Source organism: Nocardia sp. NPDC059177 (genome assembly GCF_042755165.1).
GTDB lineage: Bacteria > Actinomycetota > Actinomycetes > Mycobacteriales > Mycobacteriaceae > Nocardia.
The window spans coordinates 1-40,738 of sequence record NZ_JBHZBX010000035.1; the positions used below are offsets into that span (position 1 = coordinate 1).

Annotated in this window: 41 protein-coding genes and 1 pseudogene; 21 read left to right on the top strand and 21 right to left on the bottom strand. The window is 69.0% G+C overall.

From position 1 onward, the window contains the following. From ACFXK0_RS27830 to ACFXK0_RS27840, 3 genes and pseudogenes are all read left to right on the top strand, one after another. Positions 1-177 (top strand): annotated as a pseudogene (locus ACFXK0_RS27830) (acetaldehyde dehydrogenase (acetylating)); the annotation flags it as partial. A 14-nt stretch (positions 178-191) separates the two neighbouring features. Continuing rightward, a complete protein-coding gene (gene dmpG / locus ACFXK0_RS27835) occupies positions 192-1,238 on the top strand; it encodes a 4-hydroxy-2-oxovalerate aldolase (RefSeq protein WP_379413974.1) in 1,047 nt (348 codons plus the stop codon). Positions 1,239-1,533: 295 nt separating this feature from the next. Beyond that, a complete protein-coding gene (locus ACFXK0_RS27840) occupies positions 1,534-1,683 on the top strand; it encodes a hypothetical protein (RefSeq protein WP_379413975.1) in 150 nt (49 codons plus the stop codon). A gap of 24 nt (positions 1,684-1,707) precedes the next feature. Here ACFXK0_RS27840 and ACFXK0_RS27845 read toward each other — a convergent pair whose 3' ends face one another. Continuing rightward, on the bottom strand, positions 1,708-2,454 hold the full coding sequence (locus ACFXK0_RS27845; RefSeq protein ID WP_379413976.1) for an SDR family oxidoreductase: 747 nt from the start codon (positions 2,452-2,454) through the stop codon (positions 1,708-1,710). A gap of 57 nt (positions 2,455-2,511) precedes the next feature. Between ACFXK0_RS27845 and ACFXK0_RS27850 the strand changes: the two genes are divergently transcribed. The 3 genes from ACFXK0_RS27850 (at position 2,512) to ACFXK0_RS27860 (ending at position 4,974) form a co-directional block, all read left to right on the top strand. Further along, positions 2,512-2,871: a winged helix-turn-helix transcriptional regulator gene (locus tag ACFXK0_RS27850; RefSeq protein WP_379413977.1), complete on the top strand. Its 360-nt coding sequence runs from the start codon at positions 2,512-2,514 to the stop codon at positions 2,869-2,871. Between the two features lie 243 nt (positions 2,872-3,114). Next, positions 3,115-3,951 (top strand): endonuclease domain-containing protein, encoded by an 837-nt coding sequence (locus ACFXK0_RS27855; protein WP_379413979.1) that lies wholly within the window; start codon positions 3,115-3,117, stop codon positions 3,949-3,951. 180 nt (positions 3,952-4,131) lie between these two features. Then, the gene (locus ACFXK0_RS27860) at positions 4,132-4,974 is read left to right on the top strand and encodes a GNAT family N-acetyltransferase (protein ID WP_379413980.1); all 843 of its coding nucleotides are present in this window, start codon (positions 4,132-4,134) and stop codon (positions 4,972-4,974) included. A gap of 160 nt (positions 4,975-5,134) precedes the next feature. On the opposite strand, the gene ACFXK0_RS27865 is transcribed toward ACFXK0_RS27860, so the two are convergent. From ACFXK0_RS27865 to hsaA, 5 genes are all read right to left on the bottom strand, one after another. Continuing rightward, positions 5,135-5,524: a YdeI family protein gene (locus ACFXK0_RS27865; RefSeq protein WP_379413982.1), complete on the bottom strand. Its 390-nt coding sequence runs from the start codon at positions 5,522-5,524 to the stop codon at positions 5,135-5,137. A gap of 288 nt (positions 5,525-5,812) precedes the next feature. Next, positions 5,813-6,388, bottom strand: a complete 576-nt coding sequence (gene hsaB, locus ACFXK0_RS27870; protein WP_379413984.1) for a 3-hydroxy-9,10-secoandrosta-1,3,5(10)-triene-9,17-dione monooxygenase reductase subunit — start codon at positions 6,386-6,388, stop codon at positions 5,813-5,815. Between the two features lie 18 nt (positions 6,389-6,406). Continuing rightward, entirely contained in the window at positions 6,407-7,315 is a 909-nt protein-coding gene (gene hsaC / locus ACFXK0_RS27875) for an iron-dependent extradiol dioxygenase HsaC (RefSeq protein WP_379413986.1), read from the bottom strand. Next, positions 7,315-8,184 (bottom strand): 4,5:9,10-diseco-3-hydroxy-5,9,17-trioxoandrosta-1(10),2-diene-4-oate hydrolase, encoded by an 870-nt coding sequence (hsaD, locus tag ACFXK0_RS27880; protein ID WP_379413987.1) that lies wholly within the window; start codon positions 8,182-8,184, stop codon positions 7,315-7,317. The genes hsaC and hsaD overlap by 1 nt, the downstream gene beginning before the upstream one ends. Before the next feature lie 3 nt (positions 8,185-8,187). Beyond that, positions 8,188-9,357: a 3-hydroxy-9,10-secoandrosta-1,3,5(10)-triene-9,17-dione monooxygenase oxygenase subunit gene (hsaA, locus tag ACFXK0_RS27885; RefSeq protein WP_379413989.1), complete on the bottom strand. Its 1,170-nt coding sequence runs from the start codon at positions 9,355-9,357 to the stop codon at positions 8,188-8,190. A 194-nt stretch (positions 9,358-9,551) separates the two neighbouring features. Here hsaA and ACFXK0_RS27890 point away from each other — a divergent pair, with 194 nt between their 5' ends. Both ACFXK0_RS27890 and ACFXK0_RS27895 read left to right on the top strand, forming a co-directional pair. Next, positions 9,552-10,733, top strand: a complete 1,182-nt coding sequence (locus tag ACFXK0_RS27890) for a Rieske 2Fe-2S domain-containing protein (protein ID WP_379413991.1) — start codon at positions 9,552-9,554, stop codon at positions 10,731-10,733. 2 nt (positions 10,734-10,735) lie between these two features. Further along, complete coding sequence (locus tag ACFXK0_RS27895; RefSeq protein ID WP_379413993.1) at positions 10,736-11,068, top strand: hypothetical protein; 333 nt, start codon at positions 10,736-10,738, stop codon at positions 11,066-11,068. 69 nt (positions 11,069-11,137) lie between these two features. Here ACFXK0_RS27895 and ACFXK0_RS27900 read toward each other — a convergent pair whose 3' ends face one another. From ACFXK0_RS27900 to ACFXK0_RS27930, 7 genes are all read right to left on the bottom strand, one after another. Then, a complete protein-coding gene (locus ACFXK0_RS27900; RefSeq protein WP_379413994.1) occupies positions 11,138-12,394 on the bottom strand; it encodes an MFS transporter in 1,257 nt (418 codons plus the stop codon). Positions 12,395-12,412: 18 nt separating this feature from the next. Then, positions 12,413-12,862 (bottom strand): MarR family winged helix-turn-helix transcriptional regulator, encoded by a 450-nt coding sequence (locus ACFXK0_RS27905; RefSeq protein ID WP_379413996.1) that lies wholly within the window; start codon positions 12,860-12,862, stop codon positions 12,413-12,415. Between the two features lie 144 nt (positions 12,863-13,006). Then, positions 13,007-14,059: an acyl-CoA dehydrogenase family protein gene (locus ACFXK0_RS27910; protein ID WP_379413997.1), complete on the bottom strand. Its 1,053-nt coding sequence runs from the start codon at positions 14,057-14,059 to the stop codon at positions 13,007-13,009. Positions 14,060-14,115: 56 nt separating this feature from the next. Continuing rightward, on the bottom strand, positions 14,116-15,129 hold the full coding sequence (locus ACFXK0_RS27915; protein ID WP_379413998.1) for an acyl-CoA dehydrogenase family protein: 1,014 nt from the start codon (positions 15,127-15,129) through the stop codon (positions 14,116-14,118). Positions 15,130-15,205: 76 nt separating this feature from the next. After that, positions 15,206-16,348 (bottom strand): acyl-CoA dehydrogenase family protein, encoded by a 1,143-nt coding sequence (locus tag ACFXK0_RS27920; protein WP_379414000.1) that lies wholly within the window; start codon positions 16,346-16,348, stop codon positions 15,206-15,208. Further along, complete coding sequence (locus ACFXK0_RS27925) at positions 16,345-17,193, bottom strand: enoyl-CoA hydratase (RefSeq protein WP_379414001.1); 849 nt, start codon at positions 17,191-17,193, stop codon at positions 16,345-16,347. The genes ACFXK0_RS27920 and ACFXK0_RS27925 overlap by 4 nt, the downstream gene beginning before the upstream one ends. Next, on the bottom strand, positions 17,190-18,749 hold the full coding sequence (locus ACFXK0_RS27930; protein ID WP_379414003.1) for a FadD3 family acyl-CoA ligase: 1,560 nt from the start codon (positions 18,747-18,749) through the stop codon (positions 17,190-17,192). The genes ACFXK0_RS27925 and ACFXK0_RS27930 overlap by 4 nt, the downstream gene beginning before the upstream one ends. A gap of 79 nt (positions 18,750-18,828) precedes the next feature. On the opposite strand from ACFXK0_RS27930, the gene ACFXK0_RS27935 reads away from it, so the two are divergent. The 5 genes from ACFXK0_RS27935 to ACFXK0_RS27955 all read left to right on the top strand — a co-directional run bounded on the left by ACFXK0_RS27935 (position 18,829) and on the right by ACFXK0_RS27955 (position 23,627). Next, positions 18,829-20,016: an acyl-CoA dehydrogenase family protein gene (locus ACFXK0_RS27935; RefSeq protein WP_379414005.1), complete on the top strand. Its 1,188-nt coding sequence runs from the start codon at positions 18,829-18,831 to the stop codon at positions 20,014-20,016. Continuing rightward, positions 20,013-20,810, top strand: coding sequence for an SDR family oxidoreductase (locus ACFXK0_RS27940; RefSeq protein WP_379414007.1), 798 nt, complete (start codon positions 20,013-20,015; stop codon positions 20,808-20,810). The genes ACFXK0_RS27935 and ACFXK0_RS27940 overlap by 4 nt, the downstream gene beginning before the upstream one ends. Positions 20,811-20,865: 55 nt before the next feature. Next, the gene (locus ACFXK0_RS27945) at positions 20,866-21,486 is read left to right on the top strand and encodes a TetR/AcrR family transcriptional regulator (protein WP_379414008.1); all 621 of its coding nucleotides are present in this window, start codon (positions 20,866-20,868) and stop codon (positions 21,484-21,486) included. Positions 21,487-21,532: 46 nt separating this feature from the next. Further along, positions 21,533-22,693, top strand: a complete 1,161-nt coding sequence (locus ACFXK0_RS27950) for an acetyl-CoA C-acetyltransferase (RefSeq protein WP_379414034.1) — start codon at positions 21,533-21,535, stop codon at positions 22,691-22,693. 217 nt (positions 22,694-22,910) lie between these two features. Continuing rightward, positions 22,911-23,627, top strand: a complete 717-nt coding sequence (locus tag ACFXK0_RS27955) for a hypothetical protein (RefSeq protein WP_379414009.1) — start codon at positions 22,911-22,913, stop codon at positions 23,625-23,627. A 52-nt stretch (positions 23,628-23,679) separates the two neighbouring features. On the opposite strand, the gene ACFXK0_RS27960 is transcribed toward ACFXK0_RS27955, so the two are convergent. Continuing rightward, on the bottom strand, positions 23,680-23,994 hold the full coding sequence (locus ACFXK0_RS27960; protein ID WP_379414011.1) for a hypothetical protein: 315 nt from the start codon (positions 23,992-23,994) through the stop codon (positions 23,680-23,682). Positions 23,995-24,190: 196 nt separating this feature from the next. On the opposite strand from ACFXK0_RS27960, the gene ACFXK0_RS27965 reads away from it, so the two are divergent. Continuing rightward, positions 24,191-26,170, top strand: coding sequence for a molybdopterin-dependent oxidoreductase (locus ACFXK0_RS27965; RefSeq protein WP_379414012.1), 1,980 nt, complete (start codon positions 24,191-24,193; stop codon positions 26,168-26,170). Between the two features lie 295 nt (positions 26,171-26,465). Here ACFXK0_RS27965 and ACFXK0_RS27970 read toward each other — a convergent pair whose 3' ends face one another. After that, complete coding sequence (locus ACFXK0_RS27970; protein ID WP_379414013.1) at positions 26,466-27,353, bottom strand: helix-turn-helix transcriptional regulator; 888 nt, start codon at positions 27,351-27,353, stop codon at positions 26,466-26,468. An 86-nt stretch (positions 27,354-27,439) separates the two neighbouring features. Here ACFXK0_RS27970 and ACFXK0_RS27975 point away from each other — a divergent pair, with 86 nt between their 5' ends. Beyond that, positions 27,440-28,186, top strand: a complete 747-nt coding sequence (locus ACFXK0_RS27975) for an SDR family oxidoreductase (RefSeq protein ID WP_379414015.1) — start codon at positions 27,440-27,442, stop codon at positions 28,184-28,186. Between the two features lie 158 nt (positions 28,187-28,344). Here ACFXK0_RS27975 and ACFXK0_RS27980 read toward each other — a convergent pair whose 3' ends face one another. Both ACFXK0_RS27980 and ACFXK0_RS27985 read right to left on the bottom strand, forming a co-directional pair. Continuing rightward, on the bottom strand, positions 28,345-29,589 hold the full coding sequence (locus tag ACFXK0_RS27980) for an arginine deiminase (protein ID WP_379414017.1): 1,245 nt from the start codon (positions 29,587-29,589) through the stop codon (positions 28,345-28,347). A 27-nt stretch (positions 29,590-29,616) separates the two neighbouring features. Then, a complete protein-coding gene (locus tag ACFXK0_RS27985; protein ID WP_379414018.1) occupies positions 29,617-31,059 on the bottom strand; it encodes a basic amino acid/polyamine antiporter in 1,443 nt (480 codons plus the stop codon). 309 nt (positions 31,060-31,368) lie between these two features. Between ACFXK0_RS27985 and ACFXK0_RS27990 the strand changes: the two genes are divergently transcribed. Beyond that, positions 31,369-31,833 carry a hypothetical protein gene (locus tag ACFXK0_RS27990; RefSeq protein ID WP_379414020.1) on the top strand — a complete coding sequence of 155 codons (465 nt, stop codon included), beginning with the start codon at positions 31,369-31,371 and terminating at the stop codon, positions 31,831-31,833. A 194-nt stretch (positions 31,834-32,027) separates the two neighbouring features. On the opposite strand, the gene ACFXK0_RS27995 is transcribed toward ACFXK0_RS27990, so the two are convergent. The 4 genes from ACFXK0_RS27995 to ACFXK0_RS28010 are packed head-to-tail and all read right to left on the bottom strand — an operon-like array spanning position 32,028 to position 35,513. After that, complete coding sequence (locus tag ACFXK0_RS27995) at positions 32,028-33,110, bottom strand: NAD(P)H-dependent flavin oxidoreductase (protein WP_379414021.1); 1,083 nt, start codon at positions 33,108-33,110, stop codon at positions 32,028-32,030. Further along, on the bottom strand, positions 33,107-33,868 hold the full coding sequence (locus tag ACFXK0_RS28000) for a CoA-transferase subunit beta (RefSeq protein ID WP_379414023.1): 762 nt from the start codon (positions 33,866-33,868) through the stop codon (positions 33,107-33,109). The genes ACFXK0_RS27995 and ACFXK0_RS28000 overlap by 4 nt, the downstream gene beginning before the upstream one ends. Then, a complete protein-coding gene (locus tag ACFXK0_RS28005) occupies positions 33,865-34,743 on the bottom strand; it encodes a CoA transferase subunit A (RefSeq protein ID WP_379414024.1) in 879 nt (292 codons plus the stop codon). Before ACFXK0_RS28005 ends, ACFXK0_RS28000 begins: the two co-directional genes overlap by 4 nt. Before the next feature lie 5 nt (positions 34,744-34,748). Continuing rightward, positions 34,749-35,513 carry an enoyl-CoA hydratase family protein gene (locus ACFXK0_RS28010; protein WP_355270823.1) on the bottom strand — a complete coding sequence of 255 codons (765 nt, stop codon included), beginning with the start codon at positions 35,511-35,513 and terminating at the stop codon, positions 34,749-34,751. Between the two features lie 69 nt (positions 35,514-35,582). Here ACFXK0_RS28010 and ACFXK0_RS28015 point away from each other — a divergent pair, with 69 nt between their 5' ends. The 5 genes from ACFXK0_RS28015 (at position 35,583) to ACFXK0_RS28035 (ending at position 40,592) form a co-directional block, all read left to right on the top strand. Beyond that, the gene (locus ACFXK0_RS28015) at positions 35,583-36,359 is read left to right on the top strand and encodes an SDR family oxidoreductase (protein WP_379414026.1); all 777 of its coding nucleotides are present in this window, start codon (positions 35,583-35,585) and stop codon (positions 36,357-36,359) included. A 30-nt stretch (positions 36,360-36,389) separates the two neighbouring features. Beyond that, complete coding sequence (locus tag ACFXK0_RS28020) at positions 36,390-37,301, top strand: SDR family oxidoreductase (protein WP_379414028.1); 912 nt, start codon at positions 36,390-36,392, stop codon at positions 37,299-37,301. Positions 37,302-37,504: 203 nt separating this feature from the next. Next, entirely contained in the window at positions 37,505-39,034 is a 1,530-nt protein-coding gene (locus tag ACFXK0_RS28025; protein ID WP_379414030.1) for a hypothetical protein, read from the top strand. An 11-nt stretch (positions 39,035-39,045) separates the two neighbouring features. Next, entirely contained in the window at positions 39,046-39,561 is a 516-nt protein-coding gene (locus tag ACFXK0_RS28030; RefSeq protein WP_379414031.1) for an ImmA/IrrE family metallo-endopeptidase, read from the top strand. Next, on the top strand, positions 39,558-40,592 hold the full coding sequence (locus tag ACFXK0_RS28035) for a hypothetical protein (RefSeq protein WP_379414032.1): 1,035 nt from the start codon (positions 39,558-39,560) through the stop codon (positions 40,590-40,592). Before ACFXK0_RS28030 ends, ACFXK0_RS28035 begins: the two co-directional genes overlap by 4 nt. Positions 40,593-40,738 lie beyond the last annotated feature (146 nt).

The window sequence follows — 40,738 nt, forward strand, 5'->3', positions numbered from 1 at the left end:
CAGTTCGATGATCCGTCTGTTGTTTCGGGTGGGTTGGCGAAGGTGTCGATCTTCGTCGAGGTCGAGGGTGCGGGTGATTTCCTGCCGCCGTATGCGGGCAATCTCGACATCATGACGGCCGCGGCCACCAAGGTCGGCGATGTGCTGGCCGATCAGATCCTCTCGGCTCGGGTGTAAGGGAGAACTCAACCATGAGCACTGTGCTGAAGCCCTTCTCGGGCGAACTCGATGTGCGCGTCACCGACACCTCGCTGCGTGACGGCTCGCACCACAAGCGCCACCAGTTCACCGTCACCGAGGTCCGCGACATCGTCGGCGCGCTCGACGCGTCCGGTGTGCCGGTCATCGAGGTGACCCACGGTGACGGTCTGGCCGGGTCCTCGTTCAACTACGGGTTCTCCAAAACCCCCGAGCAGGAACTGATCAAGGCCGCCGCGGAAACCGCCAAGCAGGCCAAGATCGCCTTCCTCATGCTGCCCGGTGTCGGCATCAAGGAAGACATCAAGATCTCCCAGGACAACGGCGCGTCCATCTGCCGGATCGCCACCCACTGCACCGAAGCGGATGTCTCCATCCAGCACTTCGGGTACGCGCGGGATCTGGGCCTCGAAACGGTCGGCTTCCTCATGATGGCCCACTCCACCACGCCGGAGAACCTGGCCAAGCAGGCCCGCATCATGGCCGACGCGGGCTGCCAGTGCGTGTACGTGGTCGACTCGGCCGGTGCCCTGGTGCTGGAGCAGGTGTCGGATCGCGTGTCCGCGCTGGTCGCCGAGCTCGGCGACGACGCGCAGGTCGGTTTCCACGGCCACGAGAACCTGGGTCTGGCCGTCGCGAACTCGGTGTACGCCGTGCGCGCCGGCGCCACCCAGATCGACGGTTCCGCCCGCCGCTTCGGCGCCGGCGCGGGCAACCTGCCCGTCGAGGCCTTCATCGGCGTGTGCGACAAGATCGGCGTCAAGACCGGCGTCGACTTCTTCGCCGTCACCGACGCCGCGGAAGACGTCGTGCGCCCGGCCATGCCGACCGAGTGCCTCCTCGACCGTCAGGCCCTCATGATGGGCTACGCGGGCGTGTACTCCAGCTTCCTGCGCCACGCCGAACGCCAAGCCGAGCGCTACGGCGTCTCCGCCGCGGAGATGCTCGTCCGCGCCGGCAAGCGCAAGCTCGTCGGCGGCCAGGAAGACCAGCTCATCGACATCGCCCTGGAACTCCAGCGCGAAGCCGCCGCAGTCTGACCTCAGCCCACCCGACGGCGTGACCCGAGCATCGGGTCACGCCGTCGCGCGTTTTACAGCTACCTGTCACGGGACAAATGGGGCGCGAGATCGTCGTGCTGACCGTCTTCGTGAAGACACGGTTGGATGAGCGGCGTGCGCCCCCGTCGGACAACGACCGCGATCGACCATCGGTGGGCGGTACTCGTGCCCGCCCGCACGATCACACGCACGAACTCCTCGACCGTGGCCAACGGGCCTGCTGCACGGTGCGACTCGACACTGCTCGGCCGGCTCGCTTCAGTGGGTCGGGCCGGTGGCGATTGCTCTGGCCGACTGGCTTCAGTGGGATGGGCCGGTGGCGATTGCTCTGGCCGACTGGCTTCAGTGGGATGGGCCGGTGGCGATTGCTCTGGCCGACTGGCTTCAGTGGGTCGGGTCGGTGGCGATTGCTCTGGCCGACTGACTTCATTGGGTCGGGCCGGTGGCGTCAGTGATGTGTGCCGGCCGTTGCATAGTCTTGGCCGCCGACATACCGGGTGTGGCCGGTCGGTGTGTCGTCGGTGGTGGCGCGCACGATCGCCCGGGCGAAATCCTCGACAGTGGGCAGCGGGCCCGCTTGCCTGCGGGATTCCACGCTGTCGGGGTCGCGGCGTTCCAGGAGACGGACGATGATCGTGCCGTCGATCATGTCACCGGAGACGACGTTGAAACCGATTCCGCGGTCCTGGAATTCGGGGATGAGAGCGCGCAGGGCGTCCTCACCGGCGCGTTTGCTCGCCGCGATCGGGGCGTAGCCATCGGGCACGTCGTGCTTGTCGTGGATGAAATGCGCCTGATGGCTGGTGACGAAGACGATCCGGCCACCGGATGGCATCAACGGCAGCAGTGTCGTCGCGAGGTGCACCTGGGCGTCGCGGTTGAGCCGCAGCGCGTAGCCGGGATCGGCATCCCGTTCGAGCCCGCCGGAGGCATTGAGCACCAAGACATCCAGCCGCCCGAAGCGGCGCTCGATCTCGCCGGCCAGCGCCGCGACCGCGTCGGCATCCGACACATCGGCGCCGATCGCGCAGGCCATGCCGCCGGCGCCGACGATCCCGTCCACCACCGTCTGGGCCCGCTTGCGCTTCTCCCGGAAGTTCACGATCACCTGCGCCCCCGCCGCTCCGAACTGCGCGGCCACCTCCGCCCCGATCCCCCGCGAAGCCCCCGTCACCAGCACTACCCGCTGCGCCATCGTTCTCCTTCCACCGTCCCGATGCTTCTGATTCAGAAGCAACTATCGTGCTTCTGAATGAGAAGCGCAACAGGGGATGGCGACCCCACCGAGCCCTCCGTCAAGATCCTCGCCGCGATCGACCTCCTCGGTCAGCGCTGGATGCTGCGCGTCATCTGGGAACTCGAACCCGGCCCCCTAGGCTTCCTCGACCTGCGCCGCCGCATGGGAAATTGCTCATCGAGCATGCTCGCCGACCGCCTGCAACAACTCCAATCCGCCGGCCTGACCCGCAAAACCACCCCCCGAGGCGCCCACGAACTAACCACCGAAGGCGCCCTCCTGGCCGAAGCCCTCCAACCCCTCTGGGACTGGTCCGAACACCGAACCCCCACCGGCGACGGCAACGGCCGAATCCCCTGGCGCCCACCGAGCTAGGTATGCACCTGGACAATTGATCACCAGGCCACCAGGGAGACATCGCCCGAGAGCGAAAATCCCTGGTGGCCTAGTGATCACATGTCCAGCTTCCGGCACCGCCGAACGCGGCAAATTGCCCGCGTTGTGGGGTCCGGATCCTGGATTCTCGCTGACCAGACATGTCGGTGGGGTGGGGGAGCATCGTGTGGCATGGGGGTATTCGATGAACCGTTTGTCGGGTCGTGGGCGTTGGCGGCGGGAGTGGTCACGCGGCATGAATTGCGGCATGACTTCGATCGGGTCGCGCCGGATGTGTATGCGCGCAAAGGACTACGGCTCGATGCGGTGAGCCGGGCCAAAGCGGCGGTCCACTGGACCAAGGGGGAGGGCGTGCTGGTTGGCCGGTCCGCTGCGGCGCTGCTGGGTAGTGCCTATGTCGACGCCGACCAGCCCGCTGCGATCGCCTTGCCGCGGCATCGCCGGACGACCCCGGGCATCACCGTGATACAGGCCGAGTTCAGCCGTGGCGAGCGGTGCGAGGTCGACGGATACCCGGTCACGACACCGCCCCGCACGGCCTTCGACCTCGCCCGCCTCCTTCCCCGCGACCACGCGGTCCCCCTCATCGACGCCCTGTGCCGCGCCACCGGCCTGCACCCGTCGACGGCGCTGTCGCTGGCCGACGGCCACCAGGGGATACGCGGTTGCGCACGGGCGCGCGCGGTACTCGGTTTGGCCGATCCGGGCGCCGAATCCCCACCGGAATCACTGACCCGCTTGCTGCTGATCGACCACGGACTACCCACACCCACCACCCAGATCGTGGTCCGCTATCCCGGCGGAGAATTCCTGGCCCGCCTGGACATGGGCTGGGAAAAGTGGCGCGTGGCAGTCGAATACGACGGCGCCCAGCACTGGACCGACACCGCCCAGCGCACCAAGGACATCGACCGCCACGCCGTCCTAGCCGAGCACGGCTGGCGAATCGTCCGCGTAGGCGCCGACCTGCTCCGCAACCGCCCCTACATCATCATCGACCGCGTCCTGGCAGCCCTGACCGCCACCGGCGCCCACCTCGATTCCGTCCGCGCCGCGTGACCGTCGTCGATCTGGACATGCCTTCACCCCTGGAGCCCAAGCGAGAGGCCGCCAGCAGAGCGTGGTGATCTTGGTTCGAGGTGGGGCGCGAGCCAGGTGGGGAGGGGTTCGCAGCGGGTGGCCCATTCCGGGGCGTGCGGGGTCGCGAAACTCGCTGGACCGGGGCTATATAACTGGTTGATGGGCGAAAGTGTGGGGTCGTTGTTCTGTGGGGCCGGGTTGGCGGCTCGGATCGAGCGGGTGGAGACCGCGGCCATTGTCGGGGCGGCGGAGGTGGGGATGCGGCGGGGGCCGGGTGGGTTCGTGCGGGTGTTCGGCGGAGGGGCGGCGTCTTTCGCGGGGGTGGGGTCGCCGTTGAACAAGGTGGTGGGGATTGGGTTCGGTGGGGTGCCTTCGGTGGGGGAGTGGGAGGAGGTCGAAAGGGCTTATGCGGAGGTTGGGGCGCCGGTGCAGGTGGAGTTGGCGCAATTGGCGGATCCGCGGATCGCGGCTGAATTGACCGGGCGGGGGTATCGGTTGATGTCGTTCGAGAATGTGCTCGGGGTCGAGTTGGGTGGGCGGACCTGGGTGGGGCCGGAGCAGGTCGAGGTGCGGCGCGACGAGGGGGACGAGATGGATGTCTGGCTCGATGTCGTTGTCGACGGGTTCGCTCATCCGGATGAGGATGACGCGCCCTCGCATGAGGAATTCCCTCGTGACGCCATTGCCGATGTGATGCGAGACATGGCTTCCGCCAACGACACCCGTCGCTACCTGGCCTATCGCGAGGGGGAGCCGGCCGGTGGTGCGAGCATGCGCACCGATGGTGGTCTCGCGGCACTCGCGGGTGCTGCGACGCTCCCCGCCCACCGCAGGCGGGGCGTCCAGACCGCACTCCTGTCGGCTCGACTGACCGAGGCGGCGGCAGCGGGGTGCGACATGGCGGTGATCACCACCGCGCCCGGATCCAAATCGCAGCAGAACGCGCAAGGACAGGGCTTCTCGCTGCTCTACACCCGCGCGGTATTGGTCAAGGAGGTCTGACGGCTTGGCCGGCGCGGCTGATGCCGTGGACCGACACCGCCTGATCGCCCCCGGTCGATGGTCTGGCCTGCGCACAGCCCGCTCTGCCGGGTCGATGGTCTGGCCTGCGCGCAGCCCGCTCGGCCTGGCCGACGGGGCCAGGGCGCGTACCGGCGTTGCGCTATAAGGCGTTTACTGCCTGGGCAACCCGCGTCGCACGTTCGGCGGGGGTCGCCTTGAGGATCGGCAGGAACAGCCGGTACTGGTCGGAGCGGCCGAGTGCGGCGTAGGCGGCTTGCGCTGCGGGTGCGTCGGCGAGGGCGGCGACGAGGTCGGCGGGTGTCTCGGCGGTGCGCTGGCGCTCGTACGCACTCGCCCAGCGTCCGTCGGCGACGGCTTCCTCGATCGCCGCGAGCCCGGCGGGGCGCATCCGCCCGGCCGCGATGAGGGCCTCGGCCTTGGTGACATTGACCTGGGACCACGGGCTGCGCGCCCGGCGCGGTGAGTATCGCTGCAGGTAGTGGTTGGCATCGAGACTGCGGCGGTGGCTATCGATCCAGCCGTAACACAAAGCGCCGTCCAGGGTTTCGTGATCGTCACCGACGGTGACGGTGCGCCCTTCTTGGCGATCCGCACCCAGACCTCACCCGCGGTCTCGTGATGGGCGGCCAACCACGATTCCCATTCGCTCGCGTCGGCGCAGGTGATGTATTCGAGGCTCATGCGAACCATGATCCACCGCAAAGTGCTCACCGAATGAGCAGTTTTCCGGCGCGATGTCGAGGGTGCCGTTAGCGGCCGACTCGAACTCCCACTTCCGGCAGCCCCGCTCGCCGGATGACGAGCAGGGCGCCGAAATTCACAACCAGGTGTCGAGGCTGGTGGTGGTGAGGAAGTGGTCCAGGTCCGCGCGCCACGGGGCGGGGGTGGTTTTGTCCGGCTCGATGCCGGTGTATTGGCCGCGGTAGAACAGCAGCGGGCGGCCGCCGGTGGTGGCCGATTCCGCGAGCGCCTGGACCCGGCCGATGACGATGTAGTGGTCACCGCCGTCGACGACGGAGTCGACCGTGCATTCGATGGTGGCCAGCGACTCGTCGAGCACCGGCACACCCAGATCCGAGGTGTGCCAGGGGACTCCGGCGAACTTGTCGGTTTCGCGGGAGCCGAAACGCGCGCAGGTCGGTTGCTGTTCCTCGGCGAGCACGTTCACGCAGAACTTGCCCGCTGCCTCGATCGCCGCCCAGGAGCGTGAGCCCTTGGTGGGGCAGAACAGCACCAGCGGCGGATCGAGGGAGAGGGCGGCGAAGGACTGGCAGGCGAAGCCGATCGGTTCGCCTGCCGGGTCGAGCGCGGTGATCACGGTGATGCCGGTGCAGAACTGCCCCAGCACATTACGGAATTGCCGGCCGTCGATCGCCGGTATCTGTTCGGTCATGTCCCTCGCCGCCATTTCCTATTGCTGCTTGAATCCGACGCTGAAGTCGTGGCCCCACAGGCTGACCGCGGTGGATTCGCGGGCGACCCAGGCGTGGTCGTCGACTTCGAGTCCCTCGCAGCCGAATTCGATGTCGAATCCGCCCGGCGTCTTCATGTAGAACGACAGCATCTTGTCGTTGATGTGGCGGCCGAGGGTGGCCGACATCTTGACCTTCTTGCGGTTGGCGCGGTCCAGGCAGAGCCCGACGTCGTCGGAGTTCTCCACCTCGACCATGAGGTGCACGATGCCGGTCGGGTTGGGCAGCGGCAGGAACGCCAGCGCGTGGTGGCGCGGGTTGCAGCCGTAGAAGCGCAGCCAGGCCGGATCGCCGTCGGCCGGCCGGCCGACCAGCTGCGGTGGCAGCCGCATGGAGTCACGCAGCCGGAAGCCGAGGATGTCCTGGTAGAACGCCTGGGCCGCGGCATCGTCGGTGCAGGTGAGCACCACGTGACCCAGACCCTGTTCGGCGGTGACGAACTTGTGGCCGTAGGGGCTGACGAACCGGCGGCCCAGGTACTGCGCGCCGTAGAACGCCTCGAGGGTGTTCCCGCCCGGATCCTGGAACCGGATCATGCCCTCGACGCGACGCTCACCGAGTTCTTCCTTGGTGCCCTCGGTGAAGGCGATGTCGTGCTTGGCCAGGGTTTCCCGCAGCTGCTGCAGGCCGGGGGCGTCGGTGACTTCCCAGCCCGAGACCAGCAGCCGGTCCTGCTCACCGGGGACGATCACGAGCCGCGCGGCGAAATCGTCCATGCGCAGGTAGAGCGCGTCGGGGTCGAGCCCGTCGCCTTCCATCATGCCGAGCACTTTGAGGCCGTACTCGCGCCAGGCCGCCATGTCGGTGGCCTCGATGCGCATGTAGCCGAGTGCGCGAATAACACTCATCACTTGTCTCCGAGGAAATCGATGGTGAGCCGGTTGAACTCGTCGAACTTCTCCAGCTGGGCCCAGTGGCCGCAGCCACCGAACACGTGCAGCTGCACGCGCGGGATGACCTTGGTGGCCACCAGCGCGCCGTCGAGCGGGTTCACCCGGTCTTCGCGGCCCCAGATGAGCAGCACCGGCTGACGCAGCTTGTACGCGTCACGCCAGAGCATGCCCTTCTCGAAGTCGGCGCTGGCGAAGGACTTGCCCATCGCGCGCATCGCCGCCAGCGATTCGGGGGTGTTGGCCAGTGCGAACCGTTCGTCGATCAGTTCGTCGGTGACCAGCGACTGATCGAAGACCATGATCCGCAGGAACTTCTCCAGGTTGTCCCTGGTCGGTTCATAGGTGAACTTCGAGAGCAGCTTGACGCCCTCGGTCGGGTCCGGCGCGAACAGGTTGGTGCTCAGCCCGCCCGGACCCATCAGCACGAGTTTGCCCGCGCGGGTGGGGTGGTCGAGGGCGAAACGCACCGAGGCGCCGCCGCCGAGGGAGTTGCCGAGCAGGTGTACCCGCTCGGTGATCTCCAGGTGATCGAGCAGTGCCAGCAGCGCGTTGGAGCTGTGCACGAAGTACTGCGGGTGATCGACCGGCTTGTCGGACTTGCCGTAGCCGGGCTGATCGGGGGCGATCACGTGGTAGTGCTGGGCCAGCACCGGGATGTTGCGGGCGAAGTTGGACCACGCCGAGGCGCCGGGCCCGCCGCCGTGCAGCAGCACGATGGTGGGTCCGTTGCCGACGCCCGCCTCGTGGTAGTGCAGTTTCAGATCGGGGGTGACCTGCGCGAAGCGGGAGGTCGACTCGTAGGTCAGTTCACTCACTGCGGTCATCGGCTACACCATCGTGTCGGTGATCGGCAGGCCGAAGGCATGCGTGCCGAACATCGAGTAGGCGCGCTCGGGGTCCTGTGAGGCGTGCACGCGGCCGGCGTGCGCGTCGCGCCAGAAGCGCTGCAGGGGAGTGCCTTCCATCAGCGCCGTGGCGCCGGAGGCCTCGAAGAGGCGGTCGATGGAGGCGATCACGCGGCCGGTGGCGCGCACCTGGTCGCGGCGGGCGGCGACGCGCAGGTCGAACGGGACTTCCTCGCCGGCCAGGATGTGGGCGTACTCCTCGGCGATGTTGCCCGAGAGCTGGCGCCAGGCGGCGTCGATATCGCTGGCGGCCTCGGCGATGCGGACCTTGCCGAACGGATCGTCCTTGGCGTGCTCGCCGAAGTACGCCGCGCGCACCCGCTTGCCCTGGTGCTCGACGTGGGCCTCGTAGGCGCCGTAACCCATGCCGATGATCGGCGTGGTGATGGTGGCGGGGTGAATGCTGCCCCACGGCATCTTGTACAGCGGATCGGTGTTCTGCTCGAGACCGGGCGACTTGAGATCGCTCATGGTCTTCATGCTGAGGAAGCGGTGCTTGGGCACGAAGACGTTCTCCACCACGACGGTGTTGGAGCCGGTGCCACGCAGGCCGACCACATGCCACACGTCGTTGATCTGGTACTCGCTGCGCGGGATCAGGAACGAGCCGAAGTCGACCGGCTTGCCGTTCTTGATCACCGGGCCGCCGACGAACACCCAGTCGGCGTGGTCGGAGCCTGAGGACCAGGCCCACGAGCCGTTGACGATGTAGCCCTCGCCGTCCTCCGAAACCACGCCCGCGCCCATCGGCGCGTAGGAGGAGGAGATACGGACCTCGGTGTCGTTGCCCCACACCTCTTCCTGCGCGCGCTGGTCGAACAGCGCCAGGTGCCAGTTGTGGATGCCGAGGATGCCGGCACACCAGCCGGTGGAACCGCACGCGCTGGCGATCTTGCGAACCGTGTCGTAGAAGATCACCGGATCGCAGGCGTAGCCGCCCCACTGCTTGGGCTGGACGAGCCGGAAGAATCCGGTCTCCTGCAGCGCCTTGATGGATTCATCGGGAATGCGGCGCAGGTCCTCGGCCTCCTGCGCGCGCTCACGCAGCGCCGGCAGCAGTGCCTCGACCCGTTCGGTCACTTCTTGCGTCATATCGGAGCCCGCTCCTAGCTAGTTCAGATCGCCAACAGGATCTTTTCGTCTCTGAGATTAGAACAGGTTCTTGTTTATGTCGAGAAGACCGCCCTACCTCGGATATAACAGAGTCCAACAGCGAAGTTCGCTGGACAGCTGGCGTGAAGCGGCCTCGTTTTGTAACGTGTTCTAGTGAAGAAGGAGGGTTCGAGATGGCAGTCAACCCCAAGGTGAGGGAACTCGACGTCGGCACCGCGCCGACCAGGTTCGCGCGCGGCTGGCACTGCGTCGGCCTGGCGAAGACCTTTCGCGACGGCAAGCCGCACGCGGTCGAGATCTTCGGGACCAAGCTCGTGGTGTGGACCGACACCAACGACGAGATCCGTGTGCTCGACGGCTACTGCAGGCACATGGGCGGCGATCTGACGATGGGCACGGTCAAGGGCGACGACATCGCCTGCCCGTTCCACGACTGGCGCTGGGGCGCCAGCGGCAAGTGCACGTCGATTCCCTACGGTCGCCGGGTTCCGCCGCTGGCTCGTACCAGGAAATGGACCACGCTCGAGCGCAACGGCCAGCTCTTCATCTGGCACGACCACGAGGGTAACGAGCCGCCCGCCGATGTCACGATCCCGCATATCGAGGGCCCGTACACCGACGCCGAGGGCAACCCGAGCGAGGTCCACGACAGTGGTTGGACCGAGTGGACGTGGAACACGATGCGCATCGAGGGCGCCAACTGCCGCGAGATCATCGACAACGTCGTGGACATGGCGCACTTCTTCTACATCCACTACGCCTTCCCGACGTACTTCAAGAACGTCTTCGAGGGCCATGTGGCCACGCAGTTCCTCGAGACCAAGGGTCGCCCCGACATCGGCATGGCGGCCAAGTACGGCGGCGAGACCCTGCTGAAGTCGGAAGCCTCGTACTTCGGCCCGTCCTACATGATCAACCCGCTGACCAACATCTACGGCGGGTACGAGATCAAGGTGGTACTGATCAACTGCCACTACCCGATCGACCAGGACTCGTTCGTGCTGCAGTACGGCCTGGCGGTGGAGAAGCCCAAGGGCATCGATGCCGCGACCGCGGAGAAGCTGGCCCAGTCGATGACCGATTTCTTCGGCGACGGGTTCCTGCAGGATGTCGAGATCTGGAAGCACAAGTCCAAGGTCGACAACCCGCTGCTGTGCGAGGAGGACGGCCCGGTCTACCAGCTGCGCCGCTGGTACGAGCAGTTCTACGTCGACGCCGCCGATGTCACCGAGAAGATGACCCAGCGCTTCGAATTCGAGGTCGACACCGACAAGGCGAACGAGGCGTGGGAGGCCGAGGTGGCCGAGAACTTGCGTCTCAAGCGCGAGGCCGAAGAAGCCGAAGCGGGCGTGTAGCCATGTCCGCGACCTGGGCGAAAGCTCCCGACTTCGCTGATCAGCCCGTGCGGCAGGCCGCGGTGCGGGCCCAGACCACGGTCGACAAGCAGCACTATCTCGACGACGGTATGACACCGCTGCGGTGCCAGGCCTGCCAGGCCGAGGTGCTGGTGCGCAAGTCCAGTGCGCGGCAGACCTCGGTGCAATGGACCGAGCGGCCCGACGCCCACTGTCCGGTCTTCGCCCAGCTGCGCGAGCGCGGAGCTGGGCCGGGTGGCCACGAGTCGTGTCCGTCGCTGCGCAAGACCATCGCGTGGGCTGTCGAGGAGGGCGTGCTCGAGGTCGACGAGTAATTCCCGGTTATGCGATGAAACGCCTCCGCTGCTCGTGGCAGCGGAGGCGTTTCGGTGTCACCGGGCGGGTCAGTCGCCGACGGTGAGGGCTTGGGCTTCCTCGACGCTGCGCGGGGCCGGGTCGTGGTCGTCGATGTGGGCGAGGGCGCCGCGGCCGATGAACAGCACCGCGACCGCGGCGGCGGTGCAGGCGGCGCCGAGCCAGAACGGCAGCGAGACGCTGTGCTCACCGAGCTTGCCCGCCACCCACGGTGCCGCGGCGCCACCGGCGAAGCGGACGAAACTGTAGGCGGCCGAGGCGGTGGAGCGTTCGACCGGCGCGGAGATCATCACGGCCTCGGTGATCAGTGTGTTGTTCACACCGAGGAACAGGCCGGCGATGACGACGCCGGCGATCAGCACGATCTTGTGCTCGGCGAACAGGCCCATCACGGCCAGGTCGACGGCGAACAACCCGAGCGAGAGCGCCATCATCGGCAGGGAGCCGAAGCGCGCCTGCAGTTTCGGCGCGAGGAACACCGAGGCCACTGCGAGCAGGATGCCCCAGCCGCAGAAGATGAAACCGATCGCGTAGGTGCCCATGTCCAGCGGGAACGGGGTGTAGGCGAGCAGGGTGAAGAAGCCGAAGTTGTAGAGCAGCGCGGTGAGGCTGACCGTCAGCAGGCCCTTGTGCCGCAGTGCTTTGAACGGCGCGGTGATCGAGGTCGGCTTGGCCGGCTTGGGCATTTCGGGCAGCAGCACGACGATGGCGATGAAGGCGACGGCCATCAGTACCGACACGCCGAAGAACGGTCCGCGCCAGCTGATGCCGCCGAGCAGGCCGCCCAGCAGCGGGCCGGTCGCGATGCCGATGCCGAGCGCGGCCTCGTAGAGGATGATCGCCTTGGCGACGCCGCCGGTGGCCGCGCCGACGATGGTGGCCAGCGCCGTCGCGATGAACAGCGCGTTGCCCAGGCCCCAGCCCGCGCGGAAGCCGATGATCTCGCCGATCGTGCTCGACATGCCCGCCAGCGCGGCGAACACCACGATGATCGCCAGGCCGGACAGGAGCGTCTTCTTGGCGCCGAAGCGGCTGGAGATGACGCCGGTGACCAGCATGGCGACGCCGGTGACGGCCATATAGCTGGTGAACAGCAGCGAGACCTGGGACGGGCTCGCGTTCAGCTGTTCGCCGATCGGCTTGAGAATGGGGTCGACCAGGCCGATGCCCATGAACGCGATGACACTCGCGAAGGCGACGGCCCACACGGCTTTGGGCTGGCCGGATGACGGGGTGGTGGCTGCGGCGTTGTCGTCGCGAGTCAACACGGGGCTGCTATCTCTCATTCAGAGCTCCTCGTTGCTTCACTGACCTCGGGCCACCGCGCGCAGGGCGGTCAGCAGGTCGTTCATATCGGTGTCGAGCCGGATCAGCCGGTCGAGGGGGAATTCGGCCAGTCCGGGTGCTATGGCGGCGGCGAACGCGCGCCTGGCGGTGCTGAGCCGGTGGCGGCCGGCCGGGGTGAGTTCCACGAGGACGGCCCGGGAGTCCTTGGGGTCCTTGTTCCTGGTGGCGAGTCCGTCGGTGACGAGCCGGCCGAGCAGCGCCGTTGCCGCCGGTTGCGAACATCGATCGATCCGGGCGAACTCGCTCACGCGGATGCCGCCGTGCTCGTCGAGTACGGCGAGGGCCCGCAGGACGGCCCTGGGCACTTCGTCTTCGCTGATCGCCCCGGCCAGCCGGGTGAGCCGACCGGCAGTGACCAGCAGGTCGACCACGATGTCGTCTGCGGAGGGCTGCTCTGTCTGCTGCACGTTCGATATTATTGCATAAGCTAACTATCTAATTCCAGCGATGCGGTGGCCCGCGTCGAATGAGATGGCCCACAGCACGACAGAGCCCGGCCGCTCGTGGTGAGCGGCCGGGCTCGATGATGTCTCCGGCGGGGGCGGCGATGTCTACGCGGCGGCCACCGGTCTGCGTCCGGTGCCGAAGAGTTCGCCGGTGGCGTGCGCCCGCTTGAAGTACAGGTGGGCGTCGTGTTCCCAGGTGATGGCGATGCCGCCGTGCAGCTGGATGGTCTCGGCGGCCACCGTGGCGAACGCCTCGGTGCAGTGCCTGCGGGCCACCCAGGCGTCCTCGGCCGCCGACGCGCTGTTCTCGGCCACGGCCTGCGCGGCTGCGAGGGCCGTCGATTCCGCCGACTCGACCAGCACGTACATATCGGCCATCCGGTGCTTGAGCGCCTGGAAGCTGCCGATCGCCCGCCCGAACTGCACGCGCGATGCGGTGTACTCGACGGTCATCTCCAGGCAGCGCCGCGCGGCCCCGACCTGCTCGGCGGCCAATGCGGCCCAGGCGATCTCGCGCAAGCGGGTACGCAGGGCCGCCGGGTCGCCGGTGCCGATCCGGGAGGCCGGGGTATCGGCGAAGGTGATGGTGGCGAGCTTGCGGGTGGGATCGAGGGCGGGCGTCGGGGTGACGGTGACGCCCGCCGCCTCGGCCGTGGTCTCGAACAGGCCGGCGTCGGTGAGCACCAGCAGCAGGTCCGCCTGGGCGCCGTGCAGCACGTAATGGGCTGTGCCGGTGAGGGTGCCGTCGCCTGCGGTGACGCCGGGGGAGTCCCAGCCGTCGGCGTCAGCCCAGCACAGCGCGGCCGTGCGGGAACCGTCGGCCAGGTCGGGCAGCAGCCGCGCGCAGGCCTGCTCGTCCCCGGCCAGCAGGATCGCCTGCACGCCGAGCACGGCCGAGCCGAGCATCGGCACCGAGCCGAGCACCCGACCCAATTCGCCCACCACCAACAGCGATTCGACCAGCCCGGCTCCCGCGCCGCCCCATTCTTCGGGGATGGCCAGCGCGGCCACGCCGACCTGCTCACACAGCATCGACCACAGCTTCGGGTCGTACCCGAGCTCGGTGTCCATCGCGGCGCGCAGCGCGGCGGAGTTCGCGTGCTTGTCCAGCAGGGCGCGCACCGAATCGCGGAATTCGAGCAGTTCATTCGATGACATGGAGGGTCCTCGCTAGGGATGGTCGACCGGCAGCGCCGGCAATACGTACGCGCATCTCACACCGCCTCGGCGGACCGCAGGGCGGCGCCGATGCGGGCGCGGTGGAAATCGGCGGTGCCCCAGGCGGTGCGCAGCGCGGTCACCTTGGTCAGCCACAGCGACAGATCGCATTCGGCGGTGTAGCCGATGGCGCCGTGCACCTGGAGACCGGCCCGGGCGGCGCGATGGGCGGCGTCGGCGCAGGCCACCAGGGCCGCTGACACGTCACGGGAGCGGTCGGCCGAGTCCAGGGTGAGCGCCGCGCGGTAGACCAGCGGTTCGGCCAGCTCCAGGCCGATCAGCACATCGGCGAGCTGCTGTTTGACCGCCTGGAACTCACCGATCACGCGCCCGAACTGCTTGCGCTGCTTGGCATAGGCGACGGTCTGGTCGAGAATCGCCCGGCCCGCGCCGAGCAGCTGGGCGGCGCAGGCGAGCACGCCGACGTCGAAGGCGTAGGCGATGGCGGCCTCGACCTCGGGTCCTTCGGCGATCAGCGTGTCGGCGGTGACCCGGGCGAGCTTGCGGGCGGGGTCGACGGAAGCGATCGCCGCCTCAGTCGCGGCGGGGCTGGTCGCGGTGACTCGATCCCCGGCTGCGACCAGCACCAGATCGGCGGTGTCCGCATCGAGCGCGATCCCACGCTGCGGGTCGTCGAAAGTGATGGTGCCGAGCTGTGCACCGGCCGCGAGCGCGGGCAGATACCGCTGGGCGATATCGCCGTCCGGAAGACGTTGCAGCAGCGCGGGCAGCACCGCCGCCGACTCGATCACCGGACCGGGCAGCGCCGCGCGGCCCAGCTCGATCAGCGCGACGACCAGATCGACCGGCGTGGCGTCGGCCCCGTCGTACTTCTCGTCGACGATCAGGCCGAACACGCCCATCTCGGCGAGCTGACCCAGCAGCGCCTGCCCCTTGGCGGGATCACCGGCGGCCCACGCGCGCACGGCTGCGGGCACCTGCCCGGCGTCGAGGATCTTGCGCAGCTCGGCGGCGAAATCGAGCTGTTCGGTGCTGAGGGCGAATCTCATCGCTGACCTCCTGTGCTGGGACGGGCGGTACGGCGCGCTGCCGTGCCTGCCCGGTCGGGCTGTGCCATGGCGGTGGTCATCGCTTGCTCTCCCGCGGCAGCCCGAGGATGCGTTCGGCGATGATGTTGCGCTGGATCTCGTTGGTGCCCGCGTAGATCGGGCCGGAGAGCGAGAACAGGTAGCCGTCGGTCCACCCGCTCTGCTGTTCAGCTGCCGAGCCGAGCAGGTCGAGGCCGGTCTCGTGCATGGCGATGTCGAGTTCGGACCAGAACACCTTGGTGATCGAGGATTCCGCGCCGAGCTGGCCGCCGTCGAGCAGCCGGGTGACGGTGCCGAAGGTGTGCAGCCGGTAGGACTCCGCGCCGATCCAGGCGTCGACCACGGCATTGCGCGCGGCGGTGTCGGCCGGGTCGGCGGACTCCTCCCACAGCTGCACCAGCCGCTGGGCGGTCTTGCTGAAGCGGCCGGGGCTGCGCAGCGACAGGCCACGCTCGTTGCTCGAGGTCGCCATGGCCACCCGCCAGCCCTCGTTGGGCGCGCCGATCACATCGGCGTCGGGCACGAAGACGTCGTCGAGGAAGATCTCGGCGAAGCCGGGCTCCCCGTCGAGCTGGGGGATCGGGCGCACGCTCACGCCCTCGGCGGTGAGCGGGAACATCAGGTAGGTCAGGCCGTGGTGGCGCTGGGCCTCGGGGTCGCTGCGGAACAGACCGAAGGCCCAGTCGGCGTAGGTGGCACGCGAGCTCCAGGTCTTCTGGCCGTTGAGGATCCAGCCGCCCTCGGTGCGCCGCGCGGTCGAGCGCAGGCTCGCCAGGTCGCTGCCCGATTCGGGCTCCGACCAGGCCTGGGCCCAGATGTCGTCGGCGCGCGCCATCCGCGGCAGGATCCGCGCCAGCTGCTCCTCGGTGCCGTGCTCGAACAGCGTCGGGGCGAGCAGGAAGATGCCGTTCTGCGACACCCGGCCGGGCGCGCCCGCCGCGTAGTACTCCTGCTCGAACAGCACCCATTCCAGGATGGACACATCGCGCCCGCCGTACTCGCGCGGCCACGACACCGCCGACAGGCGCGCACCCGCCAGGGTCGCCTCCCATTCGCGATGCGCCTCGAAACCCTCGGCGGTGTCCATGGAGGGCAGCGGCTTCTGCGGCACATTGGCGGCGAGGAACTCGCGCACCTCCAGCTGGAACGCCCGCGCTGCCGGATCGATCTCTAGATTCACGCTTTTTCCTTCATCGAGCGGGCGTTGAGACCGCCCAGCGAATCGACGCCGACTTCGGCATTGTGGGCGTGCGCGAAATGGTGCAGCCCGAAGACCGAGTCCATTCCGCTGCGCATACCCATCAGGTCTTCGGCCTGGTTGACGGCCTTCTTGGTGAGCGCGAGGCCGAATTGCGGCATGGCGGAGATCTTCTCGGCCAGCGCCAGCACCTCGGACTCGAGGTCCGCGCGCGGCACCACCCGGTTGACCATGCCCCACTCCTTGGCCTGGGCAGCGCCGAACCGGTCACCGGTGAACAGGAACTCCTTGGCCGCGCGCGGCCCCATCACCCACGGGTGCGCGAAGTACTCGACACCCGGAATACCCATCCGCACCACGGGATCGGAGAAGAAGGCATCGTCGGAGCAGACGATCAGATCGCACACCCAGGCCAGCATCAGCCCGCCCGCGATGCAGGCGCCCTGCACCATCGCCACCATCGGCTTGGGGATCTCGCGCCAGCGCCGGCACATGCCCAGGTACACCTCGGACTCGCGGGCGAAGCGCTGATCGCCGCCCGCGCGGTCGAGGTGGTCCCACCACAGGGCGGCCTTGTTGTCGTAGTGCACGTCGTGGTCGCGCCCCGGCGTGCCGATGTCGTGGCCCGCGCTGAAGTGTTTGCCGTTGCCCGCCAGCACGATCACCTTGACCTCGGCGTCTTCGACCGCGCGCTGGAAGGCGGCGTCGAGGGCGTAGGTCATCTTCGAGTTCTGCGCGTTGCGGAACTCGGGCCGGTTCATGGTGACAACGGCGACCGGGCCGCGCACCTCATAGGTGACGACCTCGGTCTCGGATTCCGGACTCACGACTTCTCCTCACGTAGCTCACGTTTGAGCACCTTGCCCGCCGCGCTGTAGGGCAGCTGGTCGCGGAACTCCACGAGCCGGGGCACTTTGAAATTGGCCAGCTGGGACGCGGCGAAGGCCTTCACTTCGTCCACGGTCAGCGTCGAACCGGCCTTGCGGACGACGACGGCCTTGCCGACCTCGCCCATCCGCTCGTCGGGCACGCCGATGACCGCCGACTCGGCGACGCCGTCGAGCCGGGCCAGGGTCTGTTCGATCTCGGCGGGATACACGTTGAACCCGCCGGTGATGTACATGTCCTTGAGCCGGTCGGTGATCTTGAGGTAACCGCGCTCGTCGACGACACCGATATCACCGGTGTGCAGCCAGCCCTCGGCGTCGATCGCCTCGGCGGTGGCCTCGGGATCGTCGAGGTAGCCCAGCATCACATTCGGGCCGCGCAGCAGCACCTCACCGGCCTCGGACAGGCGCAGCTCGAAGCCGGCGATGGGTCCGCCGCAGGTGTTGGCGATGGTTTCCGCGTCGTCGTCGGGGCGGCACATGGTGCCGAAACCCGCCGACTCGGACAGGCCGTAGGCGGTGATCACCACCTCGAAGGCGAGATCGTCGCGCATCCGCTCGATCAGCACCACCGGCACGGTCGCCGCGCCGGTCACCGCCACCCGCAGCGAGCTCAGGTCGCGTTCGCCGCGCGCGGGATGGTCGAGGATGGTCTGGTAGATCGTGGGAGGGCCGGTGAGCACGGTGATCCGCGCGGACTCGATCAGCGCCAGCGTGGCAGGCACGTCGAAGGTGGCCTGCGGCACGATCGTGGCGCCGGTGACCAGGCAGGCGAGAATGCCGGCCTTGTAGCCGAAGTTGTGGAAGAACGGCGGGATCATCAGGTAGCGATCACCGGCGCGCAGGGTCGAGCACTCGACCCAGCCGCGGACCACGCCCAGTGCCTGCCGGTGCGCGACCAGGGTGCCCTTGCTGCGGCCGGTGGTGCCGGAGGTGAACAGGATGTCGGCGATGTCGTCGGGGGAGACCGCCTGCGCGCGCTGTTCGCCGTCCTCGGGACTGACCTCGCCGGCGAGGGCGAGCAGCTCGTCCCAGGCGAGCACGGTGTCGGAGGTGGTCTGGCTGCCCGCGCCGTCCTCGACCGGGATCACCACGACAGTGCCGATGCCCAGCTCCGGACCGTCGGCCAGCAGTTCGGCGGCCCGGTCGCGGCCGAGGAACGGGCCCGCGACGAACAGCGCCTTCGCGTCGACGCGCTCGAGTACGTCGATCGCCTCGGCCGCCATGTAGCGGGTATTGAGCGGAACGAGCGCGGCGCCGGCCGAATGCGCGGCCAGCGCGGCGACGACCCAGTGATGGGTATTGGGCGCCCACATGGCGACCCGATCGCCGGTGCCGATGCCGCGGGCGATCAGCGCGCGGGCCGCGATACGCACCTGGTCGAGCAGTTCGGCCCAGGTCAGGCGGGTCGCGCCGTCGATCAGGGCGGGCTCGTTCGGATGCGCCGCGGCGATGTGCCGCAGCGCCTGCGGAGTGGTTTGGGCAGGGGTTGTCACGGGGTCCTCACCGTCGTGCGGTTGCTCTTCTTACCGAAGCAGCTAACAAAGCAAGTGCTTGGTAGGTTATCCTACCGGTGTGGGCGTGATCCAGACCTCAGATTCCGATACCGCGACCTCCGACGCGGAGTTTCGCGTGGAAATACGCGACTGGCTGGCCGAGAACCTCTCCGGCCAGTTCGCTGACCTGCGCGGCACCGGTGGACCCGGCCGCGAGCACGAGTTCTTCGAAGAACGCCTCGCCTGGGACCGGCACCTGGCCGCCGAGGGCTGGACCTGCCTCGGCTGGCCGGTCGAATACGGCGGCCGCGGCGCCAGCGTGCGCCAGCAGGTGATCTTCCACGAGGAGTACGCCAAGGCCGACGCGCCGGCGCGGGTCTCACACGTGGGCGAGGAACTGCTCGGCCCGACCCTGCTGGCCTTCGGCACCGAAGAACAGAAGCGGCGCTTCCTGCCCGGTGTGCGCTCGGTCGGCGAACTGTGGTGCCAGGGCTACTCCGAGCCGGGCGCCGGCTCCGACCTCGCCGCGGTCAGTACGACCGCGCGGCTCGAAGACGGCAAGTGGGTGATCAACGGCCAGAAGATCTGGACCTCGCTCGCGCACGTCGCCGACTGGTGCTTCGTCATCGCGCGCACCGAGCGCGGCTCGAGCAGGCACAAGGGTCTGTCCTATCTGCTGGTGCCGATGAACCAGCCGGGCATCGAAGTCCGCCCGATCGAACAGCTCACCGGCACCTCCGAATTCAACGAGGTGTTCTTCGACAACGCCGTCACCGACGCCGACCTGGTCGTCGGCGAGCCCGGCGACGGCTGGCGCATCGCGATGGGCACGCTGACCTTCGAGCGCGGTATCTCCACCCTCGGCCAGCAGATCCGTTTCGCCCGCGAACTCGCCGACATCGAGGCACTGGCCCGGCGCACCGGCGCCGCCGACGACCCGCTCATCGCCGACCGCATCGACCGCGCCTGGGTCGGCCTGCGGGTGCTGCGCGCGCACGCGCTGCGCACCATGAGCGAGGACCACGACGACGCGGGCGGCGCCTCGGTCTCGAAGTTGCTGTGGGCCAACTGGCATCGCGGGCTCGGCGAACTCGCCATGGCGGTGCAGGGCGCCGCCGGGCTGGTCACCGACGCCGACGACATGACCGCATGGCAGCGGCTGTACCTGTTCAGCCGCGCCGACACCATCTACGGAGGTTCGAACGAAGTGCAGCGCAACATCATCGCCGAGCGGGTGCTCGGTCTGCCGCGAGAGGCTCGCCCGTGACCGGCCCACTGTCCATCCCGCCCCCGTCCATCCCCGGCCACGGCCTGCTGACCGGCCGTAAGGCCGTGATCACCGCGGCCGCAGGCACCGGCATCGGCTCGGCCACCGCGCGCAGGCTGCTCGAGGAGGGCGCCGACGTCGTCGTGTCCGACTGGCACGAGCGCAGGCTCACCGAGACCGCCGAACTGCTGGCCAAGGAGTTCCCGGAGCGCCAGGTCGCCGCGGTGGTGTGCGATGTGCGCGACACCGCGCAGGTGAACCAGCTGCTCACCGATGCAGCCGCCGCGCTGGGACGCATCGACATCATGGTCAACAACGCCGGCCTCGGCGGCGAGACACCGGTGGTCGACATGACCGACGAGCAGTGGGACCAGGTCCTCGACATCACCCTGACCGGCACCTTCCGCTGCACCAGGGCCGCGCTCGGCTACTTCCGCAGCGCGGGCCACGGCGGCGTGCTGGTCAACAATGCCAGTGTCCTGGGCTGGCGCGCCCAGCACGGCCAGGCCCACTACGCCGCCGCCAAGGCGGGCGTGATGGCGCTGACCAGGTGCAGCGCGGTCGAGGCCGCCGAATTCGGGGTGCGGATCAATGCCGTCGCGCCGAGCATCGCGCGCCATCCCTTCCTGGACAAGGTCAGTTCGACCGAGCTGCTCGACGCGCTCAGCGAACGCGAGGCCTTCGGCCGCGCCGCCGAACCGTGGGAAGTGGCGGCGACCATCGCCATGCTGGCCAGTGACTACACCTCGTACCTGACCGGTGAGGTGGTCTCGGTGAGCAGTCAGCGCGCATGAGCAGGACCACGGGGGGTTCCCGATTCACGGAACCAAGCAATTGCTTGGTTGTACGATGACGGGTGTGACCGCACCCGACACCGTGAAACGCACGCGCCGCGCCGAACTCCTCGACCTCGCCGCCGACCTGTTCGCCGAACGCGGCCTGCGCGCCACCACCGTGCGCGACATCGCCGATTCGGCGGGCATCCTCTCGGGCAGCCTCTACCACCACTTCGACTCGAAAGAGTCGATGGTCGACGAGATCCTGCGTGGCTTCCTCGACGATCTGTTCGGCCGCTACCGCGAGATCTCGGCGGCCGGGCTCAGCTCGCGCGCCACCCTCGAAGCCCTGGTGCTGGCCTCCTACGAGGCCTTCGACCGGCATCACGCCGCGGTCGCGATCTACCAGGCCGAAGCCAAGAACCTGCGCGACGCCGACCGTTTCGGCTACATCCGTGACTTCAATATCGAGTTCCGCGACCTGTGGCACCGGGTGCTCGCCGCCGGCGTCGCCGACGGCAGCTTCCGGCCCGAACTCGATGTGGAACTGGCCTTCCGTTTCCTGCGCGACACCGTGTGGGTAGCGGTGCGCTGGTACACCCCCGGCGGCTCGATCACCGTGAACAACCTCGCCCAGCAATATCTGACCATCGTGCTCGACGGCCTCACCGTGCCCGAGAGCAGCCCGAAGTAGGAGTTTCCCGATGACCGCACCCTCTGAGCGCCGCCCCTACACCCCGCTGCGCGAGGCCTACGTGATCGACGCGGTGCGTACCGCCGTCGGCAAGCGCGGTGGCGCGCTGGCGCAGGTGCACCCCGCCGACCTCGGCGCGGCCGCGCTGCGTGGCCTGGTCGACCGCACCGGCATCGACCCGTCGATCGTCGACGACGTGATCGTCGGCTGTGTCGACAACCTCGGCCCGCAGGCGGGCAATATCGGCCGCACCATGTGGCTGGTCGCCGGCTACCCCGAAGAGGTGCCCGGCGTCACCGTCGACCGGCAGTGTGGTTCCAGCCAGCAGGCGATCAACTTCGGCGCGCAGGCCATCATGAGCGGCACCGCCGAGGTCATCGTGGCCGGTGGCGTGCAGAACATGAGCGCCATCCCGATCGGCGCCGCCATGATCGCGGCCAAGCCCTACGGCTTCGACTCCTCGTTCATCGGGGCCGAGGGCTGGGACTCGCGCTACGGCACCGGCGAGGTCTCGCAGTTCAAGGGCGCGGAGATGATCGCCGAGAAGTGGGGCATCAGCCGCGAGGACATGGAGCGCTGGGCCCTGCAGAGCCATCAGCGCGCCCAGGCCGCCATCGCCGAGGGCCGCTTCGACAACGAGATCGTGCCCGTCGGCGATTTCACCGTCGACCAGGGCCCGCGTGACACCAGCCTGGAGAAGATGGCCACGCTGGCGCCGCTCTCGGAAGGCAGCCCGCTCACCGCGGCGGTCGCCAGCCAGATCTCCGACGGCGCCAGCGCCACCCTGCTCGCCTCGGAATGGGCGGTTCAGGAATACGGGCTGACCCCGCGCGCCCGCATCCACCACGTCAGCGCGCGCGGCGCCGACCCGATCTTCATGCTGACCGCGCCGATCCCGGCCACCCAGTGGGCGCTGGAGAAGACCGGGCTGACCATCGACGACATCGACGTCATCGAGATCAACGAGGCCCTGGCCCCGGTGGTGCTCGCCTGGATCAAGGAGATCGGCGCCGATCCGGCGAAGGTGAACGTCAACGGTGGCGCCATCGCGCTCGGCCACCCGCTCGGCGCGACCGGCGCCAAGCTGTTCGCCACCCTGCTCAACGAGCTCGAGCGGATCAACGGCCGCTACGGCCTGCTCACCATCTGCGAGGGTGGCGGCACCGCCAACGTGACCATCATCGAGCGCCTCGACGCGGCGAAGTAGCCCGACGCGGAGCCGACGGCCCGGTACCGGAGTGATCCGGTACCGGGCCGTAGTGCGATATACGGCGGGTCGGACCTCTTGCCAAGCAACCGCTCGGTCCCCAAGACTGGAGCGTTGCTCATCCCTGTGCTGCCTTACGCGTTGGCGCAGTGGGTAAGCCATGTGCTGAGGTGGCGCCGGATGGGTGCCACTCGTGAACAGGGAACAGGAATTCCGAATGGGTCACCCACAACCGCCCAACCCGTATCAAGGTCAGCCGTACGGCGGTCAGCCGATGCCCGGGCAGCCCTACGCGCAGCCGGGTCAGCCCTACGCACAGGGTCAGCCGATGCCGGGCCAGCCCTATCAGCAGGGTCAGCCGATGCCAGGTCAGCCGTACCAGCAGCAGGGTCAGCCCTACCAGCAGCCGGGTCAGCCCTACCAGCAGCCGGGCCGGCCCTACCAGCAGGGCGGGCCGGGTGGCTACGGCCAGCCGCCCCGCTCCGGCGGTGGCGGCGGCAAGATCGCGCTCATCCTCGGTGGCGTGGTCGTGCTGATCGCCGTCGCGGTCGGCGCGTTGTTCGTCTTCAATGGGGGCGGATCGATCGGCGGCGGCGGGTACGACACCCCGCGCGAGGCCGCGCAGGCCTGGGTCGACCAGAAGGGCGACCTCGAGGATCTGGTGTGCGCCGCCGACCGGGACGAGATCTCGAAGTACGAGAACCAGGCCACGCCGACCGGAGTGCCGTCCGGCAACACCGATCTCCCGAAGGCGACCACGACGTTGAAGAGCGTGGATGTCAGCTCGGGCAGCAGTTCCGGGACCTTCACCACCGCGATGAGCATGACCGTTCTCGGGCAGACGGCGACCTCGACCGCGACCTACAAGCTGGTCGAGGAGGACGGCGGCTGGCGGGTCTGCGGAATTCTCAACCCGATCATCAAGGTCGAGTGAGATAGACCGAGGGCCGGTTCGGTTACCGAACCGGCCCACCTGCCGTTGCCGTTCACCACCAATACGTCACGACATCCCAGCGTTGCAGCGTGCCGGGAACATTGCAGTGCGCCCAGGACTGCTGGCCGTCCCAGGCGATATTGCCGCGGCGTTCGTAGGTGGCCCAACTGCTGCCGAACCAGCCCCACCAGTAGCGGCACTCGATCCGCACCTGATGCCGAACCGGCCAATAGCACTGCGAATACGCCGCGCTGTTGTTCACCGGGTACGCCGCGCAGCCGGGCTGCCACGGCTGCGCCGTCACCGGCGCCGCGCCCATCACCACTCCCGCGCCGAGCAGCGCTGCCGCCGACGTGCTCACCATCACCTTCCGGACTATCGACCTCATCTCCAACCTCCCACCAGCGTGGGGGCACGAGCCCCGACTTTCCGACAGGGGCCTCCGCGCATCTCTGACCGTGGCGGCCTGGAAACCGCCCTTACGTGATTTACATCACATTCCGGACGGTCGGTGTTACCCCGTCGCCGCTGTCGCGTCCCGGCCCCGGCCTACGATCGACCAGGTGAAGGTGCTCGGCGCATGCCCGCTCGACTGCCCCGACGCGTGCTCCTGGGTGGTGACCGTCGAGGACGGCGTCGCCACGCAGCTGCGCGGCAACAAAGACCATCCGGTCACCCGCGGCGCGCTGTGCGTGAAGGTGAACCGCTACCTCGAACAGGTCGGCGCACCGGATCGGCTGCGGTATCCACTGCGCCGGACCGGGCCGAAGGGCTCGGGCCGATTCGAGCGGATCAGCTGGGACACCGCGCTCGCCGAGATCGCCACCCGGCTCACCGGCATCATCGACGAATTCGGCGCCGAGGCGATCTGGCCGTTCCACGGCACCGGCAGCCTCGGCTACCTGCAAGGAATGGAGGGCTATCCCGGCCGGCGGATGTTCAATGTTCTCGGCGCCTCGCACCACCGGCCGACCATCTGCTCGGTCGCGGGCAGCGCCGGGGTGCGCTACACCCTCGGCACCTCCGGCGGCATGGATCCCGAAGACCTGGCCAAGTCGAAACTGATCCTGCTCTGGGGCACCAACCCGCTCAGTTCCGGCCATCACCTCTGGAAGTTCATCCAGGACAGCGGCGCCCACCTGGTCGCCATCGACCCGGTCCGCACCAAGACCGCCGACCGCTGCGACGAGCACCTCGCCCCACTACCCGGCACCGACGCGGCCCTGGCCCTCGGCCTGCTGCACGTGATCGTCGCCCTCGGCGCCCAGGACGACGCCTACCTCGCCGCGCACACCGAGGGCTGGCCCGAATTCCGCGACCGCATCGCCGAATACCCACCCGACCGGGTCGCGCGGATCACCGGACTCCCCGAGGACCGGATCGTCGACCTCGGTACCCGCATCGCGCACACCAGACCGACCGCCATCCGCGCTTCCCAGGGGATGCAGCGGCACGCGGGCGGCGGCATGGCCCTTCGCCTGCTGGCCTGCCTGCCCGGCGTCACCGGCGACTGGGCGATACCCGGTGGGGGACTGCACTATTCGACCTCCGGCCACTTCCGCCTCGACACCGCCGCCCTGATCCGCGACGACCTGCTACCGCACCCGGTGCGCACTCTGTCGATGACCCGTCTCGGCGAGGCCCTGCTCGAGACCGGCGACCCACCGGTCAAGGCGCTGTTCGTCATCGCGGCCAACCCCGTCGGCTCGAACCCGGACCAGCGCCGGGTGATCGAGGGCCTGTCCCGCGACGACCTGTTCACCGTCGTGCTCGAACACGTCGCCACCGACACCGTCGACTACGCCGACATCGTCCTGCCCGCCACCATGCAGCCCGAACACCTCGACGTGCTCGCCGGCTACGGCCACCTCTACCTGGTCTGGAACGAACCCGCCATCGCACCGCCCGGCGAATGCCTGTCCACCACCGAGACCTTCCGCCGCCTGTCCCGTCGCCTCGGCCTCACCGAACCCGCCCTCTACGACACCGACGAGGAACTGATGCGCCAGCTCCTGAAGGGCCACGACCTCGACCGCCTCCGCGCCGACGGCTTCCTCGCGATCGAACCGGGCCCCGTCCCGGACGGAAAGCTCCAATTCGTCTCCGCCCGCGCGGCACTGGCCGGTCACGACCCGCTCCCGGACTACACCCCACCCGCCGACGCGGGCCCCGGCCTGGTCCTGATCTCCGCCGCCTCCCACTACTTCCTCAACACCACCTTCGGTTCCAACCCCGAACTCCGCCGCCGCGCGGGCGAACCCCGCATCACCCTCCACCCCGCCGACGCCGAACTCCGCGGAATCGCCGACGGCACACCGGTGGTCGTCACCAATGCCCGCGGCAGCTTCGAGGCGATCGCCGAACTCTCCGACCGGGTCCGCCCCGGCGTGGCCGCCACCACCAAGGGCCGCTGGGCCAAGTTCACCAACGGTGCCACCGTCAACGCCACTGTCGCAGAACGCGATGCCGACTACGGCGGCGGCGCGGTCTTCCACGACAACCGCGTCGAGGTCACCGCTCGCCAGGCGCCGGCCGCACCCTGACGGCGATCGTGACCGGCGAGCCATAGTGTGGTCAATGCCCGCCCGTGGTCCCGGCGCCGGCGCGCCGAACCGGCATTTTCGTGCAATCGGAGTGCCCCGAGTCAGTATTCCGACTGAGCGCCCCTACTTTGCACGTTTACGCCGGGCCCGACGACGTTCCGTGCCCTGCCATCCCGGCGGCCAGCGATCGTGACCATCGCACCGATCGTGGCGGCGGCCGGCTGACCACGGGTGGCCGTGCGCTGGCGATCCAGCGCGATCATCCGGCATTTTCGTGCAATCGGAGCGCCGCGAGTCAGTATTCCGACTGAGCGCCCTTACTTTGCACGTTTACGCCGGGCCTGACGACGTTCGGTGGTCCTGCCACCCCGGCGGCCAGCGCCGCGAAGACCTCCGCCGTCGGTGAACCCGCGTCGGCGCAGTAGACGATCAGCCGCTGGTCGGTGTCGGCGATGTGCAGTTCCTGGCATTCGAACTCGAGCGGCCCCAGCTGCGGATGGCGGATGTGCTTGCGGTGTGTGCGGCGGACCGCGACATCGTGGTCGGCCCACATCGCCGCGAAACGTGGTGCGGTGCCGAGTAGTTCGGTGACCAGGGCGGCGAGCGCGGGGTTGCCCGGGTAGCGGGCGTAGGTGGCGCGCAGTTCGGCGACGGTCGAGCGCACATAGCGCTCGGTGTCCGGGTCGTCCCAGGCGGGGTCGTCGGTGGGCATGAGGAACATCCAGCGCACCAGGTTGCGTTCGTGGTCCTCGACGGTGGCCAGGTCGCCGATGAAGGCGGTGGCCGCGCGGTTCCAGACCAGGACCTCGAAGGACGCGTCGACCACATAGGCCGGTGCGGCCAGGTTGTCGAGCACGGTGTGGATCGCGTGCGGGACCACCCGGTCCGGGCCGGGCACCGGCGGCGGGCTCTCACCGGTGACGCGGAACAGGTAGTCGCGTTCGTCGACGGTGAGCATCAGCGCCCGCGCCAACGCGGCGAGCACCTGCCGCGACGGCTTGGCGCCCCTGGCCTGCTCGACGCGGATGTAGTAGTCGACCGAGATGCCGGCCAGCTGGGCGACTTCCTGTCGCCGCAATCCGGGCGTGCGGCGCGGGCCCGCATCGGGCAGACCCACATCGGCGGGCCGCAGCCGGGCCCGGCGGGTGCGCAGGAAGGCCGCCAGTTCATCGCGTTTCGGCACGTCCCCAGTCTGCCGCAGCACCGGTGAGCCTGGGTGGTACAGCTTGGTCCTCCCGCGCCGACGCCGCCGCTGCCACGCTCGACCACATGACCACCACAGCCTTGATCACCGGCGCCAACAAGGGCATCGGTTACGAGACCGCCCGCGCACTGGCGGCCCGCGGTATCACCGTCCTCGTCGGTGCCCGCGATCCCGGACGCGGTGCCGCCGCCGTCGCGAAGCTGCGCGCGGAGGGTGCCGACGCAGCGGAAGTCCAGCTCGATGTCACCGATGCCGCGTCGATCGCCACGGCCGCCGCGCACATCGATGAGCGGTTCGGCGCGCTCGACATCCTCGTCAACAACGCAGGCATCGCGGGCAGTTTCGGCGCGCCGTCGCAGACCGACCTGGCGGTGCTGCGCGAGGTGTACGAGACCAATGTGTTCGGCGTCGTCGCCGTCACCAATGCGATGCTCCCGCTGCTGCGCCGCGCCCCGGCCGCCCGCATCGTCAACGTCTCCAGCGAGGTCGGCTCGATCGCCATGATGATGGACCGGGACGGCCCGATGTGGCAGGCGGCGGCCGTGCCGTACCCGTCGGCGAAGACGGCCCTCACCATGGTCACCGCCATGTACGCCAAGGAACTCTGGGACACCCCCATCAAAGTCAACGCCGCCAATCCCGGCTACTGCGCTACGGACTTCAACGCCCACAGCGGTTTCCGCACTGCCGAACAGGGCGCCGAGGTGAGCGTCCACCTGGCGACCCTGCCCGCCGACGGCCCCACCGGACAGCACTGGGGATACCGCTGGGGCGCGACCGACGGCGCGGAGTACGGCATCGTGGCCTGGTAGCTCCGCTCAGAACTCGAGGGCGTCGCGGACCAGCGGGCCGGTCATGCAATACCCGCCGCCGCGGCCCTGGCCGAGGTCGGCCGGCTCAGAACTCGACGGCGTCGCGGATCAGCGGTCATGCAGTGCCGCCGCTGCGGCCCCGGCCGAGTTCGGCCCGCTCAGAACTCCACGGCGTCGCGGACCAGCGGGCAGGTCATGCAGTGACCGCCGCCGCGACCCCGGCCGAGTTCGGCGCCGACGATGGTGATCACCTCGACGCCTTCCTTGCGCAGGGCCGCGTTGGTGTGGGTGTTGCGGTCGTAGGCGAACACCACCCCCGGCTCGACGGCGACCAGGTTGTTGCCGCTGTCCCATTGCTGGCGTTCGTTGGCGTAATAGCCGCCGCCGGTCTCCACCACCCGCAGTTTCGGCAGGTTCAGCGACGCGGCCACCACATCGAGGAACGGCGCGGTCTCCTCGATGACCTCGACGCCGGGGGCGCGATCACTGGGCCGCAGGGAGAACGGGCGGATGCCGTAGACGATGTCGGGATACACCGTGACCAGGTCACGGTCGGCGAAGGTGAACACGGTGTCGAGGTGCATGGCCGAGCGCAGCTTCGGCATCCCGGCCACGATCACCTGCTCGGCGGCGCCCGCCTCGAACAGCGCCCCCGCGACCTGCGTGATCGCCTGCCGCGAGGTCCGTTCACTCATCCCGACCAGCACCACCCCGTTGCCGACCGGCATCACATCGCCACCTTCGAAACTGGCCAGCCCCCAACTCTGTTCGGGATCACCCCACCAGATCCGCGCGCCGGTGAAGTCGGGGTGGAAGGCGTAGATCGCGGCCATCAGCAGCGTCTCGTCGTGGCGCGCGGGCCAGTACAGCGGATTGAGCGTGACGCCGCCGTAGAGCCAGCAGGTGGTGTCGCGGGTGTAGAGGGTGTTCGGCAGCGGCGGCATCAGATATTCGCGGACCCCGGACTGTTCGCGCGCCAGCGCCAGATAGCCGGAACGGAACTCGGCGGGCAGGTCAGCGGTGGCGAGGCCGCCGATGAGGTAGGTCGCCAGGGTGCGGTCGTCGATCGAGTGCAGGTAGGCCCTGGTGTCCTCGATCAGTCCGAGCCCGACCTCGTTCGCCACGATCTTGCGCTCGAGGATCCAGTCCTTGGCGCCGGGCACGGCGAGGGTCTCGGCGAGCAGATTGTGCAGTTCGACCACCTCGACGCCGCGGTCCCGCATCTTCGTCATGAAGTCGAAGTGGTCGCGTTTGGCGTTCTGTACCCACAGCACGTCGTCGAAGAGCAGGTCGTCGCAGTTGGTCGGGGTGAGCCGCTCGTGGGCCAGGCCGGGCGCGCACACCAGCACCTTGCGCAGTGTGCCGACCTCGGAATGGACGCCGAACGCGGTGGTTCCAGTCATTTCTGCTCCTCGGGAGATCGGGCGGACTCAGATCGAGATGGCCCCGGTCGCCAAGCTGACGATGCCGATGACGGCACCGAGCGCGACGACGGCGAACAGGGCCGCCTCCCACGGCGAGAAGACCCGCTTGCCCGCCTCGCGCCGGGTCAGCGCGAACAGGATGGTGCCTGGCGCGTAGATGATGCACGACAGCAGCAGGAACTCGAGTCCGGCCGCGACGAGCATGAACGCGGTGTAGAAGGTGGCGACGAAGGCGATGACGAGTTCTTTGGTGCGGTCGCCCGGCCGGATTCGCTGGTAGGTCTCCCTGGTGTAGGCGAGCTTGAGCGCGTACGCCGCGGCCAGCAGGTACGGCACCAGCGACAGCGAACTGCACAGTTTGAGCGTGAAGGTGAAGGCGTCGTCGGAGAACAGCGTGGTGACCAGCACGAGCTGGATCAGCACGCTGGTGAAGATCAGCGCCACCACCGGCACCTTGGCGTCGTTGACCCGGGCCAGGAACGAGGGCATGTCCCGGTCCTTCGCCGCCACGAACAACACCTCGGCGGCCATCAGCGTCCAGGCCAGGTAGGCGCCGAGCACCGAGATGATCAGGCCGATACTGATGAACCAGGCACCCCAGGCGCCGACCGCGGATTCGAAGACCGGCGACATCGACGGCTGCTGCGCGCCGGCCAGTTCCTCGCGCGGCATGATGCCGAACGACACCATCGTCACCGACGCGAAAATAGCCAGCACACTGAGGAATCCGAGGACGGTGGCGCGGCCGATGTCCTCGCGTTTGCGCGCGTACCGCGAGTACACGCTGGCACCCTCGATGCCGAGGAACACGAAGACCGTCACCAGCATGGTCGAACGCACCTGTTCGACCAGCGATTCGGAGTACGCGTCGCCGCCCCAGAAGTTGTCGGCGAAGACGCGCGCGTCGAAGAAGAACAGCAGCACCACGATGAACACCAGGATCGGCACCAGCTTGGCCACGGTGACGATCTGGTTGATGGTGGCGGCCTCCTGCACCCCGCGCAGCACCATGAAATGGAACGCCCAGATACACACCGTCGACAGCAGCACCGCGGGCACGGTGTTGCCCTCGCCGAAGATCGGCAGCACCTGCCCGAGGGTGGATTTGATCAGCACCCAGTAGCTGACATTGCCGACGCAGGCGCTTGCCCAGTACCCGAACGCGGAGAAGAAGCCGAGGTACTCGCCGAAGCCGGCCTTGGCGTAGGCGTAGACCCCGGCGTCGAGGTCGGGTTTGCGCACGGCCAGCGACTGGAAGACGAACGCCAGCATCAACATTCCGGTACCGGCGATGGCCCAGGCGATGATCGCGCCGAAGCCGCCGGTGGCCTGCCCGAAGTTGCGCGGGAGTGAGAAGACACCGGCGCCGACCATGGAGCCGACCACCATCGCCGACAGCGTCAGCAGCGGCATCGTCTTGGTTGTCGTCTGTTGTTGCGGGGCTGTCATCGCTACTCCTGACGGATCGGGTTCGGCGATGGGGCGGCCGCGGGCCGAGCGGCGAGGAGAAGCGCGGCAATCATCGCGCATACCGGTGTCGGGGCCGTCTGGACCTGCCGCTGACTCCCGGCGTCCATGCGACCTCCCGCGACGATGTCGATGTCCGGCAAATTCTAGGCGACCTGGCGTCGCCGACACCGGCTACGGGCGCGTGTCGGGCATTCGGGACCGAGGATCCGGTGAGCCGGGCGCCACTGGGTACTCCATGCTCGACGGTGGCGACGAGGTCACCGTGGCGAACCGAAGGGAACCGTAGTGATGCCTACCCACATCGGCCGCGTGGCCACGGTGGCGGCGGCGAGTGCCGCCCTGCTGCTCGGTACGACGACGCAGGCCGCGGCGGCCACATCGTTCGCGCCCGCCTACACGCTGGCGACCGGCTGGACCTGCGCCGGGCAGGTCGACGGCACGGCGATTCCGGGACCGAGCGACTACAGCGCGCCGGGGGAGGCCGCGGTGTATCTGCGTGGCACGTTCTGGAGCGCGACACCGGGCTCGCACGAGAGCGGCTGCACGGTGACGGCGACGGTCGAGTGGCGCAATCTCGACACCGGGGCGTCGGGGGCGAGCGCGCTGGTGGTGGCGGGCGGACCCGCCGGGCAGACCGGACGTGCGGTCGGCGTCGTCCTGCCCACCGGACCGGGGCGGATCGAGGCGAGCGTGCGCACCACACCGCTGGCCCACCTGCCCGGCAGCGCGCAGTTCACCGTCGACCCGCTCTGAGACGAAAGAAGCACCGGACCGGAGGCGCACTTCGTGGGTGCGCTCCGGTCCGGTGCTCTGGCCGCCCCGGCCCGATGGTGGCTCATCCATCGGGCCGGGGCCGGCTTCGCTCGCCGGATCAACGGCAGGGGTTGGGGTTGCCCAGGCGAGTCGGGGTCACCTGGGCAGTGCGGGCGGGCGGTGCCGCCCACGTCTCAGTGCTGATCGACCGCGGGTTCACCGGCCAGCGCCGCGACCGCCTGGATGCGGGCGAGGGCGTCGGTGACGATCTGGTCGATCAGCTCGGCCACGGTCGGCAGGCTGTCGATGATGCCGGTGACCTGGCCCGCGGGCAGCACACCGGCGTCGGTGCGGCCCTCGACCAGACCGGCCTTGGTCAGCATCGCCGAGTTGGCCGCCATCACGACCTGCGACCAGCTCAGGTCCTTGGTCTTGCGCATCGCCAGGCCATCGCGCATCAGCGTCGACCACTTCATGCCGGTCATCGACTTGAACTTGGCGGCGTTGCCGACCGCCGCGGACAGCCCGCGCCAGCCGCCGGAATGCTCCAGCTTGTCGACCAGTTCGGTGTTCAGCATCCGGTGCGGCATGCCGTCGACCTTCACCGACACCACCGTGTCCTGTAGGCCGCGCGCCAGGTATTCCTGCTTCACGGCCTCGGGCACGGTGCTCTCCTGGGTCAGCAGGAAGCGGGTGCCCATGGCGACACCGGCCGCGCCGTAGCTCAGCGCCGCGGCCAGACCGCGACCGTCGAAGAAGCCGCCAGCGGCGACGACCGGGATGTCGACCGCGTCGAGCACCGAGGGCAGCAGCAGCGTGGTGGCGACCGGGCCGGTGTGCCCACCGCCCTCGCCGCCCTGCACGATCACCGCGTCGGCGCCCCAGGAGGCCACCTTCACCGCGTGCTTGGCCGCGCCGATCGACGGAACCACCACCACACCGGCGTCTTTGAGCTTGGCGATCAGGTCCTTCTTCGGCGCCAGCGCGAAGGAGGCGACCTTGACCTGCTCACGGATGAGCAGGTCGATGCGCTCGGTGGCATCGGTCGCGTCGGCGCGGATGTTCACGCCGAACGGCTTGCCGGTGAGCGACTTGGTCTTGGCGACCGCCGCCTCGAGCTCCTCGAAGGTCATCGTGGCCGAGGCCAGGATGCCGAGGCCGCCCGCGTTGGCGGTGGCCGCGACCAGGCGCGGACCGGCGACCCAGCCCATCCCGGTCTGCACGACCGGATGCTCGATCCCGACCAGCTCCGTCAGCGGAGTCCGCAGCCGGCTCATGCCGCCACTTCCTTCTCCCGGAAACCCTTGGGGTCGAGCACGGTTCGGATGATCCGCAGCTCTTCTTCGGTGGGCAGCCGGGTCTCACCGGCGGTGCCGAGCTCGGCGACCTCGAAGGAGGTGTTCTCGGCGACCTCGCCGGCGCTCACACCCGGATGCAGCGACAGCGCGCGCAGAGTGTGGTCGGGGCCGTTGAAATCGAACACGCCCAGGTTCGTCACCACGCGGTGCAGGTGGTGGAAGCGGTAGGCCGGGTTCTCCGGATCGATACGGTCGTAACCGATTCCGGAGATGATGTCGACCTGATCGACGAACACCCGCTTGGTGTGCCGGGGCACGAAGTAGCTGGTGGCGTGGTTGATGGTGTTGCCCGGCGCGCCGCGCACACCGAACATCTGCCTGGTCGGCTGCTGTAACGGACCGAAGGCCGACAGGTTCTGGTTGCCGAACCGGTCGATCTGGTTGGCGCCCATCACCACGTGCCGACGGCCGGAGGCGACCACATCGAACACCTTGGAGAACGGAATCCAGCCCTCGACAGGGGCTTTCGCGCCGATCGCCGGAACCTCGGCGAAGAACAGGGCCTCGCCGTCGGACAGCAGCAGATCGGGCTCGAAAGTGAGCCGGGCCAGGCGCGCGCCGATGGTGGTGACCGTCGACATCGGGCTGGCCATGATCTCGCCCGCCCCACGGAAGATCTCCGCGGCGGCGACGACGCAGACTTCAGCCCGGGTGACGGTGAGCGATGCTGAACTCATTTCTGCTCCTCGGCGAAAGCGTGGACGGCGGCCTGGTATTCCTCTTCGGAGACGTCCAGGTAGCGGGCCTTGAACTCGGCCCAGGACTCGTCGGTCGCGGCGGCGGCGACGTAGTGCTTCTGGAACTTCTCGTCGCGCCCGTAGCTGCCGGAGAAGGTGAAGTGCGCGCCACCGGGCGCCTCCACGACACCGTCGACCAGCATCCGGTTGAGGATGATCGACTGCTGCGGAACGGCTTTCACCAGTTCCTCGGTCTCCACGACGCGATCCACCGAGACGTAGCGCCGCTCGGCGGCCAGGCAGTACAGGTCGTCGAAGTACGGGTCGACGCCGGTGTAGGCGGCATTGCCGTGCTTGTCGGCCAGATCCAGATGCACGAACGAGGCGTCCAGATTCAGTGCGGGCATGGCGACCAGGGTCTCGGTCCGGCCGTCGGCCGCCTGGTACGGCGACTCGACGGTCCGCAGCTCGCCCTCCCAGAAGTCGAGCACCGCGGAGCCGAGCCCCGCGCGGATCGGCAGGAACGGCAGCCGGGCCGCGGCGGCCTGGAGCCCGCACTTGACCATGCCCTCGTCCATCTCGCGCACGGTGATCGCGCCGGTGGTGCGCGCCTTGGCGAACCACGGGTCGTAGAACGGCGCCGAATCCAGCGAGACGAAACCGTAGTAGGCCTTGCGCACCTTGCCCGCCGAGCACAGCAGACCCAGATCGGGGCCGCCGTAGGTGACGACGGTCAGATCGGTGACATCGGAGCGCAGCAGCGCGCGCACCAGCGCCATCGGCTTGCGCCGGGAACCCCAGCCGCCCAGGCCGATGGTCATGCCGCTGCGCAGCTCACCGACAACCTCGTCGACCGTCATTCGCTTGTCGCGCATGGCGTTCACTTCTCCTTCTTCTGCGCGGCGAGATCGTCGTCGAAACGCGCCCGGATCTCGTCGGCGACGCCGGCGAGGTTGAGCTCCATGGTGAAACCCTGCTCGTAGCGGTAGGAGCGGTGCACGTCCTGCACGTCGATGCCGTTGAGCGCGCGCTTGGCGGCCCGGATCACGCGGCCGTCCTTGTTCGCGATGTTCTTGGCGACCTCCATGGCCGCGGCGTCGAGCTCGGCGCGCGGCACCACCTGATACACCGACCCGTAGTGGTGCAGCTGCTGGGCGGTGAGCTTGCCCGCGGTGTAGAACATGGTCCGCATCAGATGCTGGGGGACCAGCCGGGCCAGGTGGGTGGCCGCGCCGAGCGCGCCCCGGTCCACCTCGGGCAGACCGAAGGTGGCGTCGTCGGAGGCGATGATCACATCCGAGTTGCCGACCAGGCCGATGCCGCCGCCCAGGCAGAAGCCGTTGACGGCGGTGACCACCGGCACCTCGCAGTCGTAGACCGCGGCGAAGGCGTCGAAGCAGCCGTGGTTGGCGCGGATCAGCGCCGTGTGGCCGGTGTCGGCGTTCATCTCCTTGATGTCGACGCCGGCGTTGAAGCCGCGTCCCTCCGCCCGCAGCACGACCACCCGGGTTTCCGGATTGCGCCCGGCGGCCCGGACGGCGTCGGCCAGCGCGAACCAGCCGTCCGACGGCAGTGCGTTGACCGGCGGGTAGTCGACAGTGACGACTTCGACGCCCTCGGTCTCGGTGTGACGGTTAATCCCCATCGCGTGTCCCATCGTGCGCGCCTCGGCATACCCGAGACAAAGCAAGCAATTGCTTGGTAGGTTAACACGGTGGCTGTAGAAATCGACCTTTCCGAGCAGATCGTTCTGGTGACCGGCGGCGTCCGCGGTGTCGGCGCGGGCATCAGCCGGGCCTTCCTCGCGGCCGGCGCAACCGTGCTGACCTGCGCGCGCAGGCCCGCCGACGAGCCGATCACGGTGGGTGAGCGCAGCACCGAACACCTCACCTGCGATGTCCGCGATACCGACGCCGTCGCCGCGATGTTCGACCAGATCCAGGCCACCTACGGCCGGCTCGACCACGTGGTGAACAACGCGGGCGGCGCCCCCTTCGCCCTGGCCGAGGCCGCGAGCCCGAAATTTCACGCCAAGATCGTGGAACTGAACCTGCTCGCGCCACTGCTGATCGCCCAGCACGCCAATGCCCTGATGCAGAAACAGGACACCGGCGGCTCGATCGTGATGATCACCAGCGTGAGCGGCCACCGCCCCTCCCCGGGCACCGCCGCCTACGGCGCGGCCAAGGCCGGACTGGACAGCCTGACCGGCTCACTGGCCGTCGAATGGGCGCCCAAGGTCCGGCTGAACTCCGTCGTCGTCGGCCCGGTGGAAACCGAACTCAGCCACCTGCACTACGGCGACGCCGACGGAGTCGCCGCCGTGGGCCGCACCGTCCCGATGGGCCGCATGGCCCGCCCCGCCGACGTCGGCAGCGCCGCGATCTTCCTGGCCTCCCCCCTGGCCGAACACATCACCGGCGCCACCCTGCTCGTCCACGGCGGCGGCGAACGCCCCGCCTTCCTGGACGCCGCCAATACCAACCACTGATTTCACGAGAACGAACACAGGAGCTTCAACATGGGAGACCAGCTGATCTGCGCGGGGCGCACGGTGATCGTCACCGGCGCGGGCCGGGGTATCGGTCGCGCGCACGCGCTCGCCTTCGCCGCGGCCGGTGCTCGCGTCGTGGTCAACGATGTCGGCACCGCCCTCGACGGCGCCGCCACCACCGAGACGCCCGCCCAGCAGGTGGTCGACGAGATCGTCGCCGCCGGGGGCGAGGCCGTCGCCAACTATGACGATGTCGCCGACTGGGAGGGTGCGCGCCGGCTGATCCGCCAGGCCGTCGATACATTCGGTGGGCTGGACGTGCTGGTCAACAATGCCGGCTTCGTGCGCGACCGGATGCTGGTCAACCTGGGCGAGGACGAGTGGGACGCGGTCGTGCGCGTGCACCTCAAGGGCCATTTCGCCACCATGCGCCATGCCGCCGAGTACTGGCGCGGTGAGGCGAAGGCCGGTCGTCCGGTCGACGCCCGCATCATCAACACCAGCTCCGGCGCCGGTCTGCAGGGCAGTGTCGGCCAGGGCAACTACGGTGCAGCCAAGGCGGGCATCGCCGGGCTCACCCTCACCGCGTCGGCGGAGTTCGGCCGCTACGGCGTGACCGTCAACGCCATCGCGCCCGCGGCCCGCACCCGGATGACCGAGACCGTCTTCGCCGACACCATGGCCGCCCCGGATGCCGGCTTCGACGCCATGGCGCCGGAGAACGTCTCCCCGCTGGTCGTCTGGCTGGGCAGCACCGAGTCGGCCGGGGTGACCGGCCGGATGTTCGAGGTCGAGGGCGGCAAGGTGGCCGTGGCGCAGGGCTGGCGCCACGGGGCCCCGGTCGATCGCGGCGCCCGCTGGAACCCGGCCGAGCTGGGTCCGGTGGTGGCCGAACTGATCGAGAAGAGCGTGCCGCCGGAGCCGGTTTACGGCGCATAGCAAACTGTGCGGCGCAGGCCCGGGTTCACCGCCCGGGCCTGCGCTTTTCCCATTTCACGGACGTTCAGTGGGCTTGACGACTCTTGCGCTCTCCTGCGGGCCTGCACGGCCGGGTTTACGATGGGCTACTGTTCGTCGATCCCGGAATGTGTCGCGACCGGGGGTGTAATTCTGCGCTGAACTACTAAGGGGATGACAGGCGCATGGCCATTGGTCGCATGTTGCGCGTATTTGCCGCCGCGAGTGTGCTGGCCGGCTGTGCCCTACTCGGGCCCGCGGTCGCCGTCGCAGCACCGGAGAACCCATCGACCCCCGCCGCCCAGGGTAGCCCCCCACACGAGCAGCTGAGCTTGCCCAGCGGCTCCGGCGACAATGGCCTGGGCACCCGCGATCGCGACAACTGCCCGAGCGCCGGTGGCCAGGCCGCCCAGTGCGCCGGCGACGGTCAGGACAGTGGCACACCTGGTCAGCTGAGCCTGCCCGGCGGCTCGAGCGCCACTGGCCCCGACAACCGTCGGCAAGACAACTGCGCGGGCGGTGGTCAGGGCGCCGCTCAATGCCAGGACAACGGCGCACCGGGTCAGCTGAGCCTGCCCAACAGCGCGGGTGGCAGCGGCGCGGGTAATCGCCATCGCGATAACTGCCAGGTCGGCAACGGGGGGGAGTGCGCCGACGGCGTCCAGGACAACGGCACACCCGGTGGGCTGAGCCTGCCGAGCGGCTCGGGGGCCGGTGGACCCGATGCCGCCGGGCAGGGCGCGGATTCCGCCGATCAGCCGCCTCGATCCGGCGCTCCGGTAGCCGAAGACGAGTGGCAGCCGCTGGGTATTCCTGGCCAGGTCGCGCAGGACGTGCCCAAAAAGGAAGTCGCCGGTTCCGGTTCTGCCTCGGGGTCGGCCGCCGTGGGTGCCGGTTCGGCTGCCGCCGGTCTGGCTCTCGGTACCGGTTCGGCGGGACTCGGCCTGCTGCTCGGGACCGGTTCGGCCGGTGTCGGGGCCATCCTCGGTACCGGTTCGGCCGGGGTGGCCGCAGTCCTCGGTACCGGTTCCGCTGGAGTCGGCGCGGCGCTGGTCACCGGTTCGGCCGGGGCGGCCGGCGTGCTCGCGACGGGTTCGGCCGGGGCCGCCGCCGTGCTCGGTACCGGTTCGGCAGCGGTCGGTTCGGCTGCCGCCGGTACCGGTTCCGCCGCGCTCGGTCTCGGGTCAGCTGTGCTCGGAACAGGCTCGGCCGCAGTCGGTTCCGCCGGTATCGGGTCCGCGGCGGTCGGTTCGGCCGGTGCGGGTTCGGCCGCGACAGGTTCGGCCGCGGTCGGGTCGGCGGCCGTCGGTTCGGCCAGCCCGCTGCTCCTGCTGCTGATACCACTGCCGTCACCACCGGCCGCCCCCGCCTTACCGTCGATCGCCCTGCCGCCCGCACCCTCGGCGCCCTCGGTTCCGGTGCCGAATATCGCTGTGGCAGCACCGCTTCCGGCTGAAGTCCCGCCGGCTCCCGAGGCACCCGCACCCCCGGCGCCCGCCCCGGCCCCGGCGTCCGCCGCCGCGCCGAACCACGCCTTCAAGCCGACCAGTGACAACAGCGGACTGCCCGAACCCGAGCTGCTGTCGGTGATCGGCGGCCTGATCGCGCTCACCCTGGCCGGAACCGGTTCGGGCGCAGTGAGTTTCCAAGGTGCCGCAGCCGCCCAAGCCCGGGTGAACGCGGCGCGTGCCGAGTTCTTCGGACCGAGGTCGTGAGGGGATCTTCGATGAGCAAGAGCAAGACCCAGAGCACCTCCCGGTCCTATCGCCGCGTCGCCGCCGCCGTCGACGCGGTGTGCGCGGTGGCCGCCGACTCCGACGCGACCACCCTCGACGAGGTGGTCGCGGCGGTCTCGCTGGAACGTGATCGCGAGATCGAGATCACCAGCGCCCAATTGGGGCCAGGGGTGTGCGGTCAGCGCCGGTTCTATCCCGAACGCGACATCATCGTGCTCGCCGACGCACTGCCCAGCCGCGACCACACCCTCGCCCACGAACTCGGCCACATCGTGTTCGACCACGAGGGCGCGGCCGCGGTGGAGACCACCCTGGAAGTCAGCGACGACCTGATCGCCTACATGCTCAGTCAGCGCGCGCACGCGCAGATCGTCGAGGACGGCTCCGACGACCTCGCCGAATGGGAGGCCGAGACCTTCGCGGCCATGCTCATGACCCGCCTGCGCGTGTTCAACAACCGGGGCGCAGGCGTCTCGGTCCTTCGATTCGATGAGGCACTCGGATGACACTCTGGTTGACAGCCCTGCTGGTCTGGGTTGCCGCGGGTGCGCGAGTGGGTCGCGTGCTGGTCAAGCCGGCGACGACCGCCCGCGTCGCCATCGTCGTCGCGGTCGCCGCCGTCGCGTTCGCCTCGACCGTCGCCATTCCCGATGTCGCGGTCGCCGTGGACAACCTGCTCCCCGGCGGCGTGCACAACGGCTGGTTGTCCACCGGCCTTGTGGTGTCGGCGTGGATCCTGTTCACCACCGCGACCTCGGTGGTCGCCTCGGCGGCCTGGCCGGTGGTGTCGCGGCGCAATCTGCGCCAGGTCGCGCTGGTGGTCTACGGCATCGGCGCGCTGGCGATCGCGATCACGCTGGCGTGGTCGTTCACCTTCGGCTGGATCGTGGTGGCGCTGGGCGCGGTGTTCATCGTGACCACCGGTCTGCGCAATCTGGACTGGACCACCCTCGGCCGCGGCATCGCGATCTACACCGCGGGAACGGCTTTGGTCGCCGTGCTCGCGGTCGCCAATGCCGGTCGCGCGCTGCAGGACGCCGTGCCGCCGCCGCCCGGTCAGCCGCTGTGGGGCTGGGCGGCCTGGGAGATCGCGAGCCTGCTGATCTCGCTGGGCGCGGTGTCGATCGTGATCGAGCTGTGGTGGCGGGCGCGGGTGCTGCTGCGCCGCATCCGGCCGCTGCACCGGCTGATGGTCGGCCGGTTCCCGGAGGTCGTCGCGCCGGAACAGAACGCCACCTCCGCGCAGTTGAAGGCCTCCGACCATGTCGCGCAGGTGATGGACGCGCTGTATCTGCTCTCCGGCAGCGGCATCGTCATCCCGGCCGCAGGCGAGCCACCGAACTCGGTCCCCGAGCGCGCCGCCGTCGTCGCCGAGTGGACCCGGAACCCGCTGGGGGAGTTGTTCGTCGACGCCCGCTGGATCGCCCCACCCCCTGGCGTGAGCCCCCGCGGCTGGGTCCTCGCCCTGGCTGGCAAGTACGAGGAAGTAGTCTCGGCCGCCGGTCCAGCCCCGAGGGCCACCGCCCCGCGCAGCTGACCCGACTCATCCACTGCGGCGAGGCCTAAAGGGGCCGAAAACCCCGCGGCACCAGCCGCGAATATCACTGTTCTCGGCCCGCCCGTCGTCTCTGGACTGACCGGAGGGTGCGACGAAGGAGTGCCCGTAGGGAGGGAAGAGACGGC

Excerpts from the sequence above, each read along its gene's own strand:
- ACFXK0_RS27990 (WP_379414020.1), top strand. The coding sequence starts at position 31,369 with ATGCCTACCCACATCGGCCGCGTGGCCACGGTGGCGGCGGCGAGTGCC.
- ACFXK0_RS27915 (WP_379413998.1), bottom strand. The coding sequence starts at position 15,129 with ATGAGATTCGCCCTCAGCACCGAACAGCTCGATTTCGCCGCCGAGCTG.
- ACFXK0_RS27860 (WP_379413980.1), top strand. The coding sequence starts at position 4,132 with ATGGGCGAAAGTGTGGGGTCGTTGTTCTGTGGGGCCGGGTTGGCGGCT.
- hsaA (WP_379413989.1), bottom strand. The coding sequence starts at position 9,357 with ATGACGCAAGAAGTGACCGAACGGGTCGAGGCACTGCTGCCGGCGCTG.
- ACFXK0_RS28025 (WP_379414030.1), top strand. The coding sequence starts at position 37,505 with ATGGCCATTGGTCGCATGTTGCGCGTATTTGCCGCCGCGAGTGTGCTG.
- dmpG (WP_379413974.1), top strand. The coding sequence starts at position 192 with ATGAGCACTGTGCTGAAGCCCTTCTCGGGCGAACTCGATGTGCGCGTC.
- ACFXK0_RS28030 (WP_379414031.1), top strand. The coding sequence starts at position 39,046 with ATGAGCAAGAGCAAGACCCAGAGCACCTCCCGGTCCTATCGCCGCGTC.
- hsaB (WP_379413984.1), bottom strand. The coding sequence starts at position 6,388 with ATGACCGAACAGATACCGGCGATCGACGGCCGGCAATTCCGTAATGTG.
- ACFXK0_RS27850 (WP_379413977.1), top strand. The coding sequence starts at position 2,512 with ATGAGAAGCGCAACAGGGGATGGCGACCCCACCGAGCCCTCCGTCAAG.
- hsaD (WP_379413987.1), bottom strand. The coding sequence starts at position 8,184 with ATGACCGCAGTGAGTGAACTGACCTACGAGTCGACCTCCCGCTTCGCG.
- ACFXK0_RS28035 (WP_379414032.1), top strand. The coding sequence starts at position 39,558 with ATGACACTCTGGTTGACAGCCCTGCTGGTCTGGGTTGCCGCGGGTGCG.
- hsaC (WP_379413986.1), bottom strand. The coding sequence starts at position 7,315 with ATGAGTGTTATTCGCGCACTCGGCTACATGCGCATCGAGGCCACCGAC.
- ACFXK0_RS27945 (WP_379414008.1), top strand. The coding sequence starts at position 20,866 with ATGACGGGTGTGACCGCACCCGACACCGTGAAACGCACGCGCCGCGCC.
- ACFXK0_RS27980 (WP_379414017.1), bottom strand. The coding sequence starts at position 29,589 with ATGACTGGAACCACCGCGTTCGGCGTCCATTCCGAGGTCGGCACACTG.
- ACFXK0_RS28005 (WP_379414024.1), bottom strand. The coding sequence starts at position 34,743 with ATGCGCGACAAGCGAATGACGGTCGACGAGGTTGTCGGTGAGCTGCGC.
- ACFXK0_RS27900 (WP_379413994.1), bottom strand. The coding sequence starts at position 12,394 with ATGAGAGATAGCAGCCCCGTGTTGACTCGCGACGACAACGCCGCAGCC.
- ACFXK0_RS28000 (WP_379414023.1), bottom strand. The coding sequence starts at position 33,868 with ATGAGTTCAGCATCGCTCACCGTCACCCGGGCTGAAGTCTGCGTCGTC.
- ACFXK0_RS27985 (WP_379414018.1), bottom strand. The coding sequence starts at position 31,059 with ATGACAGCCCCGCAACAACAGACGACAACCAAGACGATGCCGCTGCTG.
- ACFXK0_RS27890 (WP_379413991.1), top strand. The coding sequence starts at position 9,552 with ATGGCAGTCAACCCCAAGGTGAGGGAACTCGACGTCGGCACCGCGCCG.
- ACFXK0_RS27910 (WP_379413997.1), bottom strand. The coding sequence starts at position 14,059 with ATGTCATCGAATGAACTGCTCGAATTCCGCGATTCGGTGCGCGCCCTG.
- ACFXK0_RS27995 (WP_379414021.1), bottom strand. The coding sequence starts at position 33,110 with ATGAGCCGGCTGCGGACTCCGCTGACGGAGCTGGTCGGGATCGAGCAT.
- ACFXK0_RS27955 (WP_379414009.1), top strand. The coding sequence starts at position 22,911 with ATGGGTCACCCACAACCGCCCAACCCGTATCAAGGTCAGCCGTACGGC.
- ACFXK0_RS28020 (WP_379414028.1), top strand. The coding sequence starts at position 36,390 with ATGGGAGACCAGCTGATCTGCGCGGGGCGCACGGTGATCGTCACCGGC.
- ACFXK0_RS27975 (WP_379414015.1), top strand. The coding sequence starts at position 27,440 with ATGACCACCACAGCCTTGATCACCGGCGCCAACAAGGGCATCGGTTAC.
- ACFXK0_RS27895 (WP_379413993.1), top strand. The coding sequence starts at position 10,736 with ATGTCCGCGACCTGGGCGAAAGCTCCCGACTTCGCTGATCAGCCCGTG.
- ACFXK0_RS27845 (WP_379413976.1), bottom strand. The coding sequence starts at position 2,454 with ATGGCGCAGCGGGTAGTGCTGGTGACGGGGGCTTCGCGGGGGATCGGG.
- ACFXK0_RS28010 (WP_355270823.1), bottom strand. The coding sequence starts at position 35,513 with ATGGGGATTAACCGTCACACCGAGACCGAGGGCGTCGAAGTCGTCACT.